Source organism: Pseudomonas sp. fls2-241-R2A-110, assembly GCF_030209165.1.
GTDB lineage: Bacteria > Pseudomonadota > Gammaproteobacteria > Pseudomonadales > Pseudomonadaceae > Aquipseudomonas.
Genome location: NZ_JARVSN010000011.1, coordinates 1 through 57,671, shown reverse-complemented (window position 1 = coordinate 57,671; position 57,671 = coordinate 1). Strand labels below are relative to the sequence as shown.

Sequence of the window (57,671 nt, the reverse complement as noted above, 5' to 3'; positions counted from 1 at the left end):
CTGGCGCTGTTTTTCACTCAAATCCCGGCCAAATACCGGAGCAAAGCTTTGCGATGGAAAGGCCGGCTTGATCAGCAGCTCGGGCAGTTTTTCCAGGGCCTGAGCCAGCACCGGCGCTTCACCACACCACCACGTCGCGATGGACGGCAAGATCAGTTCTTCGCCGAACAGGAACTGATTGATTCGCGGCAAAAATCCCAGCAACCCTGGCGACTCCAGCACACCGCTGCCGAGAGCATTGGCCACCAGCACGCGCCCCTGTCGCACCGCTTCGAGCAGGCCCGGCACGCCAAGCGCCGAGTCGGTGCGCAGCTCCAGCGGATCGCAGAAATCATCGTCAAGGCGACGCATGATCGCGTGAACCCGACGCAGGCCGCTCAGGGTTTTCAAGTAGACCGTGGCATCGCGCACCGTGAGGTCGCCACCCTCAACCAGGGGATAACCGAGCTGACGCGCCAAATAGAGATGTTCGAAATAGCTTTCGTTGAAACGCCCCGGCGTCAGCAGCACGATCAGCGGCGCCTCATCATCGCTTGGCGCCTGGCGGGCGAGGGTTTCCTGAAGCGTGCGGAAGAACCCGGCCAGATGCTGCACCTTCAAATCGCGATACAACTCGGGAAACGCCCGAGACACGATGGTGCGGTTTTCCAGCGCATAACCGGCACCGGATGGCGCTTGAGTGCGATCTGCCGTGACCCACCAGCGGCCATCAGGCGTGCGCGCCAGATCCACTGCGTACAGATGTAGAAAGGTCCCGTCGGGCGGCGCAATGCCCTGGCAAGGCCAGAGGAAGTTGTTGTGGCCGAATACCAGTTCCGCCGGCAGCAGACCTTCGGCGATCAGCCGTTGCGGACCATAGAGGTCCGCCAGCACAGCATTGAGCAAACGTGCGCGCTGGGCGATCCCGGCCGATAACCGTGCCCACTCATCAGCGGCAATCACATGGGGCAGCAGGTCAAGCTCCCACGGTCGGTCAGCGCCCTTGGGGTCGGCGTAGACGTTGTAGGTCACTCCGTTTTCCTGGATCTGCCGGGTCAACAGCGCCTGACGCTGCACCAATTGCGTTGGCGTGCTGCGTTGCAATTGGTCGAACAGACGGCGCCAGTGCGGGCGCACCGCGCCGCTGTCGTCGAGCAGTTCGTGATAAGTGCCCGCCGTCAGCGGGTAGCGGTCAAGCAGGTCAGGCATGGAAAGCTCGGCAGACAGCGAAGAACGGTCAGACTAACGCAGGCTCATGACACCCGGATAGACGAAAAATCCGGGCGTCGCGTACGGTTTAGAAGCGTCGTAAATCGAGCGTCATCGGCAACTCGTCGTTTATTTCCAGGATCGGTACAGGCAGTTTCCCGGGCGTGTGCCCGATACGGAAAAACCGCGCCATCCGCCGGCTTTCGGCCTCATTGGCGTTCACCGGCAGGCTGTCGTAGTTGCGCCCGCCCGGATGGGCGACGTGGTACTGACAGCCACCCAGCGAACGTTGCATCCAGGTGTCGAGCAGGTCGAACACCAACGGTGCATGAACCGGGATGGTGGGTTGCAGGCAGTTGGCCGGTTGCCACGCGCGAAAACGCACGCCAGCAACAAATTCGCCAACTCGCCCGGTTGGCTGCAAGGGCACCGGGACGCCGTTGCAGGTCAGCATGTAACGCTGCGGCGCAAGGCCAGTGAGTTTGACCTGCAGCCGTTCCAGCGACGAATCCACGTAACGCACCGTGCCGCCGACCGCGCCCTCCTCGCCCAGCACATGCCAAGGCTCCAGCGCCTGGCGCACTTCAAGCTCAATGCCACTGACCGCGTAATCGCCGACCTTGGGAAAGCGAAATTCCAGATGCGCCGCAAACCACTCCGCCCGCACTGGATAACCGGCAGCATTGAGGTCGACGATCACATCAGCGAAATCCTGCTCGATAAAGTGTGGCAACAGGAACCGGTCATGCAGCTCGGTGCCCCAGCGCGCCAGCTTCGGCGGCGCATAAGGCTCACGCCAGAACCGCGCGACCAGCGCCCGCAGCAACAACTGCTGAGCCAGACTCATGCGCGCATGCGGCGGCATTTCAAACGCGCGCAATTCGAGCAGCCCAAGCCGCCCCGTGGCGCCATCCGGCGAATAGAGCTTGTCGATGCAGAACTCGGCGCGGTGCGTGTTGCCGGTCACGTCGATCAGCAAGTTGCGCAGCAACCGGTCGACCAGCCACGGCGCACACGCCTCGCCCGGTTCGGGCATCTGGGCGAAGGCGATTTCCAACTCGTACAACGCATCGTTGCGCGCTTCATCGACACGCGGCGCCTGGGACGTCGGGCCGATGAACAATCCGGAAAACAAGTAGGACAGCGACGGGTGGTTATGCCAGTAACTGATCAGGCTGCGCAGCAGATCCGGACGGCGCAGAAACGGTGAGTCCGCCGGCGTAGCGCCACCCAGCACAAAATGGTTACCGCCGCCGGTGCCGGTGTGTCGCCCGTCGATCATGAATTTCTCGGTGGTCAATCGGGTCTGGCGCGCTTCTTCGTACAGAAACTCGGTGCGCTCGACCAGCTCGTCCCACGTGGCGGACGGTTGCACGTTGACCTCGATTACGCCTGGATCGGGGGTAATGCGGAAGTTGCTCAGGCGCGGATCGCTCGGCGGCTCATAGCCCTCCAGCAATACCGGGCAATGCAGTTCCTGAGCCGTGGCCTCGATGGCGCTGACCAGTTCCAGATAGTCTTCGACCCGCTCCAGAGGCGGCATGAACAGGTACAACCGCCCTTCCCGGGCCTCGGCGCAGAACGCGGTGCGGGTGAGCCAATCAGCTGACTCATCAACCTTCGGCGCCCGCTCAACCGCGTCGGCCGGCACACCCGGGCTGTTCAAATGCATCGTGTCCGGCAGTGCCGCAAATTCCTGGTTAGGATCGGCGGGATGGATGAACGGGTACTCCGCCGCCTTCACCCAAGGCTGCGAGCCCAGCGGCAAGCGATAGCCCAGCGGCGAATCCCCCGGCACCAGCCGGCAATGTTCGTCGCGCAGATACCAGCGACCGCTTTGCCACTGATCGCCCTTGGCGGTACGCGCCAGCGGCAAGACCTGACCGATGACCTTGTCCAGGCCCTGGCTGAAGACTTTGCGCAGGCGCGCACGCTCCAACGGTTCTTCCAGACGTGAGTCTTCGGCGCTGACGTTCATCGGCAAAGTGCCTTCGCGCCAGAGGTAATAGAAATTGTCTTCGTAGGCTGGAAACACGAAGCGCGTGGGAATTTTCAGGCGTTCGGCGACACTCGCCAGAAAACGTCCGGCCAGTTCGCCATCGGCGCCGTAGTCTTCCTGCTCATCGGCGATCAAGGCGCCGTTGTGCCAGATCGGCACGCCATCGCGGCGCCAGTAGCAGTTCAGCGACCAGCGCGGCAATTGTTCGCCGGGGTACCATTTGCCCTGACCGAAATGCACCAGGCCTTGGGGCGCGTAATGCTTGCGCATGCGTTGGAACAGCTCGGCGGACAGGCGTCGCTTGTCCGGCCCCAGCGCTGCGGTGTTCCATTCGGCGCCGTCCGGGTCATCGATGGACACGAAAGTCGGCTCGCCGCCCATGGTCAGGCGCACATCGCCTTCGAGCAGGTCAGCATCGATCTGCCGGCCCAGCGCCTGGATCGCCAGCCACTGGTCTTCGGTATAGGGCTTTGTGACCCGCGGCGCTTCCCAGATCCGTTCCACGGACATTTCGTGGGTGAACTCACACTCGCACGGCTCCACCAAGCCACTGATCGGTGCCGCAGAGCCCGGATCGGGACTGCACGCCAACGGAATGTGTCCTTCCCCGGCAAACAGCCCTGAGGTCGCGTCCAGGCCGATCCAGCCGGCACCGGGCAAATAGACCTCGCACCAGGCGTGCAGGTCGGTGAAATCCACTTCGGTGCCAGAGGGGCCGTCGAGGCTTTTGACGTCGGCCGTCAACTGGATCAGGTAACCGGAGACGAATCGAGCCGCCAGGCCGAGGTTTCGCAGCAGTTGCACCAGCAACCACGCCGAGTCGCGGCACGAGCCCGAGGCGTGCTCAAGGGTGTGCTCTGGCGTTTGCACACCCGGCTCCATGCGGATCAGGTAGCCGATGTCTTCGCTCAAGCGCTGGTTGAGCGCCACGAGGAAATCCACGCTCGGCAGCGGCGTGCGGTCGATGCCGTCCAGATAAGCCTTGAACTTCGGCGTCAGGGGCAAGGTTTCCAGATAGGGCGCCAGTTCCTTGCGCTCATCCGCGGCGTAAGTGAAAGGAATCTTTTCCGCGTAGGGCTCGAGGAAGAAATCGAAGGGATTGAACACCGCCATCTCCGCCAGCAGATCGACTTCGATCCGCAGCTCGGAGGTTTTTTCCGGGAACACCAATCGCGCCAGGTAATTGCCCTGGGGGTCCTGCTGCCAGTTGATGAAGTGCTGCTCGGGCGAGACTTTCAGCGCATAGGAGAGAATCCGCGTGCGACTGTGGGCGGCCGGGCGCAGGCGAACGATCTGCGGACCGAGCTCGACAGCGCGGTCGTAGCGGTAATGCGTGACGTGGTGCAATGCGACATGAATCGACACGGCGTGCCTCCTGCGAGCCTTAAGCGTATTGGAAAGCGCGCAAGACTTATGCCATCCCGTGGCGCTGGCGCTTTCTTCCGTTGCTTGAGGCAGTACAGCACCAAAATCGGGCGATGCGGGAAATTGGTTGGGCGCAGTTGCACGAAAATGTTGCGGCTGAGGGGCTGTCAGACAACATTTGCTGCGGCTGTACCGACCTCTTCGCGGGCAAGCCCGCTCCCACAGTGATCAAGGGATGCCCCAATTCCATGTTCGCATCAGAACCCTGTGGGAGCGGGCTTGCCCGCGAAGGGCCGGTTGCCACAACACAGATTCCGACCCGGCGCCCGATTTCCCCCAACGCAGAAACGCAAAACGCCAACCCGAGGGTTGGCGTTTTGTTCAGCTCAAGCGAGGATTAGCGCGGTACGACCGGCTTACGTGCGGGCTTGGGCCCTTTGCCTTTGGCCGCGTCCTTGCGCTCCTTGGCTGCCTGCTGGTTGCGGGCGAACGCCGCAGCCTTGGCCTGTTCACGCTTGTCCCACGGGTTACCGCCATCGCTGGCGCGTGGCGGCAGGCCGGTGTGTTGGGTCAGGATTTTGGTCGTCTTTTCCCCGGCCACTTTGTGGCTGCCAGCCGGCGTCGAGTTCTTGCGACGGGCGCTCTGGTAGCTGTCGGTCGCCGGCTGATGCAACGGAATCAACTGATTCTTGCCCGGCCCGATCAGGTCGGCGCGGCCCATACGGGTCAGCGCTTCACGCAGCATCGGCCAGCCTTTCGGATCGTGATAGCGCAAGAACGCCTTGTGCAAACGGCGCTGCTCTTCGCTCTTGACGATGGTTACCGCGTCGCTCTTGTACGTCACCTTGCGCAGCGGGTTCTTGCCCGAGTGGTACATCGCGGTGGCGGTGGCCATCGGCGACGGGTAGAACGCCTGCACCTGGTCGGCACGGAAACCGTTGCCCTTGAGCCACAGGGCCAGGTTCATCATGTCTTCGTCGGTGGTGCCCGGGTGGGCAGCGATGAAGTACGGAATCAGGTACTGCTCTTTCCCGGCTTCCTTGGAGTACTTCTCGAACATGCGCTTGAACTTGTCATAGCTGCCGATGCCCGGTTTCATCATCTGGTTGAGCGGACCTTCCTCGGTGTGTTCCGGGGCGATCTTCAGGTAACCACCGACGTGGTGGGTCACCAGCTCCTTGACGTATTCCGGCGACTCGACCGCGAGGTCGTAGCGCAAGCCGGAAGCGATCAGGATCTTCTTCACACCCGGCAGGGCACGGGCGCTGCGATACAGCTGGATCAGCGACGAGTGATCGGTGTTCAAGTTCGGGCAAATCCCCGGGAACACGCACGATGGCTTGCGGCACGCGGATTCGATTTCCGGGCTCTTGCAAGCGATGCGGTACATGTTCGCGGTCGGGCCGCCGAGGTCGGAAATGACGCCGGTAAAGCCTGGGACCTTGTCGCGGATCTCTTCGATTTCGCGAATGATCGACTCTTCGGAGCGGTTCTGGATGATCCGGCCTTCGTGCTCGGTGATCGAGCAGAAGGTGCAGCCGCCGAAGCAGCCACGCATGATGTTCACCGAGAAACGGATCATGTCGTAGGCCGGGATTTTTTCCTTGCCATACGCCGGATGTGGAACGCGGGCATAAGGCATGCCGAACACGTAGTCCATTTCTTCGGTGGTCATCGGAATCGGCGGCGGGTTGAACCAGACGTCGACTTCGCCGTGCTTTTGCACCAGCGCGCGAGCGTTGCCCGGGTTGGTTTCCAGGTGAAGCACGCGGTTGGCGTGAGCATAAAGCACGGCGTCGCCACGGACTTTTTCAACGGATGGCAGACGGATCACGGTCTTGTCGCGAGTCATCTTCGGGCTGGCCAGGATCTGCACGACCTTGGCTTCGCTCGGGTCTTCAACCGGTCCCTTTTCCTGCTCGATGGCGCAGGCTTGGGTATCCTGGGTGTTGACGTACGGGTTGATGATCTTGTCGACCTTGCCCGGACGGTCGATGCGCGTGGAATCGACTTCGTACCAGTCTTTGGGCGTATCGCGACGAATGAACGCGGTGCCGCGCACGTCGGTGATGTCTTCGATCTTGTGACCGTAAGACAGACGCTGGGCGACTTCGACGATCGCGCGTTCGGCGTTGCCGTACAGCAGGATGTCGGCGCAGGCGTCGATCAGGATCGAGTTGCGCACCCGGTCCTGCCAGTAATCGTAGTGGGCGATGCGGCGCAGGGAGGCTTCGATGCCACCGAGAACGATCGGCACGTTCTTGTAGGCTTCCTTGCAGCGCTGGCTGTAAACCAGGCTCGCGCGGTCCGGACGCTTGCCCGCCAGGCCACCGGGGGTGTAGGCGTCGTCGGAACGGATTTTCTTGTCGGCGGTGTAGCGGTTGATCATCGAGTCCATGTTGCCGGCCGCGACGCCGAAGAACAGGTTCGGCTCGCCGAGCTTCATGAAGTCGTCTTTGGACTGCCAGTCTGGCTGGGCAATGATCCCGACGCGAAAGCCTTGCGACTCCAGCAGCCGGCCGATGATCGCCATGCCGAACGACGGATGGTCAACGTACGCATCACCGGTGACGATGATGATGTCGCATGAATCCCAGCCAAGCTGATCCATCTCCTCCCTGCTCATCGGCAGGAATGGCGCGGGACCGAAACATTCGGCCCAGTACTTGGGATAGTCAAATAACGGCTTGGCTGTTTGCATGACGATGACCGGTGTTGAGATGAAAAATCGCGGGCGCGGAATATAGCACAAAAAATAACCAATTCCGACGGCTATGGTCGGAAATAGCGGCGACCCCATCGCGAGCAGGCTCACTCCCACAGGGGAATGCATTCCAAGGTGGGAGTGAGCCTGCTCGCAATGAGGCCTGACCAGACGACGGAGATTATTCGTCGTCGAAGTTATAGCTGCCCGGCGCCAGGTTTTCGAAACGGGTGTACTTGCCGATGAACGCCAGCCGTGACGTACCGATTGGTCCGTTCCGCTGTTTACCGATGATGATTTCAGCAATGCCCTTGTGCTCGGTTTCCGGGTGATACACCTCGTCCCGGTATACGAACATGATCACGTCAGCATCCTGCTCGATCGCTCCGGACTCCCGGAGGTCGGAGTTGATCGGGCGTTTGTTCGGTCGTTGCTCCAGGGAGCGGTTGAGCTGGGACAGCGCCACCACCGGGCAATTGAATTCCTTGGCCAGGGCTTTCAAGGACCGGGAAATCTCGGAAATCTCGTTGGTCCGGTTGTCGCCACCGGAACCTGGAATCTGCATCAATTGCAGGTAGTCGATCATGATCAGGGCGATGTCGCCGTGTTCACGCACCAGACGCCGGGTCCGCGCCCGCATCTCCGAGGGGCTGATACCCGCTGTATCGTCGATGAACAGTTTGCGATCGTTGAGCAGATTGACCGCCGAGGTCAGGCGCGGCCAATCGTCATCGTCCAGGCGACCGGCCCTGACCTTGGTCTGGTCGATACGGCCAAGCGACGACAACATACGCATGATCAGCGATTCGCCTGGCATCTCCAGCGAGTAAACCAGAACGCATTTGTCGCTGCGCAACACGGCGTTTTCCACCAGGTTCATCGCAAAGGTGGTTTTACCCATGGACGGACGGCCGGCGACGATGATCAGGTCGGACGGCTGCAGGCCGCTGGTCATCTCGTCGAGGTCGGTGTAACCGGTGGACAGGCCGGTAATGGCGTTGTCGGTGTTGAACAAGGTGTCGATGCGGTCGATAGCCTTGGTCAGCAGGTCATTCACGCTCACCGGGCCGCCGGTTTTTGGCCGGGCCTCGGCAATCTGGAAGATCTGCCGTTCGGCTTCATCGAGAATCTCTTCAGCCGTGCGGCCTTCAGGGTTGAAGGCGCTGTCGGCAATCTCGCTGGCAATGCCGATCAGTTGCCGCAAGGTCGCTCGCGCACGAACAATCTGCGCATAGGCCTTGATGTTGGCGACGGACGGCGTGTTTTTCGCCAACTCACCCAGGTAACCGAGACCACCGACTTGCGAGGTCTGACCTTCCTTGTCCAATTGCTCGGCAAGGGTCACGACGTCGATCGGCGAGTTCTGATCGGCCAGTTTGGCGATCGCCCGGAAGATCAAACGGTGGTCATGTCGATAGAAATCGCCATCCGAAACCTGATCCAGCACGCGTTCCCAGGCGTTGTTGTCCAGCATCAGACCACCGAGCACGGCCTGTTCGGCCTCGATGGAATGCGGCGGCACCTTCAGGGCAGCGGTTTGCAGATCGTATTGCTCGGGTGCGGAGATATCGTTCATGGCCACTTGAATAGTTGTGTAAATCAGGAACTGCAGAAAGACAAAGGGCACGACCTGTAAACAGGATCGTGCCCGATGTTACCGGCAAGCACCCGAGGGTGCCAGCCGACAAGTGCTGCTTAAGCTGCTACCACGACAACGCGTACGGTGGCTTCAACTTCGGCGTGCAGGTGCACGGCTACGTCGAATTCGCCTACGTTGCGGATGGTGCCGTTCGGCAGACGAACTTCGCTTTTTGCAACTTCAACGCCAGAGGCGGTCAGTGCATCAGCGATGTCGTGAGTACCGATCGAACCGAACAGCTTGCCTTCGTCACCAGCGGTGGCAGTGATAGTCACTTCCAGCTCAGCCAGTTGGGCGGCACGGCTTTCAGCCGAAATCTTACGGTCTGCTGCAGCTTTTTCCAGCTCAGCGCGACGCTCTTCGAACGCAGCCAGGTTGGCAGCGGTCGCAGCGGTAGCTTTGCCGTAAGGCAGCAGGTAGTTACGACCGTAACCAGCCTTGACGTTTACTTTGTCACCCAGGTTGCCCAGGTTGGTGACTTTTTCCAGAAGGATCAGTTGCATGTGAAAATCCTCTTAACTTTTAACCTTCACCGTTCGCGCTATCGGCGTCTTTCGGCGCCGAACGACCGCGAAAATCAATCAGGCTGTCGACGATGGCCAAGACCACCAGCAACGGATAGATCAGCTGCATGAACAGCAACAGCGTGACGTACAACCCCACCAGCCAGAACCTGGCCAGTCGCTTCTTCGCCACCAGCCCGTGAATCAGGGCCAGCCCGGCGAACACCAGCGGAACACTGCACAACGGTGTCAACATCGCCATCTGCGGACCGATGTTCGGCCCCAGAAGCATCAACACCAGCATTGCAATCGCCGGTCCCAGCGGGAATCGGATGGCGCGAAACTCGCGACCAAAACCACCCGGGTTGTACAACAACGCCTGCCAGTAGCGCCCGACAATCAGGCTCAGCACACTGACGATTTGCAACAAGGCCGCAATCAAGCCGGTCAGGACCGGTGCAATCAGGGACGCAAAATGCGCTTGCTCGTCTACCGACAACTTCTGGTAGACATCACCGAGTAGCGACGGCATGACCTTTATCAAGGCCTGCGCCAGCATCTCGATCTGGGGCGCAAAAGCCGCCCCCAGCACCACCGAAAACACCGTTCCCACTGCTACGCTGACCAGCAGCACGCGGACCCAGGACTCGCTTGCGCGCAAAACCAACGCAAGACTCGAAGACCCCAGCAGCACCAGAAGTGCCCGTGGGTCGTCGGAGTAAAGCCACCAGACCAATGCCGGCAGCAATCCCAGAGCAAGTACGCCAATGGCGTCCTTCAATCCGCGCCGCAAGAGCACGAGGCATCCAGCGGCAGCACCCAACCAATACAACAACGGCAATGTTGCGCATCCGGCCACTACGAGAGTGGCCTGCATACGGCCGCGCATGATGAACTCAGCTAAGGCACGCATGCTTTCAATCCTTTGCTACGTGTCGACTGCCCGGTCTCAGCGGCCGTGGCTGTCGGTGTAGGCCAGCAGGGCCAGGAAGCGGGCGCGCTTGATAGCGGTGGCCAGCTGACGCTGATAACGTGCTTTGGTACCGGTGATGCGGCTTGGAACGATTTTGCCGGTCTCGGATACATAAGCTTTCAGAGTGTTGAGATCTTTGTAATCGATCTCTTTCACGTCTTCAGCGGTGAAGCGGCAGAATTTACGACGACGGAAGAAACGTGCCATTTGATAGGCTCCTTAAAAGGTCCGTGGATTACTCGTCAGCGTTATCGCTGTTGTCGCTGTCATCACTATCAGCGCTTTCAGCGCCTTCGTGCTCAGGACGGTCGCGACGCTCACGGCGCTCACTGCGGTTTTCTTCAGCCTTGAGCATCTCGGATTGGCCGGTAACGGCTTCTTCGCGACGGATGACCAGGTTACGGATCACTGCATCGTTGTAGCGGAAGTTGTCTTCCAGCTCGGCCAGAGCCTTGCCAGTGCATTCAACGTTCAGCATCACGTAGTGAGCCTTGTGAACATTGTTGATTGCGTAGGCCAGTTGACGACGGCCCCAATCTTCCAGACGGTGGATTTTGCCGCCGTCTTCTTCGATCAGCTTGGTGTAACGCTCAACCATGCCGCCGACTTGCTCGCTTTGATCCGGGTGGACCAAAAAGATGATTTCGTAATGACGCATGAATGCTCCTTACGGGTTGTAGCCTGCCGCTCAAAAGCGGTCAGACAAGGAGTGAATGACACTAATGGACTTGCTTGCGATAGACACATGCGTGCCTGCCGTCACAGCAAGGGGCGCAATTGTAGAGAAGGGACAGGAGAGGTGCAAGGCAATTGGTGATTATTTGAACAGTTCGTTCAACCACCTGTTTTCGCCTCGGCACAAACCACTGTGGGAGCGAGCCTGCCCGCGACTGCGGCGCAACATCCAACATTGATGCTGAATGTCACTCCGCTTATCGCGAGCAGACTCGCTCCCACAGGGATTACCAAAGGCTCAGGACTTTTTGGTGGTCCCGGCTGCTTTCACGCTACGCTGGCGTTGCGCTTCGAACAGGCAAACGCCAGTCGCCACGGATACGTTGAGACTGCTGACGCTGCCAGTCATCGGCAAGTGCACCAGGTAGTCGCAAAGATCGCGAGTCAGGCGACGCATGCCGCTGCCTTCCGCCCCCATGATCAGGATGGTCGGGCCGGTCATGTCTTGCTGATACAGACTTTGCTCAGCCTCGCCCGCCGTACCCACAACCCACAAGCCGCGCTGCTTGAGCTTTTCCAGGGTGCGCGCCAGGTTAGTCACGGCAACCAACGGAATCACTTCCGCCGCACCGCAGGCGACTTTTCGCACCGTCGGGGTCAGCGTGGCCGACTTGTCTTTCGGAACGATCACCGCCAGAGCGCCGGCCGCATCGGCAGAACGCAGGCAAGCGCCAAGGTTGTGCGGATCGGTCACACCGTCGAGCACCAACAGCAGTGGCGCGCCTTCGGTGCGATCGAGCAGCTCATCGAGCATCGCTTCGCCCCAGACCTGGCTCGGACTCACGTCCGCCACCACGCCCTGGTGCACGCCTTCAACCCAGGCATCCAGTTCACGGCGCTCGGCGTTGCCGACCGCTACGCGATTTTCCGCCGCCAGTTGAATCAGGGTCTGCACACGCGGATCACTGCGGCCTTCAGCCAGCCAGATCTGCTTGACGCGTTTCGGGTGGTGACGCAGCAATGCTTCTACCGCATGCACGCCGTAGATTTTTTCCAACTGACTCATGACTTGGCCTTAGGTTTACGCGCCCCGCCGCTTTTGGCTGGGGCTGAACCCGCTTTCGGCGGGCCTTTACGGTGTTTGCTCGGTTTGCTGCCGGAAGCCTTGTCAGGCGCCGACCGTCCGGTCTTTCCCCCAGACGCCGCTTTACCGCCGCTTTTCGCTTCAGACAGCAACGCCTGTTTCAGTTCACGGCTTTTACGCAGTTCGGCATTTTTTGCCGCAGCATCGCTCGGGCGATACGCCTCGACAGCCTTTTCCTTCGCAGGACGACGACCGGTTTTCTCCGGAGCCGGCTCTGCAGCGGTTTTAGCAGCAGTCTTGGCGGCTGGCTCACTCTTTTCAGTACCGCGCTTCTTGCGGCCGATCGGCGCGCTGATGGTTTTTTCAGCCATCTCGAAGTCGATCTTGCGCTCGTCGAGGTCAACCCGCATGACGCGCACTTCAACGGTATCGCCAAGGCGGAAGCTGCGACCGGTACGCTCACCGGCGAGGCGGTGGTGCACAGGATCGAAGTGGTAGTAATCACCCGGCAGCGCGGTGACATGCACCAGGCCTTCGACGTAGATGTCGGTCAGCTCGACGAACAGGCCAAAACCGGTCACGGCGGTGATCACACCCGGGAACGACTCGCCAACACGATCTTTCATGAACTCGCACTTGAGCCAGTTCACAACGTCGCGGGTCGCTTCGTCGGCACGGCGCTCGCTCATCGAGCATTGCTCGCCGAGCTGCTCCAGCGCTGCTTCGTCGTACGGATAAATGCGCGCTTTCGGAATGGTCATCGCGCCGGCACGGCGAACGTGCGGCGTGTCCTGCTTCGAATGGATAACGCTGCGGATCGCCCGGTGCGTGAGCAAGTCCGGGTAGCGGCGGATCGGCGAGGTGAAGTGGGTATAGGCTTCATAATTCAGGCCGAAGTGGCCCTGGTTATCGGCGCTGTACACCGCCTGGCTCAACGAACGCAGCATGACGGTCTGGATCAGATGGAAATCCGGACGATCCTTGATGCTTGCCAGCAAAGCCTGGTAATCCTTCGGCGACGGGCCGTCCTTGCCTTTGTGCAGGGACAGGCCGAGCTCGCCAAGGAAGGCGCGCAGTTTTTCCAGACGCTCCGGTGGCGGACCGTCGTGGACGCGATACAGCGCAGGGATTTCGTGTTTTTTCAGGAATTCGGCGGTGGCCACGTTGGCCGCCAGCATGCATTCCTCGATCAGCTTGTGCGCATCGTTGCGAACGGTCGGACGGATTTCGGCAATCTTGCGCTCGGTCCCGAAGATAATCCGGGTTTCCTGGGTTTCGAAATCGATCGCGCCACGCACGTGACGAGCGGCCAACAGCACTTTGTACAGTGCGTAAAGCTGCTTGAGATGCGGCAGGACGTCGGTGTACTCGCCACGAAGCTGACGCGCTTCGGTGAGTTTCGGCGTTTCCAGCATCGCGCTGACTTTGTTATAGGTCAGGCGGGCGTGGGAGTGAATCACCGCTTCGTAGAAGCAGTAGTCGGTCATCTCGCCGGATTTGGAGATGGTCATCTCGCAAACCATGGCCAGGCGATCAACGTGCGGGTTCAGCGAGCACAGACCGTTGGACAGCTGCTCAGGCAGCATCGGCACCACGCGCTCGGGGAAGTACACCGAGTTGCCGCGAACCTGGGATTCGTTGTCCAGGGCCGAACCGATCTTCACGTAGCTGGAGACGTCGGCAATCGCCACGTACAACTTCCAGCCACCGGAGAACAGGCGCAGCTTGCCCGGTTTGGCTTCGCAGTACACCGCGTCATCGAAGTCGCGAGCATCTTCACCGTCGATGGTCACGAACGGCAGATGACGCAAGTCGATGCGCTTCTCTTTGTCTTTCTCTTCGACTTCCGGCTTGAGCTTGGCGGCTTCTTTGAGCACAGCCTCAGGCCAGACGTGAGGAATATCGTAAGTGCGCAGGGCGATGTCGATTTCCATGCCCGGTGCCATGTAGTTGCCCACGACTTCAACCACGTCGCCTTGCGGCTGGAAGCGTGGCGTCGGCCAGTGAGTGATCTTCACTTCGACGAACTGACCGATCTGCGCATTGGCGTTACGGCCCGGAGTGACCAGCACTTCTTGCTGGATCTTCGGGTTATCCGCCACAACGAAACCGATACCGCCCTCTTCGAAGTAGCGACCGACGATGCTCTCGTGGGCACGGGACACCACTTCGACGATCATGCCTTCACGGCGACCGCGACGGTCGAGACCGGAGACGCGGGCCAGGGCACGGTCGCCGTCGAACACCAGACGCATTTGCGCCGGGCTCATGAACAGGTCGTCACTGCCGTCGTCCGGGACCAGGAAGCCGAAGCCGTCACGGTGACCGCTGATGCGGCCAAGGATCAGGTCGAGCTTGTCCACCGGCGCGTACGTGCCGCGACGGGTATAGATGAGTTGAGCATCGCGCTCCATGGCGCGCAGGCGGCGACGCAGGGCTTCGATCTGGTCTTCTGTGGTCAGACCAAACTCTTCGACCAGCTGCTCGCGGTTAGCAGGCGAACCCCGATCAGCAAGGTGCTGAAGGATCAGTTCGCGGCTAGGAATAGGGTTGTCATATTTTTCCGCTTCACGAGCGGCCTCGGGATCGAGGGACTGCCAATCGGCCATTAGAGAGTTTTCACCTTGTCTATATGCGGGTTAGTTTGGCATAGGCGTAATGAAACGGGAAATTTCAGGCTGTGACAGCCCATCTAAAGCACTTTATCGACAACCCAATGATGATTTGAATGCCACTGGTAACATTTTTCAGGTTTTTTTAATTTCAGGGGTTTACAGTTAAAAAGACGCTCCGTATAGTGCGCGCCATCGACGACGCACTAGCGCTGCCGATACTGCCCAGATGGTGAAATTGGTAGACACGCCAGCTTCAGGTGCTGGTGACCGCAAGGTCGTGGAAGTTCGAGTCTTCTTCTGGGCACCAATTTCGAGCTTGAGATTAGATCAATTTCAAGGCTCGCACAAAAACCCGCGAAAGCGGGTTTTTTGCATTCTAAACATCTGATTTATTAAATCTAAATCAGGGGTTTACAGATCAAAACGCTCTCCGTATAGTGCGCCACATCAACAGCGGCAACGCTGAAGATCATGCCCAGATGGTGAAATTGGTAGACACGCCAGCTTCAGGTGCTGGTGACCGCAAGGTCGTGGAAGTTCGAGTCTTCTTCTGGGCACCAATTCAAATTTCAGAGTCGATCTGGAATTGCACAAAAACCCGCTAAAGCGGGTTTTTGCGTTTCCGGGCGTTGAAAAGTTATAGCGCACCGCTCTAACAACGCCTCGACAGCCCGGCAAGGCGTACTTGAGAAGCAATATCGTTTATCATTGTTGCAAGTTTTTGCAATGCGACAGTGAGGAACCCTGCGAATGATGTTTCGAAATACCCTGCGCCGCGGCCTGACCTTCACCCTGCTCAGCCTGGCCCTCGCCACTCCCCTCACCCAGGCTGCTGATCCAGTTTCGCTGACACTCTATAACGGTCAACACAAAGAAGTTGGCGATGCCGTCGCCAAAGCCTTCGAAGCCAAGACCGGCATTCACGTCAACGTGCGCAAAGGCAGCAGCAACCAGCTGGCCAGCCAGGTCGTCGAAGAAGGCGATCGCTCCCCCGCCGATGTGATCTACACCGAAGAATCGCCTCCGCTGAACAAGCTTGGCGAACAAGGCCTGTTGGCGCAAACCGATGCCGCCACCCTTGCCGTCCTGCCCAAAGACTACGTCGCCGGCAACGGCACCTGGATCGGCATCACCGCCCGGGTCCGCGTGGTTGCCTTCAACCCTAAACTGATCGACGAAAAAGACCTGCCCAAGTCGGTGATGGAGTTCTCCGATCCGAAATGGCAAGGCAAGGTCGGCTTCGTGCCGAGCAGTGGCGCGCTCCAGGAACAGGCCGTGGCAATCATCAAAGTACACGGCATGGATGCCGCCGAAGAATGGCTGACCGGCCTGCGCGCGTTCGGCAAGACCTACAGCAACAACATGGTCGCCCTCAAAGCCGTGGAAAACGGCGAAATCGCCACCGTTCTGGTGAACAACTACTACTGGTTCGCCCTGCAACGCGAAAAAGGCCAGCTCGATTCGAAATTGCATTACTTCACCGGCGGCGACGTCGGCGGGCTGATCACCGTTTCCAGCGCTGCCGTGCTGAAATCGACCAAACATCCAAAAGAAGCCCAGCAACTCCTTGCCTACATGGCCAGCGAAGAAGGTCAGCGCGTGATCACCCAGACCACCGCTGAATACCCGCTGCACAAAGGCATGGCATCGGATCGCGGCCTCAAGCCGTTCAGCGAACTGCAAGCACCAAAAGTCACCCCAGCCGACCTTGGCAACGCCGAAGAAGCCCTGGACCTGGAACGTGACGTTGGCTTGAACTGATGTGCGCATCGCTATCCGCCCCCGCCGACAGCGGGGGTTACGTGCCACGGCGCAAGCGGCCATCGATCTGGCTGCTGCTACCGGTGTTGCTGTTGGTCGTACTCAGCCTGCTGCCGCTGGCCTATGTCGGGCTCAAAACCTGGCAAGCCGGCTGGGCCGAAGCGCTGCACCTGCTATGGCGGCCGTATGTGTTTGGACTGCTGCGCAATACGCTGGCACTGATGGTCGGTGTAACCGTTGCCTGCGGCGTGATCGGGCTGTCGCTGGCCTGGTTGCTGGAACGCAGCAACCTACCGGGGCGCCGACTGTGGGGCGTGATTCTGTGCTTGCCGTTCGCCGTACCGGCGTTTGTCAGCAGTTTCACCTGGGTCTCACTGAGCGCTCACTTCGAAGGCTTGGGCGGGGCGATCCTGGTGATGACCCTGTCCAAGTACCCGCTGATTTTTCTGCCGGTCGCGGCAACACTGCGCAATCTCGATCCTTCGCTTGAGGAATCCGCCCGGACCCTTGGACAGAATCGCTGGGGTGTGTTTTTCAAAATCACCTTGCCGCTGCTGTGGCCGTCTTTACTGGCCGGCTCGCTGCTGATCGCTTTGCACATGCTGGTGGAGTTCGGCGCGCTTTCCATCATCGGCCTGCAAACCTTCACGACAGCGATCTATCAGCAGTTCGAACTGGAATTCAGTAACGCCAATGCAGCAATGCTTTCTGCGGTGTTGCTGGCGCTGTGCCTGATGCTGTTGTGGCTCGAATTACGGGTTCGCGGCAAGGGCCGGCATGTGCGCACCGGCCAGGGCGCTGCTCGACGCGCGGAGCAGGTTCGGCTGGGGTCTTGGTCGGCGCTTGGCCAGGTTTATTGCCTGGCGCTGGCGGTCATCGGCAGCGGCATTCCGCTGGGCATGTTGGCGTACTGGCTGGCAGTGGGATCCTCTGCCGCATTCCCCGTGGCGGCGATCAGCGAAGCGTTATTGTCGTCGCTGGCACTTTCCCTCGGTGGCGCAGCAGTGTGCCTGGTACTGGCGGTGCCGGTTGGGCTGTTGGTGGTGCGCCATAAAGGGCAACTGGCAATCTGGGCCGAACGCTTGCCGTATCTGCTGCATGCGCTGCCAGGACTGGTGATTGCACTGACGCTGGTGTACTTCGCCCTGCACTATGTGCCGGCGCTGTATCAGACTTCGGCATTGCTGCTGATTGCTTATGCGCTGCTGTTCCTGCCACTGGCTCAGGCACCGATTCGTACGGCACTGAACAAAGCCGCACCGCAATTGGAAGAAGCCGCTCGCACGCTGGGGGCGTCATCATTCAGTGCGTTTTGCCGAGTGACGCTGCCAATCATTTTTCCGGCCTTGGGCGCGGCGTTTGCGTTGGTCTTTCTGGATGCAATGAAGGAGCTGACGGCGACGCTGCTGCTGAGTCCGACCGGGCTTAATACGCTGGCTACTGAAGTGTGGGCGCATACTGCGAACGTGGAGTTTGCGGCGGCGGCGCCTTATGCGGCGTTGTTGATTTTGGTGTCGGGATTACCGGTCTATTTGCTTACGACCCGGATGTATCTGAGCCGCTGAGATCGCTATCGCGAGCAAGCTCGCTCCCACAGGGGAACGCATTCCAATGTGGGAGCGAGCTTGCTCGCGATGACTTCTGACGCAGCAATATGAATCTTAAGCCCTGAACTGCCCCAGGCTCGCCTTCAACTGCGCCGCCAAACCATCCAGCACTTTGCCGCTGGCCGTGGTTTCCACCACCGCCTGTGCCGCTTTCTCAGCCTGAGCATGGATAGTCTCGACCCGACCCCGCACAGCCTGCGCGCCTTGCGCCTGATGCGCCGCTGCCTGAGTCGCCAGACCAATTGCCGCATGCACCTGCTCGACCGACGCCTGCACCGATTGCTGCAACCGCGCACTGTCACGCAGCACCAGCAAACCTTCACTGGCTTGACGCCCGGCCTGGCCAATCGCGGCCACCGCTTCACGCGCCCCTTGCTGCAAGGCCACGATGTGCGCCTGGATGTCGCCCGTGGAGCTCTGGGTCTTGCTCGCCAGCGCCCGAACTTCGTCCGCCACCACCGCAAAGCCACGACCGGTCTCACCCGCTCGCGCCGCTTCGATGGCGGCGTTCAGCGCCAGCAAGTTGGTCTGCTCGGCGATCCCGTGGATCACCGTCAGCACCACTTCAATCTGCTCACTCTGCTGCGCCAGCCGCTCGATGACCTTCGCCCCGGTATCGACCTGACCGGCCAACGCCTCGATCAGGCTGCCGACCTTCGCTGATGTCCGGGTGTTTTCATCCGTGGCCGAACGAATGTCCACCACTTGCTGCAAGGCTGCCTGCATCGCATGGCTTTCAGACTGGGCTTCGTCAGCCATTTGCGACAACGCACGCAGGCTCTCGGCCACTTCATCGCGCTGCATGCCGGCCGCTTTATCGGCACCGGCATTGCGCAGGGTCATGGCGCCAATTTCGACGCCGGTGCGCTGAGCCACATCACCCGCTTCGCGCACGATCGGCTGCAACTTGTCGACGAAGCGATTGACCGCCGAGGCCATGTCGCCGATTTCATCCTTGCTGCTGATTTGCACACGCTTGGTCAGGTCGCCCTCGCCCGCCGCCAGATCATCCATGGCGCTGATCAGCATCTTCAAGCGATTGACCACTCGACGCCCCAGCACCACCGCCAGCAACAGCAGCACGCCGCAACCGACCAACGCCAGGCCCATGCCGATGCGCCAGCGCAACGTCGCCGCCGCTTCCTGCACTGTGCTGGTGGTGTTGGCTTTCATTTCAGATGCGGTCGACTGCGCGGACGTCAGGCGTGCGCGCATCGCCGTGGCACTGTCCGCCGCCGCGCCCTTGAGGCTGTCGCCGACCAGCTGATCGCTGCTGGCGATCAGCGCCGCGAAGCGCTTGTCCAGGGCGGCCAGGTCGGTTTCCACGGATGCAGTGGAAACACCCATCAAGACCTTGCCGATTTCCACGCCGTTGGGGTTGATCGAGGCTTCGAGGTAGTAGACCGACGGATCGTTCTTCGCCGCATCCAGCACCTTGTCCAGCGCACGCTCGCCCTGGCCTTTCTCCAGCAACGCCTTGTTGATCGGATTTTCCCGATTGAGGTAGCGCGTCAGGTGCTGGCCCGTGGCGTCGTCGTAAACCACGAACAACACGTTGGGGTTGCGCTGCGCGCGGCGGGCGAATTCAGACAGGGTCGGAACGTCGCTGTCCCACATCGCCCGAGGTGCGACCGAGGCCAGCAATTGCGCCATGTCGTTGGCCGAATCTTTCAGATCCTTTTCCAGCGTCGCCCGCAATTGCACCTGCTCGTCCTTGAGTCGCGAAGACAGGCCGGCGGTGAGTCGCTGACGCGTACTGGTGGAAAGGTTGTCCAGGCTCGACGTGACTTCACGCCCGGCCTGCTCAAGCTCGCCAGAAAGTTTTTGACTGTCGGCACCCAGACGCACACCCAAATCAGCTTCAAGCGCAGTCACCGTGCTCCGAGTCAGAGCCACAGCCACCAGCACCTGCACCAAAAGGGCGATACCAAGAGTAACGAACACAGGCCGCAGTAGACGGCTTTGTAACAGTGAGAGAACAGCCGACACTTGATATCCCTCTGCATTGACGCCATTAAATTGATGGCACGCCAGAAGCGATGCTATTAATGAGGATCACACGCAAAGGTCATGCCGTCCGAGAGGCATAAACGACAAAGGGCCCCATAAGGGGCCCTTTGTGTTTTACATCAACGACTTATTAAGCGAACGGGTGACGCAGAACGATGGTTTCGTTGCGGTCCGGGCCCGTCGAAATAATGTCAATCGGCGCACCGACCAACTCTTCAACGCGTTTGATGTAGTTGCGAGCAGCTTGCGGCAGCTCTTCCAGCGTCTTGGCACCAACGGTGGATTCGGTCCAGCCCGGCATCTCTTCGTACACCGGCTCCAGGCCGATGTAGCTGTCGGCATCAGTCGGTGCGTCGATCACTGCACCATCCTGGTTCTTGTAGCCAACACAGATGTTGATGGTTTCCAGGCCGTCCAGCACGTCCAGCTTGGTCAGGCACAGGCCCGAGATGCTGTTGACGTCGATGGCGCGGCGCAGGATGACGGCATCGAACCAGCCGCAACGACGGGCACGGCCAGTGGTAGCACCGAACTCGTGACCACGCTTGGCCAGGAATGCACCCACGTCGTCGAACAGCTCAGTCGGGAAAGGACCCGAACCGACGCGAGTGGTATAGGCCTTGGTGATGCCCAGGATGTAATCCAGGTACATCGGGCCAAAACCGGAACCAGTGGCGATGCCGCCTGCGGTGGTGTTGGAGCTGGTGACGTACGGGTAAGTACCGTGGTCGATGTCCAGCAAGGAGCCCTGGGCGCCTTCGAACATGATGTCTTTGCCAGCGCGACGCAGCTCGTGCAGCTCAGCGGTGACGTCGAGCATCATCGGCTTGAGCAGCTCGGCGTATTCCATGCACTCATCAAGAGTTTTCTGGAAGTCGATGGCCGGCTCTTTGTAGTAATTGACCAGCACGAAGTTGTGGTAATCCAGCAACTCGCCCAGCTTGGCGGCGAAACGCTCACGGTGGAACAGGTCACCGATGCGCAGGCCACGACGTGCAACCTTGTCTTCGTACGCCGGGCCGATGCCGCGACCGGTAGTACCGATCTTCAGCTCGCCACGAGCCTTTTCACGGGCCTGGTCCAGCGCGACGTGATAGGACAGGATCAGCGGGCAGGACGGGCTGATACGCAGGCGCTCACGCACCGGTACGCCTTTCTCTTCCAGCTTGATGATTTCCCGCAGCAGAGCGTCGGGTGCAACCACCACGCCGTTGCCGATCAGGCACTGCACGCCCTCGCGCAGCACGCCCGACGGAATCAGGTGCAAGACGGTTTTCTCGCCGTCGATCACCAGGGTGTGACCAGCGTTGTGGCCACCCTGGTAGCGCACTACGGCGGCAGCATGTTCGGTCAGCAGATCAACGATCTTGCCTTTGCCCTCATCACCCCATTGGGTGCCCAGGACTACGACATTCTTACCCATAACACTTGTCCTCATTCGCGCAAACTTGGTGCCGGCGGCGAGCCGGCAGGAAAACTCAAGAAGCCAGCGGCAATACTTGCCAAAGCCCGTTCTGCTGAATCAATTGCCGGTCGCAGTCCGCTTCACGGGCGGCGGCCAAAGGTTGCCCAGGCAATGCCTGAACGACACGCTGACCCTCACTGCGCAACTGGCAAACCTGCTGCCAGAGTGCCGCATCCGTACTGTCAGGCATCCAGATACCGCCAGACGGTAACTTGATCTCAGCACGCCCCAGGGTCACCAGGGTTTTTAAATCGGTGGAAAATCCGGTGGCCGGACGCGCGCGACCGAAATCGGCGCCGATGTCGTCGTAACGACCACCCTGGGCAATGGACTGGCCAACACCCGGCACGAACACCGCGAACACTACACCGGTGTGGTAGTGATAACCGCGCAACTCACCGAGGTCGAAATACAGCGGCAACTCCGGGAATCGCACGGAAAGACGCTCGGCAATCGCCAGCAAATCATCCAGCGCCGCCAACACCGGCGCCGGCGCAGCCGCCAGACGCTCGCGGGCAGCGCTCAATACTTCACGACCGCCACACAGGTCGACCAACGCTCGCAGCATGCCCGACAGATCGGCAGGCAAGCCTTCGGTCAAGGTAATGACCTCGTCGATGGCTTTACGTTGCAACGCATCGAACAACTGCTGCTCGACTTCACCGGACAAACCGGCGGCGCGGGCCAGGCCGCGATAGATCCCCACATGACCGAGGTCCATGTGTACATCCGGCACATCGGCCAGTTGCAACATGGCCAGCATCAGGCTGATGACTTCCACGTCGCTGCTCGGGCTGGCATCGCCGTACAACTCGGCGCCCAGTTGAATCGGGCTGCGCGAGGATGACAAGGCCCGCGGCTGAGCATGCAATACGCTACCGGCATAGCACAGGCGACTCGGCCCTTCGCGACGCAGGGTGTGCGCATCAATGCGCGCCACTTGCGGCGTGATGTCGGCACGGAAACCCATCTGCCGGCCCGATTGCGGGTCAATGACCTTGAAGGTACGCAGATCGAGATCCGAACCCGCACCGGTCAGCAGGGATTCCAGGTACTCGATATGGGGAGTCACGACAAACTCGTAACCCCAGCTCTGGAACAGATCCAACACCTGACGACGCGCGACTTCAATACGCGCGGCTTCTGGTGGCAGTACTTCTTCGATGCCATCTGGCAGCAGCCAGCGGTCTACCGTTGCCATTACGCCATTCCCCTATGATCCGGGCGGCAAGCCGTTGGGCGAGCCTTGAGTGAAGCAGAAAATGATCGGCTCATGTGCAAACAACGCGCATAAACAACGTGGCGAAAAGCCTGAAACCGGCTTCGCCCTACCACTTTCCTCGAAAAACCTGTTGTGCCTGCATAAAACAAAAAACAGCAATCAAACGTGCAGACGCAAAAAAGCCGGGAATTTCCCGGCTGCCGCATCATACACACGTTTTCCCAAAGGATCACCCCGCCCGAGGCTTTAGCCGCCAGGCGGGGGATGATTCAGGTCAACGTCGTATCAAGGCTTGGCTTTTTCCAGGTAACGGAAGAAGTCACTGCTTGGGTCCAGGACCATGACGTCGGATTTGTTCGCGAAGCTTTCACGGTAGGCGCGCAGGCTACGATAGAAACCGTAGAACTCCTGATCCTGGCCGTAGGCCTTGGAGTAGATTGCAGCGGCCTGGGCATCACCGTCACCGCGAACTTCTTCGGATTCACGATAGGCTTCAGCCAGCAGCACGCGGCGTTGACGATCGGCGTCGGCACGGATGCCTTCTGCCAGTTCGTTACCCTTGGCGCGGTGCTCGCGAGCTTCACGCTCACGCTCGGAACTCATGCGTTCGAAAACGCTGCGGTTCACTTCCTTCGGCAGGTCGATAGCCTTGACCCGGACATCGACGACTTCGATGCCCAACTCTTTTTCCGCCATCTTGTTCAACGATGCGGTGATATCGGTCATCAGCGCATCGCGCTCACCGGATACCACTTCATGCAGCGTACGCTTGCCGAACTGGTCACGCAGGCCCGATTCCAGACGACGGGAAAGACGTTCGTCAGCAATCTGCTTGAGGCCGGAGGTCGCGGTGTAGAAGCGCTCGGCATCTTTCACGCGCCACTTGGCGTAGGCATCAACCATGACGGCTTTCTTTTCCAGCGTCAGGAAGCGTTGTGTCGGTGCATCCAGCGTCATCAGGCGTGCGTCGAATTTACGCACCTGGTTAACGTAAGGCACCTTCACGTGCAAGCCTGGTTGAACGTCAGCCTGAACCACACGACCGAACTGCAGCAGCACCGCACGCTCGGTCTGAGCCACGATGTAGAAGCAGTTCCAGGCTGCGATCGCCACGACGACGCCGACAATAAGGGCGATCAGCGATTTATTGCTCATCAGCGACTCTCCCTGGTACGTGCCGGCTGCTGCAGATCAGCTGCTGCACGCGTATTCGCTTCGTTGCTGGTAGCTGCCGCACCGGTCACCGGAGTACTGGTGTTGCGACCACTTTCGACCATCTTGTCCAGCGGCAAGTACAGCAGATTGCTCTGGCCATTCTTGTTGCCAGTCACGAGGACCTTGCTGGTATTGCTGAAGACTTCCTGCATGGTGTCCAGGTACAGACGCTCGCGGGTGACTTCAGGCGCCTTGCGATATTCGGCCACCAACTTGGTAAAGCGATCCGCTTCACCCTTAGCGCGCGATACCGTTTCGTCACGGTAACCGTTGGCATCTTCAAGGATGCGCTGGGCCTGACCACGGGCTTCCGGCACGACGCCGTTGGCATAGGTTTCAGCCTGGTTACGCGAACGCTGCTCGTCTTCACGGGCACGGATCACGTCATCGAAGGCTTCCTGTACTTCACGCGGTGCAGCTGCGCTCTGTACGTTGACCTGGGTGACAGTGATGCCGGTGCGATAGGTATCCATGAAGCGTTGCAGACGCTCCTTGATTTCGCTGGCCATCAATTCACGACCTTCGGTCAGCACCTGGTCCATCGCCGTGGAACCCACGACATGGCGCAATGCACTTTCGGTCGCGTGCTGCAGGCTGATTTCCGGCTGATCGACGCTCAGCACGAAATCCTGCAGGTTGCTGATCTTGTACTGCACGGTCAACGGCACTTCGACGATGTTCTCGTCCTCAGTCAGCATTTGACCCTGCTTGGTATAGGCACGCTCACGCGTGACGTTTTCCAGGTACTTGTGATCGATCGGCGGGAAGTAGATGTTCAAGCCTGGGCCGACCGTCTCGTAGTACTTGCCGAAGCGCAGCACCACGGCTTGCTCCTGCTCGTCGACTACATAGACTGCGCTGTACAGCCAAATAGCCGCCAGCACGACAAGGCCGATGCCGAGCAGGCCGCCGAAGCCACCACTCCTGCCCGGACCACCGCCGTCATCACCGCGTTTCTTACCACCACCGAACAACCCGTTCAGGCTTTCCTGCAGCTTTCGGAAGGCCTCGTCGAGATCCGGTGGTCCCTTGCGGTCGCCGTTATTGCGGCGCTTGCCACCCCAAGGATCCTGATTATTCGAGTTGCCACCCGGCTCATTCCAAGCCATAGCGCTCTCCATCTGATAAAGCAAAGACGCACCCACGGCGCGCCGACCAATGCTACAGAATGCCTGTCACCACGGCACAACCGCTTTCTCAGGCTTTTATTGCAAAGTGTGTTGCTCGATGAAGTCCATCGGCTGCAATCCTTCGCGGCTCACCAGTCGATTCAACTCGATTCGTGGCAAACGAACGGCCAGCAGGCTGACGCCTTCTTCGTCGTGTTCTTCTTTCTGTACCGCACCGGCTTCGAAAAACTGCGCACGCAGTCGAGCAAAACGTTGCGGCAAGCGCAAGGTGCCAACAAACAAATCATTGCCGAGCAGTTCGGCCACGGCCTGCTTGAGCAGGTCCAGACCTGTACCGTCCTTGGCCGACAACCAGACCCGCAGCGGTTTGCCATCGGCATCGCGCTGGATCTGTGGCTCAACGCCCTCAAGCAAATCGAGTTTGTTGTATACCTCGAGGATCGGCAAGTCCTGGGCACCGATCTCGCCCAGTACTACCATCACCTGCTCGATCTGCAACATGCGATCCGGTTCGGCCGCATCGATCACGTGCAGCAGCAGGTCCGAGTTGCTCGACTCTTCGAGCGTAGACCGAAACGCCTCGACCAGTTTGTGGGGCAAATGACGTATGAAACCCACAGTGTCGGCCAGGACAATCGGCCCCAGGTCGTCGATTTCCAGACGGCGCAAGGTCGGGTCCAGCGTGGCAAACAACTGGTCAGCCGCGTACACGTCGGATTTCGTCACGTTATTGAAGAGCGTGGATTTGCCGGCGTTGGTGTACCCCACCAGGGACACGGTAGGAATATCCGCACGCGAACGGCCGCGTCGCGACTGTTCGCGCTGGCTGCGCACTTTTTCCAGTCGGCCCTTGATCTGTCTCAGGCGAACCCGCAGCAAGCGGCGGTCGGTTTCCAGCTGGGTTTCACCCGGGCCACGCATACCGATACCGCCACCCTGACGCTCAAGGTGAGTCCAGCCACGAACCAGCCGGGTGCTCATGTGGTCAAGCTGGGCCAGTTCTACCTGGAGCTTGCCTTCATGGGTACGGGCGCGCTGGGCAAAAATATCGAGAATCAGACCGGTACGGTCGATCACGCGACACTCGAAAACACGTTCGAGGTTACGTTCCTGACTGGGCGTGAGGATGTGATTGAAAATCACCAGATCTGCCTTTTCGGCATGGACCAGGTCGCGCAGTTCCTCGACCTTGCCGCTGCCAATCAGGAATTTGGCGGTTGGCCGATGACGCGGCACGTTAAAAAACGCAACGGTCTCGGCGCCAGCCGAATTAGCCAATTCCTGAAACTCCTGCGGATCTTCGCGCGCCTCAGGGTCCTGTCCATCCAAGTGAACGAGGATTACTCGCTCACCACCACCGTGGCGCTCAAAGAACAAAGGAGACTCCTATCAGGCGTTACCTGGCTCAGCGTCACCTGCTTCGGATTCGGTTGCGCTAGGCAGACGAATTGGACGAACCGGCACCACTGTAGAGATAGCGTGTTTGTAAACCATCTGGCTGACGGTGTTTTTCAGCAGGATAACGAACTGGTCGAAAGACTCGATCGTGCCTTGCAGTTTGATCCCGTTGACCAGGTAGATGGACACCCCAACTTTCTCTTTACGTAAAGTATTCAAGTAAGGGTCTTGTAGCGAATGCCCTTTTGACATGTGCCGCACTCCTTTAAGGATTCAATATAAAAAATAGGTAAACAGATGACTTGTGGCCGTCACACCCCCAAGGATAGACGGCAATTGCAAGGACTCAGCTCAATATGGAGATGGTCCCCAGGTATTTCAAGGCGCGCGGCAGATTGTCGCAATCCAGGCTGTCCAACCAGTGTAAATCAGCCCAGCTGCGCAGCCAGGTGAACTGGCGCTTTGCCAATTGGCGCGTGGCAATGATTCCACGCTCCTGCATCTCGGCTTGCGTCAGCTTGCCATCCAGGTAGTCCCAGACTTGTCGATAGCCTACCGCACGTATAGACGGCAACCCTGAATGCAGGTCACTGCGTTTACGCAGGGCTACGACCTCGTCAATGAATCCCTGTTCCAACATGTTCGTGAATCTTTGTTTAATTCGCTCGTGCAGTACTTGGCGATTTGCCGGAGCAATGGCCAAGTTCGCGACAGTATAGGGCAATTGTTGCAGTCCCGAAGCGGCTGCTTCAGTACTTTGCGCAGATTGTCGCAACCTGAGCTCAGTCATGCTCTGACCACTGACGCGATAAACTTCCAGCGCTCGACTGAGCCGCTGGGGATCGTTCGGATGAATACGCGCGGCAGACACCGGATCGATGACCGCCAACTGTTCGTGCAGCGCAGGCCAGCCAAGGCGTACGGCCTCTTCTTCGATCTGCGCCCGGACATCGGGATCAGCCGCCGGCATATCCGCCAGGCCTTCGACCAAAGCCTTGTAATAGAGCATTGTCCCGCCTACCAGCAGCGGAATTTTACCCCGCGCGGTGATCTCGGCCATTGCTTCCAGGGCATCACGACGAAAATCCGCTGCCGAATAACTCTCTGCCGGGTCGAGAATATCGATCAGACGGTGTGGGTATTCAGCCAACAGTTCTTTTGAAGGCTTGGCGGTGCCGATGTCCATGCCGCGGTAAACCAGCGCTGAATCGACACTGATCAGCTCGCAAGGCAGGACCTTGGTGAGTTCGATGGCCAGATCGGTCTTGCCGGCGGCGGTCGGGCCCATCAGGAAAATCGCAGGAGGGAGCTGGCTCATCAACGACCGCGCAAAAACAGTTTGTCCAGATCGTCCAGGCCCAGTTGGGTCCAGGTCGGTCGGCCATGGTTGCATTGACCGCTGCGCTCGGTGTTTTCCATGTCGCGCAGCAGACCGTTCATTTCCGGCAGCGCCAGTCGCCGATTCGCCCGAATCGCGCCGTGACAGGCCATCGTGCCGAGCAGTTCGTTCAGGTGCGCCTGAATCCGGTCGCTGGTGCCGTACTCCATCAAATCCGCCAGGACATCGCTAACCAGTCGGTTGGCTTCAGCCTGTTTAAGTAATGCGGGGATTTGCCGGATGGCCAGTGTTTCCGGGCCCAAGCGCTGCAGTTCAAAGCCCAGGCGCTGGAACCAGGCGACGTTTTCTTCGGCGCAATCGGCTTCGCGCTGGCTGACCGCCAGGGATTCCGGCACCAGCAAAGGCTGGCCACTCAGCCCTTCACTGGCCATGGCGACTTTCAGGCGCTCGTACATGATTCGCTCATGAGCGGCGTGCATGTCCACCAGCACCAGGCCCTGGGCGTTTTCCGAAAGGATGTAGATGCCTTTGAGCTGCGCCAGCGCATAACCCAGCGGCGGAATATCGTCCTGTCCGGCCGGTAATGCGACGGCGTTGGCTTCTGGCAGCGGTGCAAAAAATTCGCGGTATGCAGCCTGCGCTTCAGCCACCGGCACACCGGACTGAGGCCGCGGGGTGTATTGATACTGATAACCCGCGCCTGCACCCGAGCCGGCCGGCGTATTGAACGACGGCTGCGCCTGAGGCTGCTCCAGCAAGGCATTGGCCGCCAGGCGCATTTCGCCCTGTGGACCGAATTCGCCAGCATCGATGCCGGTGGGTCGCACGATGGCGGTCGCCACCGGGCTGGCCAAGTGATCTTCCGGCCGCACATCGCCCAAGGCACGGTGCAAGGTGCCATAGAGGAAATCGTGGACCATGCGCCCGTCACGGAAGCGCACTTCGTGTTTGGTCGGGTGGACGTTGACGTCGACACCCGCCGGATCGACTTCGAAAAACAGCACGAACGTCGGGTGCCGGCCATTGAACAACACGTCGCGATAGGCCTGGCGTACCGCATGGGCCACCAGCTTGTCGCGGACCGCACGGCCATTGACGAAGAAATACTGCAAGTCCGCCTGGCTGCGGTTGAACGTCGGTAACCCGACCCACCCCCACAAGTGCAGACCATTGCGCTCGATTTCGATCGGCAGCGCCTGCTCGAGGAAACCGGAACCGCAGATGGCCGCCACACGCCGGGCACGGGCCGCGTCGTCATGGGCTTCGTGCAGGCTGAGGATGGTCTTGCCGTTGTGGCGCAAATGGAACGCCACGTCGAAACGCGCCAACGCCAGACGCTTGATCACTTCTTGCAGGTGATCGAATTCGGTTTTTTCAGTCTTGAGGAATTTGCGCCGCGCCGGGGTGTTGAAGAACAGGTCGCGCACTTCAACCGAGGTGCCCACCGGATGGGCTGCAGGCTGCACGCGAGGCGCCATGTCCCGGCCTTCGGTCTCGACCTGCCAGGCCTGATCGGCATCCTTGGTGCGGGACGTCAGGGTCAGGCGCGCAACGGAGCTGATCGAAGCGAGGGCCTCACCGCGAAACCCGAGACTCATGACTTGCTCGAGATCTTCGAGGTTACGAATCTTGCTGGTGGCGTGTCGCGCCAGGGCCAACGGCAAATCATCGGCAGAAATGCCGCTGCCATCGTCGCGAACCCGCAGCAACTTGACACCGCCCTGCTCCACGTCCACATCGATGCGTCGTGCACCGGAGTCGAGGCTGTTTTCCAGCAGCTCCTTGATCACCGACGCCGGGCGCTCAACCACCTCACCCGCGGCAATCTGGTTCGCCAGCCTTGGGCTGAGCAGCTCGATGCGAGCTGCCGGGGTCACCACCTGATTCATTCCTTGGCCGCCAGTTCGGTGCCGGGAATGGTCAAGGTCTGACCGATTTTCAGCTCATCGCTTTGCAGGTTGTTGGCGCTGCGCAATGTGGCCGGCGATACCTGATAACGCACGGCGATCATCGCCAGCGTCTCGCCCGGGCTCACCCGGTGATCGCGAGGGCCTTGCACGATTTTCCCGGAGTCACGCAACCAGGCGATGTAAGTACCCGGCGGTGGATTCTGCTGGAAGAACTGACGCACGCCACTGCTGATCGAACGCGCCAGCGCCTGCTGGTGATTCGCTGCCGCCAGCTTGGACGCTTCGTTGGCATTGGAGATGAACCCGGTTTCGACCAGGATCGAAGGAATGTCCGGCGACTTCAGCACCATGAACCCGGCTTGTTCCACGCGCTGCTTGTGCAAAGGCGTGACCCGGCCAATGTTGCTCAGAACCTTCTGGCCGACGTTCAGGCTGGAGGTCAGGGAAGCGGTCATCGACAAGTCCAGCAATACGCCCGCAAGCATACGGTCCTTGTCGTCAAGGCTGACGTTGCCGGCGCCGCCGATCAAGTCGGAACGGTTTTCGCTGTCGGCCAACCAACGGGCGGTCTCCGACGTCGCGCCGCGATCGGACAAGGCAAACACCGATGCACCAAAGGCAGCAGCCGAAGGCGCGGCGTCGGCGTGGATCGAAACGAACAGGTCAGCGCCCTTCTTGCGGGCGATTTCAGTACGGCCGCGCAACGGAATGAAGTAGTCACCGGTGCGGGTCAGTTCTGCGCGGAAGCCTTTCATGCCGTTGACTTGACGCTGCAATTCACGGGCGATGGCCAATACCACGTCTTTTTCCTTCTGGCCGCGGGAGCCTGAGGCACCCGGGTCTTCTCCACCGTGGCCGGCGTCGATCACCACCAAGATGTCGCGCTTGCCAGCCGGTGCGGGCGGCAGCTTCACTGCCGGCTCCGTCGGAGTCACCGGAGTCACCGGAACTGGCGCTACTGTCGCAACGTTGGTTGGCACGGGAATTGGCGCGGCGGCATCGGCACTATCGAACAGATCGACCACCAGGCGATTACCGTACTGGGCGTTTGGCGCCAAGGTAAAACTTTTCGGTGTGACGGCTTTTTTCAGGTCAATGACTACCCGCAGGTCCGTCGGTGTGCGCTGGGCCGAACGCATGGCGGTGATCGGTGTGTTCGAGGTGTTGACGTTCAGTGGTGCACCGAGGGTCGCGCCATTGATATCGATGACCAGCCGGTCCGGGGCGCTCAAAGTGAATACGCTGTGTTGCACCGGCCCCGTCAGGTCGAACACCAGCCGTGTGTTGTCCGGAGCCCGCCACAGGCGAACGCTGTTGACCTTTGTCTCGGCCACAGCGTCGACGGTCACCGCCAAAAACAACATACCTACGGCAGCTACCATCGCGCGAAAGCGCATACCTAACCCCATCATTTAATTGGTTTCCAATGCCAAAACGGCACACCACGACTCGCCACGCGAGCCTTGGGACAAAATTTTCAGCGAACGCCCGCTGTCTTGCGGGCTAATGGTAATGGTCAGGTCGGGCTTTGGCAAAAAGCCTGCACCCTTCTGGGGCCATTCGATCAGACAAAGCGCATCGTCTTCGAAATAATCGCGGATGCCCAGGTACTCCAGTTCCTCAGGGTCGACCAATCGATAGAGATCGAAATGGAACGCCCGGATGTCGCCGATTTCGTAGGGTTCGACGAGGGTGAACGTCGGGCTCTTTACCGCCCCAACATGCCCCAAGCCACGGATGATGCCCCGCGACAGCGTGGTTTTCCCCGCGCCCAGATCCCCTTCCAGAAAAATCAGACCGTGCCCTTGGGTGGTTTTTGCAATGCGCTCGCCGAATGCGGTCATCGCCTCTTCATCAGCCAGGTACAGGGTTACTTCAGACACGGTGCTTGCTCCTCCAACAACTGACGAATGGCCGGGATCAGATCACTGGCCGCCAGCCCACGGCCCGATTTACCGACTTGCGCGCCAGCATTGGCGTGCAACCAGACCGCCAGGCAAGCAGCGTCGAACGTGTCCATGCCTTGGGCCAGCAGTGCGCCAACCAGACCGGCCAGCACGTCGCCCAAACCAGCGGCAGCCATTGCCGGATGGCCCTGATGACACACCGCCAGTCGCCCGTCAGGACAGGCGACCAGACTGCCGGCACCTTTCAAAATCACTACTGCTGTATATTTTTTGCTCAGCGCATGGGCCGCTGCCGGCCGATCGGCCTGAACCTCGGCGGTGCTAATTCCCAATAAACGCGCCGCTTCCCCTGGATGCGGCGTGATCACGCAATCCTTGGGCAAGCTCACCTGCCCTTGCGCCAGCAGATTCAGCGCATCGGCATCCCAGACTTGCGGCAACGGTGCATTGGCCGCCGCCGACAATAGGCTGCGCCCCCAGGAAGTCTGGCCCAGGCCCGGGCCGACCACCAGTACGGAAACCTTTTGAAGCAGTCCCATCAGCTGATTGGCCGACGAAACCCCGAGCACCATCACCTCAGGGAGTCTCGCCAACGCCGCCGGAACATGTTCACTGCGCGTGGCCACGGACACCATGCCCGCACCGCTGCGCAGGGCACTTTGCGAACTCAGCAGGATCGCGCCACCCAAGCCACGGTCACCGCCAATCAGCAAAACATGGCCGAATTTGCCTTTGTGCGATGTTGGCGCACGGCTCGGCAGACGCGGCAGGTTACCGGTCGACAGACGGCAAGCGCTGACAGCGACCCCACTGATGGTCTCGGCGCTCGCTTGCAGATCATTGAAAACCAGCTCCCCCACCCCATCCGCCGCGTCACCGGTAAACAGCCCCAGCTTCAAACCAATGAAGGTCACGGTCAGATCAGCACGAATGGCCACGCCGAGTACGCGCCCGGTATCGGCACTCAGTCCGGAAGGAATATCCACCGCCGCCACAGGCAAGCCACTGGCATTGATCGCTGTGATTGCGCTGGCATAGGGCTCTCGCACTTCACCGGTCAGACCGGTGCCGAGCAAGGCGTCCAACACCACACCCCGCAGCTCGGAGTGCGGGGCCCAGGCTTGTACGGCGACGCCTTCCGAAACGGCCTCGGCGTGAGCCAACGCCGCATCGCCCTGCAAATGCAGGGGATCGCCCACCGCCAACACCCGCACGTGCCAGCCGGCACGCCGGGCCAGCACCGCCACCAGATAACCGTCGCCGGCGTTGTTACCGCGACCGGCCACGACCGTCAATTCGTTCGCCGTCGGCCAGTGACGGACCAGCGCACGCCAGGTCGCCCGGGCAGCCCGCTGCATCAATTCGAAGCCCGGCGTGCCGGCCGCGATCAGGCTCGCGTCGAGGGCTCGCACTTGCGCGGCGCTGTACAGCGCGTCGGGTAAATCATCTTTAGTGTGCGGCATGCGTCTTCGGGCTCCGATGTCTGGCAGAATTATACGCACCTCAGCTCCGGTTTCTCTCGCCTCATGCCTGCTATTAACACAGACCTCCCCGCCCTCGCCCAATCCATCAAGGACTGGGGCCGCGAGCTGGGCTTTCAGCAAGTCGGCATCAGCGGCCTGGACCTCGCCGAGCACGAACAGCACCTGGAACGCTGGCTTGCGGCCGGCTACCACGGCGAAATGGAGTACATGGGCGCCCACGGCAGCAAACGTTCGCACCCGGGAGAGTTGGTGCCCGGCACACTTCGAGTCGTATCCCTGCGCATGGACTACCTGCCGGGCGACACCGAAATGGCCAAACGCCTGACTCAACCTGCAAAAGCCTACGTCTCGCGTTATGCCTTGGGCCGCGATTACCACAAATTGATCCGCAAACGCGTGCAACAACTGGCCGAAAAAATTCAGGCAGTGATTGGGCCATTCGGTTACCGCGCCTTTGTCGACAGCGCTCCGGTGCTGGAAAAAGCCATCGCCGAACAAGCAGGTCTTGGCTGGATCGGCAAAAACACCCTGGTCTTGAACCGCAAGGCCGGCAGTTATTTCTTCCTCGCCGAACTCTTTGTCGATTTGCCGCTGCCGATGGACCCGCCACACAGCACCGAGCATTGCGGCCGCTGCACCGCGTGCCTGGACATCTGTCCGACCAACGCCTTCGTCGGCCCCTATGTACTGGACGCCCGGCGCTGCATCTCGTACCTGACCATCGAACTTAAAAGCGCAATCCCGGAAGATTTGCGCCCGCTGATCGGCAATCGGGTGTTCGGCTGCGATGACTGCCAGATCGTCTGCCCGTGGAACCGCTTCGCCCGTCCGTCCGGAGAAAGCGACTTCAAGCCACGGCACAACCTGGACAACGCCGAGCTGGCTGAACTGTTCATGTGGGATGAGGACAAATTCCTCAGCAGCACCGAAGGTTCTCCGCTGCGCCGGGCGGGTTACGAGCGCTGGCTGCGAAACCTGGCGGTGGGTCTGGGGAACGCGCCGTCGAGCATTCCGGTGCTGGAAGCGTTGAAGGCGCGCCGCGACTATCCCTCAGAGCTTGTGCGTGAACACGTCGAGTGGGCGTTGAAGCAACACGGCCTGTAATTTCAAGCCTCGTCGTTGTAAACGAACTTTGGCATTTCCCAGTGAAAACGAATCGCCAGCAACCGCAACAGGAAGCCGCCAAACAGGGTGATCAAAATCGCCTGTTCGCCCGGCAGTTGCAGGTAAATGCAGAGCATGTAGCACCACGCCGCCGCGAACGAGACGCTGGCGTACAGCTCGCGCCGGAAGATCAGCGGGATGTCGTTGCAGAAAATGTCGCGCAGGATGCCACCGAAAACCCCGGTGATCACGCCGCTGACCGAGGCCACCAGCATGCCGTGGCCCATTTCCAGGGCGGTCATGCAGCCGATCAGGGTAAACGCCACGAGGCCGACGGCATCGAGCACCAGGAACAGCGAGCGCAGGTGACGCATCCAGCGTGCAGCGAAGACGGTGAACATGGCCGCGATCGAGGTCAGCACCAGGTATTCCGGGTGCTTGACCCACGTCAGCGGGTAGTGGCCGAGCAGCACGTCGCGCACTGAGCCGCCACCGAGGGCCGTGATGCAAGCAATCAGCACCACGCCGAACCAGTCCATGCCTCGCCGACCCGCAGACAGGGCGCCAGTCATGGCTTCGGCGGTGATGGCAATCAGGTAAAGCATCAGCAACATGGTGGCGGTCCTTGCAGGAAGGCGCGCAGTCTACTCACTTCACTGAAGCCCCAAAAGAGGGCGCCAGAGAATCCAGCCAATCGCCACTGGTGACTGTACTGGCCCATCGCGAGCAAGCTCGCTCCCACAGGGACCGCGCAATCCTGTGGGAGCGAGCTTGCTCGCGATGGGGCCGGAACAGGCTCCGATGGATCAGAACTTGATGAAATGCTTGCGGTAGTGCTGCAGCTCGGCGATCGATTCGCGGATGTCGTCCAGGGCCAGGTGAGTGCTGCCCTTTTTGAAGCTGTCGCGCACATCCGGCGCCCAGCGTGCGGCCAGCTCTTTGAGCGTCGACACGTCGAGGTTGCGGTAGTGGAAGTAGCTTTCCAGGGATTTCATGTGGGTATAAAGGAAGCGACGGTCCTGGCAGATGCTGTTGCCGCAGATCGGCGACTTGCCCTTCGGCACCCATTGTTCCAGGAAGGCGATGGTCTGCGCTTCGGCTTCGGCCATGCTGATGCGGCTGTCGCGAACCCGTTGGGTCAGGCCCGAGCCGCCGTGTTGACGGGTGTTCCACTCATCCATGCCGGCGAGGATCTCGTCGCTGTGGTGGATGGCGATCACCGGGCCCTCGGCCAACGTGTTCAGGTCGCTATCGGTGACGATGGTGGCCATCTCGATGATGACGTCGGTGTCAGGGTTCAGACCGGTCATTTCCAGGTCGATCCAGATCAGATTCTGCGGGTTTTGCATGTGTCGGCTCCTAGGCAATGCTGCGCAGTTTAGCCTAGGGCAGCGGCCGGGCGTGCTAAACTCGCGACCGTTTTACCTAATCGCTGCATTCTTCATACGGAACACCCATGGCCAAACGCCAACTCAATCGTCGTCAAAACTGGCGCATCGAAAAGATTCAAGGCGAACGCGCTGCCCGCGCCGCCAAACGCGAGTCCTCGGCTGTCGAGGCACTTGAAGGTGGCGACCTGGGCCCGGAACAGACCGGCCTGGTGATCGCGCACTTTGGTGTGCAGGTCGAAGTCGAAGCGCTCGATGGCGATTTGGCCGGCCAGGTGTTCCGCTGCCACTTGCGTGCCAACCTGCCAGCGCTGGTGACCGGCGATCAGGTGGTCTGGCGTGCAGGCAACCAGGGCATTGGGGTGATCGTGGCGCAATTGCCACGCAAAACCGAACTCTGCCGCCCGGACAGCCGTGGCCAGCTCAAGCCGGTAGCGGCCAACGTCGACATGATCGTCATTGTCTTCGCCCCGCTGCCCGAGCCTCATGCGAACCTGATCGACCGTTACCTGGTCGCTGCCGAGCATGCCGGGATTCGCCCACTGCTGCTGCTCAACAAGTTCGACCTGATCGACGAGCAGAACGCCCCGGCGCTGAACGCCTTGCTGGCGGTTTACCGCACACTCGGTTACCCGGTGCTGGAAGTCTCCGCGCACCACGGTAACGGCATGGAGCAACTGCAGAAGCAACTGGACGGACGCATCAGCGTTTTCGTCGGCCAGTCCGGCGTCGGCAAGTCCTCGCTGGTCAACAGCCTGTTGCCGGAAGTCGAAGCCCGTGTCGGCCCGCTGTCCGAGCTGTCCGGCCAAGGCACTCACACCACCACCACCGCGCGGTTGTTCCACTTCCCCGGTGGCGGTGAGTTGATCGACTCCCCGGGTATCCGCGAATTCGGCCTGGGCCACGTCAGCCGTGCCGATGTCGAAGCCGGCTTCATCGAGTTCAACGACCTGATCGGCACCTGCCGCTTCCGCGACTGCAAGCACGATCGCGAACCGGGTTGCGCGCTGCTCAAGGCCCTCGACGAGGGTCGCGTGCAGCAGCAACGGATGAACAGCTACCGCTCGATCATCGCCAGCCTGCCCGAAACCAGCTACTAAACAGACACGCCCACCGCCCCGAGCCTTTCGGGGCGGTGGGTGGCTCGTCCGTCCTACAAAAACCCTTGCGAATTAAACGTCAGACCTTTCTGTCAGGCCTCTTCGCGCCTGCTTGAAGGACACGTCTCTTTAACCGCGCAGGCCTTGTTGCCGCCACTCAAGTGCATACATTCAAGCCCTCTTCGCACTCTGGCGATACCGAGGGACAGCCATGCAAACCTACCATTTGTTCATCAGCCATTCGTGGAATTACCCGCACGCCCACGACAATCTCGTGCGCCTGCTGAACGCGAAAACCGACTTCACGTTCAAGAACTTTTCAGTGCCGCCGGACAACCCGATCGTTGGCGCAAAAACCGATGCAGCGCTGGAAGAAGCCATCGAAAACAAGATTCGCCCCTGTTCGGCGGTGCTGATCATGGCGGGGATGTATTCGACCTACAGCAAGTGGATCAACAAGGAAATCGAGATCGCCCAGCGCATGGGCAAGGTGATCATTGCGGTTAAACCGTTTGGTGCCGAGCGGATCTCCACCGTGGTCCGGCGGGCGGCACATGCCGAATGCGCCTGGAACACCAACAGCATCATCAGCGCCATTCGCACTCACGCGGCGGGTTGAACCATGCGCAAGGGACTGTTCATTGGAATCAATCACTACCGCCACGTTTCACCACTCAGTGGCTGCAACAACGACGCGATGGCCATGGCTTCGGTGCTGGAACGCCACGCCAACGGGAGGCCCAATTTCAGCAGCAAGGTGCTTACCTCATCCGAGGAAAACCTGACTCATGCCACGTTGAAGCAGCACATTCAGAGCCTGTTTTCCGGTGATTGCGATGTCGCACTGTTGTACTTTGCCGGCCACGGCCAGTTCGATACCAGCATCGACGAGGGCCTGCTGATCCCGCAAGACTTCGGTCAGGGCATCGAAGGCATTCGCATCAGCGACATCCTGAACTGGGCGGACAACGCCACCCAGATCAAGAACAAAATCATCATCCTTGATTGCTGTCAGGCCGGTGCGGCAGCCGCCATGCGCGGGTTGCGGGGCGGCAGCAGCGTGATCGGCGAAGGCATGACCATCCTCACCGCCTGCAAGAAAGAACAGGTTGCTCTTGAAGGTGGCGGCCACGGCGTCTTCACCGGCCTGTTGCTCCAGGCGCTGCATGGCGGAGCCGCCAATGTATTGGGCAAGGTCACGCCCGGCAGTGTGTATTCCTTCGTCGATAACGCGCTGGGTGCGTGGGAACAACGGCCCGTGTTCAAAACCAACGTCTCGCAGTTCGTTCCCTTGCGCGAAGTCACGCCACTGATTGCCGAAGAGACCCTGCGCAAGCTCAAGGACTGGTTCCCGGAACCGAGCCATGTCTTTGCCCTGGACCCAAGCTACGAACCCACAGAAGCCTCGTACGACCCAGAGCACGGCGACGTGTTCGCCCAACTGCAAAAGTGCAATCGCCACAGCCTGATCGAACCAGTCGACGCCGAGCACATGTATTACGCCGCCCTGAACTCAACAGGCTGCCGCCTCACGGCCCTCGGCGCCTATTACCGCGAACTCGCAATCAAGGGACACTTCTGATGCCAGTGTTTATTAGCTATCGCCATACCGACCGGCCACACGCTATCGCCATCAGCTCCCGCCTGATTCAGGCAAACATCAAGACCTACTTTGACGTGCTGGATCCGGAATCACAGACCACTGACGACATCACCGGAGTCATCACCCGCAACATCACAGCGTGCACGCATCTGATAGCAGTGGTCTCGGACAAGACCGCACTGTCTTGGTGGGTGCCCTTTGAAATCGGTGAAGCGACGATCAGTAACCGACGGATCTGCTCATTCAGGACAGAGCCGACGACACTGCCGCTGTACCTCGATAAATGGCCAAAGCTCAGCACCGACAAGGATCTGGAGTTTTTCATCGATGCCTATCGAGAAGAAGTGGCAACCAAGCGTTCAATGACGCTGGATTCGATCAACGAATCCCTATACGGCACCTACAGTCGCAATGCCGAACTGTTCCACGACCATCTCAAGAACCGCATCAAGCGCGGTTTCTGAGTGTCTAGTCCTGAAATAGGTGTGAACCTGATTCAGGACGAAACAACAGGCACAATCAAGCCGACATTTCTGTCGGCTTGATTGTTGCGGATCACCGCTTTGGAGAATCAGCCGATTGTTGATCGTTCCCATGCTCCGCGTGGGAATGCCGCCGGGGATGCTCTGCGTTCCGCTGTCGACACCAGGCTTAAGTCTTGCGCAAGGTGACGCGGAGCGTCACGGGATGCATTCCCACGCGGAGCGTGGGAATGATCGGTAATCACTACGCGCAAGCGTTGAGCAAACAGGTCGGCCCGTAGGCCGCCTCGTTTTGCTTTGGCACTGAACGCCCCCTCGAGAGGCCGAGTGGAGGTTCTGCGTAGTGGGCAACCCGGCATGGATGCCGGGTTAGCCGCCCCCGGCCATGGATGGCCGATGGCGGCGGGCCTACGGAGCAGGACCGGAGCGAGGGCATGCCGAGCCTTAGCGAGGCACCGAACGTCAGGGGCAAGAGCCCTTGGTTACTTGGGGCCTTTCCAAGTGACCCGCCGTCAGGGCGGAACCCTAAGCCGCCGTTACCGCAGAAACGGATATGCCCCCAATCCCACTCCAATCCCACCCCCAAGACCGGAAGCGCACAAAAAAGCCGACATCTCTGTCGGCTTGATTGTTGTGGATTACTGCTTTGGCGAATCAGCCGGTTTGGCCGGTCCACCCGGTTTCGGCGCCGCATCCTCGAACAGGTTCAAGCGTTCGCGCAGTTCGTGGGCCGGTACCGGTTGCTGGTCCGGTGGCAATGCATTTGGATCAACCGGTTTGGCAGCGTCATCACCCGGCGCCGTCGCAGGGGCCGGCTCTGCACCTTGCGAACCTTCGATGGCCTCCTGGGCCTTCTTCGTCAGCACGACGATGTCGATACGACGGTTGACCGGGTTGAACGGATTCTTGCGATCGAACAATGCCGACGACGCATAACCCACAACGCGAGCAACCTGCGAATCCGGATAGCTACCGGCAACCAGCGCACGGCGAGCGGCGTTGGCTCGGTTGGCCGACAGCTCCCAGTTACCGAAGTCGCCCGTGCCGGTGTAAGGCTTGGCATCGGTGTGGCCGCTGATGCTGATCTTGTTCGGCACCGCTTTGATGGTGTCAGCCATGGCCAGCAGGATGTCTTCGAAATACGGTTTCAGGCGAGCTGAACCAGAGTCAAACATCGGACGGTTTTCGGCGTCCATGATCTGGATGCGCAAGCCGTTCGGAGTGATTTCGAACAGGATCTGATCCTTGAATTTTTGCAGCTGCGGATTTTCATCGACCTTGTTCTGCAACTCTTGCAGCAACAGTTCAAGGCGCTCCTTTTCCACCTGCTCGGCCATGCCTTCGACCTGATCGGTGTCGACAGTGACTTTGTCCGGCTGCGGCTGGGACTTCACCTCGGGGTTGAGGGTTTTCTCCGGCGCGAGGGTCGGGGAACCGCCCAAATCGATGATGAATGGCGTGCCGCTTTCGCTGAAGCCGACCGGGTCCTTGAAGTAACCGGCGATGGCGATCTTCTGTTCCGGCGTTGCGGTGGACAGCAGCCACAGCACCAGGAAGAACGCCATCATCGCCGTCGCGAAGTCCGCGAAGGCAATTTTCCAGGCGCCCCCGTGATGCCCGCCGGCGATGCGCTTGACGCGCTTGATGATTATCGGCTGGTTATTTTCCATGATTTAGCGACCGCGAACCGCTTGTTCCAGCTCAGCGAAGCTAGGACGGTGCGCCGGGTACAGAACCTTGCGACCGAATTCTACCGCCAGCGATGGCGGCATGCCGGAAGCCGAAGCCACCAGCGAAGCCTTGATGGCTTCGTAGACGTTGAGTTCTTCCTTGGCATCGTGGGCCAGGGAATGGGCCAGTGGACCGAAGAAACCGTACGCTGCGAGAATACCGAAGAAGGTACCGACCAGGGCCGCCCCCACGTGCAGGCCGATGGATTTCTGATCGCCTTCACCCAGGGAAGCCATGGTCACCACGATACCGAGTACCGCCGCGACAATACCGAAACCAGGCATGGCGTCGGCAATACCGTTCACCGCGTGGGACGGATGCTCAAGGTCTTCCTTGAGGCTGTAAAGCTCCATGTCGAACAGGCCTTCAAGCTCATGGGGAGCCATGTTGCCGGAGGACATGATGCGCAGGTAATCGCAGATGTACGCGGTCATGCGCTCATCTTTCAGGACCGTCGGGTACTTGGCGAAGATCGGGCTCGCGGCGGCATCTTCGATGTCGCCTTCAATCGCCATCATGCCTTCGCGACGGCTCTTGTTGAGGATTTCGTAAATCAGCCCCAACACTTCCAGATAGAACGTGTGGGTAAAACGCGAACTGAACATGCCCAAGGATTTCTTGAGCACGTGCATGGTCATGTAACCAGGGTTGGCCTGGAGGAACGCGCCAAGGGCCGCGCCACCGATAATCATCACCTCGAAAGGCTGAATAAGGGCGGCAATCTTGCCGTGTGAAAGCACGTATCCGCCAAGCACGCTCGCGAATACGACGATGATGCCGATAATTTTAGCCATAGGTAGGAGAGCACTTACTGAGTCGGGTTCAAGGTCATATTCGGAAGTTAAAAAATCTCTTCTTCTACTTATCGGCAAAACTGCGCCAGACTATAGCCAGTTCAGGCGAAAAGCTAATTTAGCCCTCCTCGGGCAAAGGTAATGCAGACGATGATCACGTCCAACCATGGCTAACGAAACGAACATTCCGACCGCGAAACCAACCACGCTTGAAGGCTGGGTCAAACTGCTTGATGGCGTGCGCCTGCCGGTTCCGCAAGACAGTCACGACCGTGTCTGCAAGGCCATTGCCGATAACCGCAGTTCACTTCGCGACATCGCCGAGTTGTTGCAAGGCAGCCCGGCACTGGCCTTGAGTGTGATTCGCGAAGCCAACCGCCATACCCACGGCAGCATGACCGAGCCTGCTGAAAACCTCGAGGTGGCCCTTAATCGCCTCGGTTTGAAACGCACCGAAGAATTGCTCGCCCGACTTCCCGCCGAACCCGTGTCACAAATACCGGTCGCGCTGCGTCAGCTTCAACTGATAAGTCAGCACGCAACCCAACAGGCCAACGGTTTTTTCGCCAGTCGTCTGGCGCGTTTGTGGCAGGACATCCACTGGGGCAGCCTGCTGTTTCTTTCACCGCTGTGGCCGATGGCGCTGACTCATCCACAACTGCTTGAAGAGTGGGAACTGCGGGTCATTCATAAAGGCGAGTCGGCTCGCATCGTCGAAAAACAATTGTTCGGCGTGCGCTTGCTGGATATCTGCCTGGCACTGGTGGACATATGGCGCCTGCCGATCTGGGTCCAGCAAGGCTATCGACTGCTGCTGAACGAGCAGCGCGAACTGGTCAAAGTGCTGCGCATCGCCCGCGACGTCGACCATCCGCTGCGCCAGCAAAACCGCCTCGATGACGATCCGACCCTGCGCCGGTGGCTCAATCAGCCCGCCAATACGGTGTTGCTGGCCAATGGTCTGGCGCTGTCGGCGCAACATGCCTGGGACAGCCCGCATTGTCAGCGCTGGCAGTACCTGACCAGCCTTTATCTGCAATTGCCAATGAACGAGGTGCAGCAGCAATTGCACCAACAGGCTGCCAACAGCGCGCACCACCACGCCATGCCGGACCTCTGGCACCCGGCCGTCTCGCTAATCTGGCCTACAGGAATGAACCGCATTCACGCCGGTTTGCTCCCGGCCGCGGCCCCCACCGCCGAGGACTTGGCGAACTGGCGCAAGCAATGCGCCGAACTGCTGGTCGAGCCGAGCCGTTTCACCAACGCCATGCACTTGACCACCTCGGCACGGGACGCACTGGTCGCGTGCGGCATGCGGCGGGTCATGATTTTGATGGCAGACCGTACGCACGCCAATTTGCGCGTGCATCAATCGGCCGGGCTGACAAAGGAAGTGCAAGGCCTGAACTTTGTAGTCAGCCAGAGCACCGTGCTGCAACGCTTGCTCTCGCAACAGGCCCAAGTGCGCCTGACGCCGGCCAACAACGCGCAGTTTTCAGCTTTATTACCCGCCAGTTTGCGCGCGCAGTTTCGCGGTGAACATTTGCTGCTGCGCTCATTAGTCAACAACGGTCGAGTGATCATGGTCGTTGTCGCTGATCAGGGTGGCGGGCCGTTCTCGGAGATTACCGTGCAAGCCTTCGGTAAAACCGCGCAGTGCATCGAAAAGGCCCTGCACAGCTTTAGCCACCGCGGCCAATAAGGCTGCGTTACAATCCTCTCCCTTTGTGCTCTGGAGACCTCACATGTCTGACTTCTCTGGCTTGGCGCTGGTCATCGAGCCGAGCGACTTGCTCCCTCGCCTTGAGTCCCGCGAACTGATTCTGGTGGACCTGACCAGCAGCGCCCGCTATGCCGCAGGGCATATTCCCGGAGCGCGCTTTGTCGACCCCAAACGTACGCAACTCGGCCAGGCGCCTGCGCCAGGGCTGATGCCGCCGCAAGCGGCCCTCGAAGCATTGTTCGGCGAATTGGGACACAACCCCGATGCCGTCTATGTCGTGTATGACGACGAAGGCGGCGGCTGGGCCGGGCGCTTCATCTGGCTGCTGGATGTCATCGGCCATAAAAAATACCACTACATCGACGGTGGCCTGACGGCCTGGTTGGCAGAAGGATTTCCGATGTCGATCCAGATCCCGCCATCCGCTGGAGGCCCGGTTGCGTTGACCTTGCACGACGAACCCACCGCCACCCGTGAATACCTGCAAAGCCGTCTCGGCGCCGCCGACCTGGCCATCTGGGACGCGCGCGGCCCGCTGGAATACTCCGGCGAGAAGGTGCTGGCCGCCAAGGCCGGGCACATTCCCGGCGCGGTGAATTTCGAATGGACGGCCGGCATGGATCAGGCGCGCAACCTGCGCATCCGCCAGGACATGCCGCAGATCCTGGAACAACTCGGCATCACCAAAGACAAAGAAGTGATTACCCACTGCCAGACTCACCACCGCTCTGGCTTCACCTATCTAGTGGCCAAATCCCTCGGTTATCCGCGGGTCAAAGGCTACGCCGGCTCTTGGGGCGAATGGGGCAACCACCCTGATACGCCCGTAGAAATTCAAGGTTTTTAAGGACAGTTAATGAATAAGCGTTTGTTTATCCTCAGCCAATACCTGCTGCCTCATCACCTGCTGTCGCGACTGGCCGGCTGCATTGCCGAATGCCGCGTGCGCTGGTTCAAGAACGCCTTTACCGCCTGGTTCGCCAAGCGCTATCAGGTGGACATGTCCCAGGCGCTGGTCGAGGACCTGACTGCCTACGAGCACTTCAATGCGTTCTTCACCCGCGCGCTGAAAGACGGCGCTCGCCCGCTGGACGAAACCCCGGGCGCCATTCTCAGCCCGGCCGATGGCGCAGTCAGTCAGCTCGGCCCGATCGAACACGGTCGCGTGTTCCAGGCCAAGGGCCACAGCTTCAGCGTCCTGGAATTGCTCGGTGGCGATGCGGCGAATGCTGCGCCGTTCATGGGCGGTGATTTCGCGACGATCTACCTGTCGCCGAAAGACTACCACCGCGTGCACATGCCACTGGCCGGCACCCTGCGCGAGATGGTCTACATCCCGGGGCGGATTTTCTCGGTCAACCAGACCACCGCTGAAAACGTACCCGAGCTGTTCGCCCGCAACGAGCGAGTGGCGTGCATTTTCGACACCGAGCGCGGGCCGATGGCCGTGGTGCTGGTGGGCGCGATGATCGTGGCTTCGATTGAAACCGTATGGGCCGGGCTGGTGACGCCGCCCAAGCGCGAACTGAAAACCTTTCGTTACGACGAAGCTGCCCGTGCACCGATCCATCTGGAAAAAGGCGCCGAACTGGGTCGCTTCAAACTGGGTTCGACCGCTGTCGTGCTGTTCGGGCCGGACCAGGTGAAATGGGCTGAAGGCCTCGGTGCTCTGTCGCCGGTTCAAATGGGCCAGGCGCTCGGCCTGCCAAACGCCTGACCTGCCTCATCCGCCCCATCGAATGTGTTCGACGGGGCGGACATCGCGGTAGCACCCTCGCTCGATTTACCACGAAAGCCCCAACGGCACGCGCCTGACAGACAAACAGTCGAGGCGCATAGCTGCTACAGTCACGCCATTCACTGCCCATTTCCCGGTTGGAGTTTTTCCACGGCATGAATGAGACCAGCCCCCACCTGCTGTTACGTGTCCCGATCCCGACGCAACTGCGCCTGTCGTTCTGTGAACCCACGCCGCGCGACCTCAAGCGCTGGATCGCCGACCTGCCCAAAGCCAACATCGGCGAAACCGCTCGCTTGCTCTATCAAGGCTTGAGCGAACTCAACCAACTGCTCACCCCCAGCGACAATCGCCTGCAACTGCTCGAACTGCTGCGACCCGAGGTGTATTTCGTCTGCAAACACCTGGAACGGCATTTTCTGCATCAAGCCATTGTGCTCGACGAGCGCTCGCGCAAGATCGCCAACCTCTGCCAGGCGCTGCAAAATCACTTGGCGACCGGCTACAAACAGATCGTCGTGCGCATCACACCGCGTTTCAGCAAAGACCGGGCGCCATTGCTGGCACAGGCGCTACAGCGGGCGATCCATTGCCTCAATGGCCCCCTGATCCGTGCGACACAACTCTACTGCCCAGTGCCGGAAGGGCTATGGCTGGAGCTGCATCAGCTGTACCGGATCGCCTGCGCGCATAAGCTCCAGCACTTGAGCCTGCGCGATGAACTGGCCAGCCAGACACGAACCCTGAGCATCGAACAGACTTACGTGGTCGCCCTGCTGCTGGGCGCCGCACGCTGCAATCAGTTGCGCCAGAACCAGATCGCCCGACTCGCCGAGGTACTTGAGCCCTGGAGCCAATGGATCAAGTTGCAGCCCTCCAACCCCCTAGACGGGCTGTTCGCCGTCGCACCGGACCTCGACGTCGCGCCACGCTATCGCTCCAAATTCAGGGCCGAGCAGCAGGCCAGTTTGCTGGGCGTTGACCCTCAGCCCCTGGTCGCCGCCATCGAAGCTCACCTGCAGGGCGATAACAGTGGCTCAACACCGCTGCCGATACCCGCCGGCTTGACCCTGGATACGCTGCAACACCTGCACGCCGCGTGGGGGCAGGCGGCCGAGCGCAGCTTTCAACGTACCGTCGGCCAAGGCACCCTGACCCTATGCGTGGGCATGAGCGCGCTGCACTTTTACCTGGGCGGCGAACGTTCATTCAGCGACATTCTGAAAAACCCCGGCACCCGACTCGCGAAATTCTCGGCATTGCCCCTGACAGGCCAGGGAAAGGACCAATGGAGCCATGCCTTCGATGCTGCGCCCAACGCCAGCACCGATGCCTTGCTGCCTTATGAAGAAATTGAATACCCACACCTGCAGAACGACGACGGCAAGGAAGCCGCCGACAGCAATCGGCATTTTCCGACCTATGCCCTGCCAATCATCAACCACAGCCCGGGCGGATACTGCCTGGCGTGGCCCGGCGCGGTGCCCGCCGAGCTACAGGCCGGCGAGATGGTCGGGATCGAGGACTCCGCCAATAAAGGCTGGAGCATTGCGGTGGTGCGCTGGATTCGTCAGGTGCGTGGTGGCGGCACGCAGATGGGCATCGAACAGGTCGCGCCTTATGCCGAGCCGTGCGGGTTGCAACTGGTACGTTCGCAGGACGATCACAGCCAATATCTGCGTGGCCTGTTGCTGCCCGAGATCAGCGCCATCGACCTGCCCGCCACCCTGCTCGCTCCACGCCTGCCGTTCCAGGAAGGCAATAAAGTGTTGATCAACACCAACGGCCAAGAGCGCCGGGCCGGACTCGATCGGCGAGTGGCGAGCACCAACAGTTTCAATCAGTTTGCTTATCGTTCACTGGAAGCGAGCAGAAACGACAACGCCGCTGGAAGCGGCGTTGAGGAGGAGTTTGATTCGTTGTGGAAGTCGCTTTGAGTGCGGTCTGAAAGACTGAGGTGCCAGCATCGCGGGCAAGCCCGGCTCCCACAGGGTCTCCGCAGGTCACAAAAAGGAGATCTATGGGGTAGCCGGGCTTGCCCGCGATGGGCCACTCAGACAGCGAAGTCCTTAGAGCTGTCCGTCACGATCGCGGAAGCCCAACAGGTACAACACCCCATCCAGCCCGAGGGTGGAAATCGCCTGTTTCGCCGACTGCTTCACCAGCGGCTTGGCGCGGAACGCTACACCCAGACCGGCAATCGCCAGCATCGGCAAATCGTTTGCACCGTCACCGACCGCGATGGTCTGCTCCAGCCGCAAACCTTCCTTGTGCGCCAGCTCGCGCAGCAGATCTGCCTTGCGCTGCGCGTCGACAATCGGCTCGACAGCAACGCCGGTAACCTTGCCGTCGACCACTTCCAGTTCATTGGCAAACACGTAGTCGATGCCCAGCTTGGCCTGCAATTGCTTGGCGAAGTAGGTGAAGCCACCCGACAGGATAGCGGTCTTGTAACCCAGACGCTTGAGCTCGGCGAACAGTGTTTCGGCGCCTTCGGTCAGGCGCAGGGAGGCGCCGATCGAGTCCAGCACACTGACGTCCAGCCCTTTGAGCAAGGCCAGGCGCTCTTTGAAACTGGCGCGAAAATCCAGCTCGCCAGCCATCGCACGTTCGGTGATTTCAGACACCTGATCGCCCACACCGGCAGCCTTGGCCAGTTCGTCGATGACTTCGGCCTCGATCAGCGTCGAGTCCATGTCAAACACCGCCAGACGGCGGTTACGGCGAAACAGCGAATCTTCCTGGAACGCGATGTCGACGTTCAGTTCCTGCGCGACACTGAGGAATTCAGCCCGCAGCGCCTGCGGATCAGCCGCCTCGCCACGCACGGAAAACTCGATGCAGCCCTTGCCCTTGTCGGCCGGGGTATCCAGCGGCATGCGCCCCGACAAGCGGTCGATATGATCGATGTTCAGGCCATATTTGGCGGTGATCGAACTCACGGCCTGCAATTGACCGGCGGTCACTTTGCGGGTCAACAGGGTCACGATGTGGCGTTTTTTGCCTTGATTGCCGACCCACTGCTGGTAATCCTCTTCGGATACCGGGGTGAAACGAACTTGTTGATCAAGCTCGTAACCCTTGAACAGGATGTCCTTGAGCACTGACTTGCCTTGCTCGGTGCCAGGAATCTCAACCAGGATGCCGAACGACAGGGTGTCGTGGATCACCGCCTGACCGATGTCGAGAATGTTCACACCACCCTGGGCCAGAACGCCAGTTATGGCCGCAGTCAGACCCGGACGGTCGACTCCCGTGATGTTTATCAGGACGATTTCGCGCAAGGCGCACCCCCGCAGGTGGAAAAAAACCGCATTCTACCCACTTTCAGTGACCATCGGGCACCGTCAGCGCTTTGCCGGTCTAGGGCCTGTCGCTATACTGCGCGTCAACTTCACGGACAAAAGAGCCGAGCTCAAGTGAACCGGCCCACGCCAGTAAAAACCGATAACTTCTTTCTGCTGATCTTCCGGGCACTGCGCCATCGCCGTGTACCGATTGCATTGCGCATCGCCAGCCATAACGTGATCCTGGTCGCTCTGGCCCTGGTCATCTATGCCTGCGTGATGGGTTTGCAGTTCAAGCAGGCCATGCACGAGCAGGCAGATGCGCTGGGCGAAAGCCTGACCACGCAGACCGCCACCTCCGCCACGGAGCTGTTGGTGTCCAACGACATCCTCAGTCTCAACGTGCTGCTCAACAACCTGACCAAAAACAAACTGGTGGCCCACGCCGCCATTTATAGCGTGGATAACCGCATCCTCGCCGAAGCCGGTCAGCGTCCCAAGCACAGCCTGCTGGGCGAAGCCGAGGGCATGTACCAGAGCAAGATCACCTTCCAGGACGTGACCGCCGGGCAACTGCGCATCAGCCTGGACATGGATCAGTTCCAGCAGCCGATGACCATCAGCCTGCAAAGCATGGGAATTTTGAGTGCGATCCTGCTGGCCCTGTCCCTGGCGCTGAGTTTGCGCCTGGGGCGCAATATCTCCACACCGCTGCTGCAACTGCGCGTGTGGCTGCGCAATATCGACGAATACACCCCCGCCACCGAGCGCCAGGATGAAGTTGGCGACCTCGCCCGCCAGCTGCATGCCAACTTCGCGCCGGAACCGGCAGAGCCTGCGCCTGCGCCACAGCCCGAGGTCGACGATAACGAATACGAAGACACGGACGATAACGAGCCGACCTTCGAAGTGCGCAACCTGCGCGACCCAAGCTTTGATGAATCCAAGCCCGTGGCGGGGCTCAAGCCTGCGCCACGGCGCAGTGTCAGCACTGTCGAAGACGATGATGACGATGACGCGTTTGCCGACTTGATTGACGAATCGGCAACCAGCGCGCCGATAGCAAAGGTAAAACCGGTCGTCTCGAACGTGCCACAGCACAGCGCGGTACTGGCCGTGCAGCTGGGCGCGCAAGATCAACTGCGTCGTCTGCCACGTACCCGTCTGGAAGAACTGCTGAAACGCTATCGCGATTGCCTCGATCAGGCGGCCTCGCTCTACCAGAGCGAGCTGCACACCCTGAACGACGGCAGCACGCTGATGCTGTTCCACACCGAAGACAGCGGTGACGACTACCTGACCAACGCGATCTGCTGCGGTGAGCTGTTGCGAGCCCTTGGCCATCAGCTGCAGATCGAAGTTGCGGACAGCGGCATTACCCTGCAATTGCAGCTGGGCCTGACGCTGGGCGATGAGTTGTTCGGTCTGAGCCAGATCGACCTGCTGCTGACCGAAACCGCTCAGGACGCCTTGGCCCTGTCGCAACACAGCCGCAACCTGCTGCTGGTGGAGCGCAAGATCGGTGACGACGCACTGATTCGTCAACGCGCGCGGATTCGTCCGATTGCCAGCCCTGAGGGCGCTTGTTGCGTGGAACGGTTGATGGAGCCTTATCCGTCGATGCTGGAACGGCAACTGGCGCGGATGCACGAGCGTCGGGCGTAAGCCTTAAAGCCCAGAAGTGAAAAAGCCCGCAGATGAGTGATCGTCTGCGGGCTTTTTGTTGCCTGTCCCGGCCCCATCGCGAGCAGGCTCGCTCCCACATAGGATTTGTGGGGCGCCGAGATCACCTGTGGAAGCGGGCTTGCCCGCAATGAGGCCGGAACAGGCACCGAAGATCTGCACCCTGCAGAAACAACAAAGCCCGCATCTCTGCAGGCTTTGTGTTGAATCAATCCAGCGTCAGAACCTGAACACTTCCATATCCGTGCGGATTGGCGAGGCCATCGGGATCTTCGGCTGTTTATCCTGCTCGGCTGCCGGCGCAGCAGGTTTCGGAGCAGACTTGCGTGGTGCTTCGGCAATAGGTGGCTGGTTCGCCAACGGCTTGAGGGCCACCGACAATTGCTCGGCCAGACGTTGCAGCAACACACCCTGCGCCTGAACCTGAGCCGCCGTACTGCCAGCATGCTGTTCTTGCAGATGAATGATGCGGTTATCGCGAACCTGACCACGACGGTCAATCAGACGCCATTGCGCATCCAGGATCGCTGGCTGCGATTTGCCCGAATCCAGACGGGTAATCGTCAGTAGCACCTGAACATCCGGCGTGAAACCCAAGGTTGCCGGCGCCAGGACAACACGCTGGCTGTCCAGGCGAGCGGCGACCTGACGCAACAACAACTGATCGATGTCTGACGACAAGCTCCCGGCCCAACGACCGTCGGTCGACGCCTGGAGGCTGCCATCGGGCTGCCGCTGGAGCAAGGTTTCACGTTGCAGGTAATCTGCAACCGTTACCGGACCCAACAATACCCCCATGCCCGCGCTTTGCGCAGGCGGAGCCGGACTACCGCTGTCCAGCTGATACAGCGACACCGGTTGGTGAACGCTGCAACCCGCCAGGCCAAGAACGCCAGCGAGCATCAAAATAAAAGGAAGGCGCAGAGCAGTCATCGTCCCATCCAGGTGGTTGCCACAAGGCTTACCACAGTGAAAATACTCAATAAAAATGAAGAACGCTCGGCCACGCCGGCGCTTGAAAGGCCATATCATCCGTGAATATGCGTTCCGACTCCAGCGGCAAAGCGTCGATCTACGCGTTAAATCGTAGATCGAGCGCTCTAGGACGCTTAATTGAGGTTTTCGACGAGCAGCGCATCTACCCTCTGGAAGCCACGTGGCAGTTTGTTGCCACGACGCCCACGTTCACCTTTGTAGTGTTCGAGATCGTCAGCTTTTAGTGACAAGGTACGTTTTCCGGCCTGCAATACCAGCGTGGCGCCCTCCGGCAGTACGGCGATGTCCGTGACATATTCTTCGCGACTGGCCACACGCTCACCGTTGATTCCGATGATCTTGTTGCCTTTGCCCTTACCTAATTGTGGCAGATCGCTGATCTTGAAGATCAGCAGGCGACCTTCGGTGGTCACCGAGGCCAGCCAATTATTCTCGCGGTCCGTTACCGGACGCGGAAGAATGACCTTCGAATTGTTGGGCAGGCTCAACAGCGCCTTGCCGGCCTTGTTCTTGGCTTGCAGGTCTTCACCTTTGACCACGAAACCGTAACCGGCGTCGGAAGCGATCACGTACAGCGAATCGTCTTCCGGCATCAGCACGCATTCGAAGCTTGCCCCTGGCGGAGGTGTCAGACGGCCGGTCAGGGGTTCGCCCTGGCCCCGGGCCGATGGCAACGTGTGTGCGGCCACCGAATAGCTGCGACCGGTGGAGTCGATAAACACCGCAAACTGGTTCGAGCGGCCTGGTGCCAAGGCCTTGAAGCCATCGCCAGCCTTATAGGAAAGCCCGGTGGCGTCGATTTCGTGGCCCTTGGCCGAACGCACCCAGCCTTTTTCCGACAGCACGACGGTCACTTTCTCGTTCGGCAGCAGATCGTGCTCGGTCAGGGCCTTGGCCTCGGCGCGCTCGACGATCGGCGACCGACGGTCGTCGCCGTAGGTTTCGGCGTCCTTGATCAGTTCGGTGCGTACCAGTTTTTTCAGCTTGGCTTCACTGCTCAGCAGGGCTTGCAGCTTGGCCTGCTCTTTGAGCAGTTCATCTTGCTCGGCACGCAGCTTCATTTCTTCCAGTCGCGCCAATTGACGCAAACGGGTATCCAGAATGTAGTCGGCCTGGATCTCGCTCAGGGCGAAACGCTCGATCAAAGCGGCTTTGGGGTGTTCCTCGGTACGGATGATGTGGATCACTTCATCCAGGTTGAGGTAGGCGATCAACAAACCGTCCAACAGGTGCAGGCGACGCTCGACCTTGTCCAGGCGGAATTGCAGGCGTCGACGCACGGTCTGGACCCGGAACTCCAACCACTCGACCAGCAGCGCACGCAGGTTTTTCAGCTGCGGCTTGCCGTCCAGGCCGATGATGTTGATGTTGACTCGGTAGCTCGACTCCAGCTCGGTGCTGGCGAACAGGTGCGTCATCAGTGCGTCGTGATCGAAGTTTTTGCGCGCGCCGGGAATGATCACGATCCTGCACGGGTTCTCGTGGTCCGACTCGTCTCGCAGGTCGGCGATCTGCGGCGCCTTGGACGGTTTGGCCTGCATCATGGCCGCGATCTGTTCCAGCACCTTGGCGCCGGAGACTTGATGCGGCAGCGCGGTAACGATGATGTCGCCATCTTCGATGTGGTACACGGCACGCATGCGCACCGAGCCCTTGCCGGTTTCGTACATTTTCAGCAGATCGGCGCGGGGCGTGATGATTTCCGCTTCGGTCGGGTAATCCGGCCCCTGGATGTGCTCGCAGAGCTGTTCGACGGTGGCTTTGGGCTCATCAAGCAAACGCACGCACGCCGTCGCAACTTCGCGCAGGTTATGCGGCGGCACGTCGGTGGCCATGCCCACGGCAATGCCGGTGGTGCCGTTGAGCAGGATGTTCGGCAAACGTGCTGGCAACACCAGCGGTTCGTCGAGTGTGCCGTCGAAGTTCGGGCCCCAATCCGCGGTGCCCTGGCCCAGTTCGCTGAGCAGCACTTCGGAATAGCGCGACAGCCGTGCTTCGGTGTAACGCATGGCGGCGAAGGACTTGGGATCATCCGGCGCACCCCAGTTGCCTTGGCCGTCGACCAGCGTGTAGCGATAGCTGAACGGCTGGGCCATCAGGACCATGGCTTCGTAGCAGGCCGAGTCGCCGTGCGGGTGGAATTTACCGAGCACGTCACCGACGGTACGCGCCGATTTCTTGTGCTTGGAATCGGCGTCCAGCCCCAACTCGCTCATCGCGTAGATGATGCGTCGCTGTACCGGTTTCAGGCCGTCGCCGATATGCGGCAGGGCACGGTCCATGATCACGTACATGGAATAGTTGAGGTAGGCATTTTCGGTGAAGTCAGCCAGCGACCGGCGTTCTACACCGTCCAGGCTGAGATCAAGGGAGTCGCTCATGCGGGCCTCATTGGTTCGTTGTCTGGCGCAGCAGCATGGTGCCACCGCGCTGGGTAAATTCAAGTTTGTTCAGCGCGCTCATTCCGAGCAGCACTTGATTGCCATCCAGGCCTGGCACGACGATGGCGCGCACATCACGCAACACAATATCGCCCAGTTGCAGCCGGTCGACGCGGGTTCGATAGCCCTCTGTGCGACCGTTGGCCGTACTCAGGGTGACCCCGAAGCCTTGTTCCAGCTTCAGCCTTTCGGCCATTTCTGCCGGGATCGCCACGTCGGTCGCCCCGGTATCGAGCATGAAATTCACCGCCTGGCCGTTGATCTGGCCGCTGGCGACGAAATGCCCTTGTGTGTTACTGGCCAGCTTGACCTCGATAAAACCTTCGCCCTGCTGCGAGGTGACGACGACATTGGGGTTCTGCTGACGCGCCTCCCACTGCCCGAAAAACCGCGTCGCCAAAAACAATGCGGCGCACCAGGCCAACACCATAAAAACGCGACCGGCACGTTTTCCTGGCGTCTGTTGGCTCAAGGCTGGGCGCTCCAGCCACCTTCAGGCGCCGCGAAGCGCCAGACAACCGGGCGGACCTCGCCATCGGCGCGGGGGCCAAAGTTGTTGTCGACGCCAATCCAGGCACCGTCGGCGTCGATGATCAACGCCTCTTCCAAACCGTAGTTCTGCGAATAGCGTCGGTTTTCCTGCAACAATTCGGCGGCATACGACCAGCAGCGCTCGACCTTGGCAGTCTGCGGATCGCGACGACAGATCTGATAAGCGTTGCGCTCAAGGGTAAACAGCTTGCCCTCGAACAATGACAGGTCGGAAAAATCCCGGTTGACCGGTCTGGCCTTGGGAAATTGCGGCGGTTGCATTTCCATGCCTGCTTCGCTCAAAAGCACACAACGACCGTCGCAATCCCAGACAGTCTGTTTGCGCTTGATCAGCAGCAAACCCCGGCTCTGGCGCTCTGCGGCGAGCCACAGTTGGTCGCCTGCCGGATTGATCGCCAGGCCTTCGAATATTGCATTGAATTGCAGCAACATGCCGCTGGCCCGAGCTTCGCGCACCATCATGGGCGAAATTTTCAGCCAATTTGCCGGCCCCGTTGGCGGTACTTGCAGGACGGCCGCATGGCCTTCGCTAACGATGTAACGATTGCCGGCGCTGTCGCAGGTGATGCCTTCGAAATCCAGGTCGCCGCCCCGCACGAAAGAAGCCGCCCAGGTCCGCGCTCGCAAACCCCAGGGTAAACCGGTGTCTGGCACCGGAGGTACGTCGATATGCACGGTTTCGGCTTGCCAGGTGTTGGCCGTCGTGTCGAGACGGTAGATCTGATCATCGTCGCGATCAGAAACCGTCCACAGGTCCTTACCACACCGGGCCAGTCCCGACAGATTGCCGCCGCGCATGCCATCAACGGCATGTTCAGATAACAGACGCAGCTCCGGCGCCGGTTCGGCAGACACCGTCAACGAGGTCAGCAGCAACCCACACGCCAGGGCAAAGCCAACCCGCATCAACCAAGAACCTCGGCCAGATTACCTTTGGATTCCAACCAGGATTTGCGATCCCCGGCGCGCTTCTTCGCCAGCAGCATGTCCATCATTTCCGAGGTCGCGGCAAAATCGTCCAGCGTCAACTGCACCAGACGCCGCGTGTTCGGGTCCATGGTGGTTTCGCGCAGCTGCGGCGGGTTCATTTCACCCAGGCCTTTGAATCGGGTGACCTGCGGCTTGCCGCGTTTCTTCTCGGCCACCAGGCGATCGAGAATGCCATCGCGCTCGGCTTCGTCCAGGGCGTAGTAAATCTCTTTGCCCAGGTCGATGCGGTACAGCGGCGGCATCGCGACATAGACGTGACCGGCATCCACCAGCGGGCGGAAATGCTGGACGAACAAGGCGCAAAGCAACGTGGCGATGTGCAAGCCGTCGGAGTCGGCGTCGGCGAGGATGCAGATCTTGCCGTAGCGCAGCTGGCTCATGTCCGCAGCACCCGGATCGACACCGATGGCCACGGCGATGTTGTGCACTTCCTGGCTGGCCAGCACTTCGCTGCCGTCGACTTCCCAGGTGTTGAGGATCTTGCCGCGCAACGGCAGGATCGCTTGAAACTCTTTGTCACGCGCCTGCTTGGCCGAACCACCGGCGGAATCACCTTCCACCAGGAACAGCTCGGAGCGCATCGGGTCCTGCCCGGCGCAGTCGGCGAGTTTGCCCGGCAGTGCCGGACCTGCCGTGATGCGCTTACGCTCTACCTTTTTGCTGGCCTTCAGACGACGGCCAGCGTTGTTGATGGCCAGTTCCGCCAGCAGCATGCCGGTTTCCGGATTGGCGTTGAGCCACAGGCTAAAGGCGTCCTTGACCACACCGGAGACGAAGGCCGCCGCTTCACGGGACGACAGACGCTCTTTGGTCTGCCCGGAGAATTGCGGCTCTTGCATCTTCATCGACAGGACGAAGGCAATGCGCTCCCAGACATCTTCCGGCGCCAGCTTCACACCGCGCGGCAGCAGGCTGCGAAATTCGCAGAACTCGCGCATGGCATCGAGCAAGCCCTGACGCAAACCGTTGACGTGGGTACCGCCCTGCGCTGTCGGGATCAGGTTGACGTAACTTTCCTGAACGCTGTCGCCACCTTCCGGCAACCACAACAACGCCCAATCGACCGCTTCTTTATTACCGGCCAGGCTGCCGCAGAACGGCTCGTCCGGAAGGCGTTCGAATTCGCTGACGGCATCGACGAGGTAAGAACGCAGGCCGTCTTCGTAATGCCATTCGACCTTCTCACCGGTGGCCTTGTCTTCAAAACTGACCAGCAACCCCGGGCACAGAACGGCCTTGGCCTTGAGCACGTGCTTGAGGCGGCTGATGGAGAATTTCGGCGAATCGAAGTATTTCGGGTCCGGCGCGAAGAACACGCTGGTGCCGGTGTTGCGCTTGCCAACGGTGCCGATCACTTCCAGCTCGGTTTTCTTGTAGCCGTCGGCGAAGGTCATCTGGTATTCGTTGCCGTCACGCTTTACGCGCACCCGGACTTCGGTCGACAAAGCGTTGACCACCGAAATACCCACCCCGTGCAGACCGCCGGAGAACTGGTAGTTCTTGTTGGAAAACTTGCCGCCCGCATGAAGCTTGGTGAGGATTAGCTCGACGCCTGACACACCCTCTTCCGGGTGAATGTCCACCGGCATGCCACGGCCGTCATCACTGACTTCCAGAGAGTGATCGGCATGCAGGATGACCTGCACCGACGTCGCATGCCCGGCCAAGGCTTCGTCGACGCTGTTGTCGATGACTTCCTGGGCGAGGTGGTTCGGCCGACTGGTGTCGGTGTACATGCCGGGGCGTTTACGCACCGGGTCGAGGCCCGAGAGGACTTCGATGGCGTCTGCGTTATAGGAGCTAGCGCTGGGAGTGGCCATGGGGTCTCGTCGTCCGTCTTCTGTAAAAATGTTCAAGGAAAAAGAGGTGAAGGCTCACAGTGCTGTGAAATCAATCGCCTGATACAAATCTGCGCCGATGCCGGCAAAACTGAGCATCGCCGGTAACTGCGCGGCAAAACCCTGAAAACTGTGATCGCCACCGGCCTGAATACGCAAGGCACAGGCTCGGTAATACTGCTGGGCAAGGCGATAGTCCAGCGTTTCGTCGCCGGTCTGCAACCACACCTGAAACCGCTGCGGGTCCTGGGGCGCCGGCACTTCCAGCTCAGCCAGGGCCGTTACATGGTCGTGGGTCAATTCCCAGGCTTCATCGGTATACAGGTTTTTCTGCGTCCCCAGGAACCCGTCGAACATCCGGTGCGGACTGACAGCAGGGTTGATCAACAGAGCCTTCAAGCCATGGCGTTCAGCCAAGTGAGTCGCATAGTAGCCGCCGAGTGAGCTGCCGACCAGCAGTGGCCGCCCCAGCTCCTCAATCGCCCTGTCCAGCTGACCGATGGCCTCACGGGGATGGTGATGCAAGGCCGGGACACGCAACTGATCACTCAGACCCAGACGATCCATCACCTGCATCAACTGAGTGGCCTTTTTAGAGGCCGGCGCGCTGTTGAAACCGTGGATATAAAGGATCGAACCGGACATTTGAGCTCCCTGTGCGTCGGGTAAAAAGGCGCAGTTTACAGGGTGTCGGAGAAATCGGGGATATCCGCAAAAATTGGGGCGCCAGCAAGCCCGCTCCTACAATGAATTTTGTACACCTGCGAGAGGTTGGTCGGCTGGCGGGCCGGCATCGCTGGCAGGCCAGCTCCCACAATGAATTTTGTACACCAGCAGGAGATTGGTCGGCTGTCAGGCCGCCATCGCGGGCAGGCCAGCTCACACAATAAAACCCGAGGCGTAGCGCCCGCTCTTCACCACTCAACAGGCCGAGCGGTAGCTCGCCTGCTGCTCTTGATCTTGATCTACACGCCCCTTCGGAACGCGGAGCGTCCCTGGCTGCATTCCCACGCGGAGCGTAGGGA

At 60.1% G+C, this 57,671-nt stretch carries 45 protein-coding genes and 2 tRNA genes (1 of these 47 running past the window's edge); 14 read left to right on the top strand and 33 right to left on the bottom strand.

Annotation, left to right across the window (positions count from 1 at the left end):
• The 10 genes from QRN31_RS10210 to rnr all read right to left on the bottom strand — a co-directional run.
• Nucleotides 1-1,188, bottom strand: the 5' portion of a protein-coding gene (locus QRN31_RS10210; RefSeq protein WP_285431803.1) for a circularly permuted type 2 ATP-grasp protein. 1,299 nt of this gene lie to the left of the window's left edge; 1,188 of the gene's 2,487 nt are visible here — the first part of the coding sequence; the start codon lies at nt 1,186-1,188; its stop codon lies beyond the left edge, outside the window.
• Between the two features lie 88 nt (nt 1,189-1,276).
• A complete protein-coding gene (locus QRN31_RS10205; RefSeq protein WP_285431802.1) occupies nt 1,277-4,552 on the bottom strand; it encodes a transglutaminase family protein in 3,276 nt (1,091 codons plus the stop codon).
• 397 nt (nt 4,553-4,949) lie between these two features.
• Nucleotides 4,950-7,253, bottom strand: coding sequence for a YgiQ family radical SAM protein (locus tag QRN31_RS10200; RefSeq protein WP_285431801.1), 2,304 nt, complete (start codon nt 7,251-7,253; stop codon nt 4,950-4,952).
• A gap of 184 nt (nt 7,254-7,437) precedes the next feature.
• Nucleotides 7,438-8,832 carry a replicative DNA helicase gene (gene dnaB / locus QRN31_RS10195; protein WP_285431800.1) on the bottom strand — a complete coding sequence of 465 codons (1,395 nt, stop codon included), beginning with the start codon at nt 8,830-8,832 and terminating at the stop codon, nt 7,438-7,440.
• A gap of 119 nt (nt 8,833-8,951) precedes the next feature.
• Nucleotides 8,952-9,398: a 50S ribosomal protein L9 gene (gene rplI, locus QRN31_RS10190; RefSeq protein WP_033055552.1), complete on the bottom strand. Its 447-nt coding sequence runs from the start codon at nt 9,396-9,398 to the stop codon at nt 8,952-8,954.
• A gap of 19 nt (nt 9,399-9,417) precedes the next feature.
• Nucleotides 9,418-10,311 carry a YybS family protein gene (locus QRN31_RS10185; RefSeq protein WP_090176231.1) on the bottom strand — a complete coding sequence of 298 codons (894 nt, stop codon included), beginning with the start codon at nt 10,309-10,311 and terminating at the stop codon, nt 9,418-9,420.
• Between the two features lie 36 nt (nt 10,312-10,347).
• Nucleotides 10,348-10,578, bottom strand: coding sequence for a 30S ribosomal protein S18 (rpsR, locus tag QRN31_RS10180; RefSeq protein WP_002551829.1), 231 nt, complete (start codon nt 10,576-10,578; stop codon nt 10,348-10,350).
• A gap of 28 nt (nt 10,579-10,606) precedes the next feature.
• Nucleotides 10,607-11,029 carry a 30S ribosomal protein S6 gene (gene rpsF, locus QRN31_RS10175; RefSeq protein ID WP_003217491.1) on the bottom strand — a complete coding sequence of 141 codons (423 nt, stop codon included), beginning with the start codon at nt 11,027-11,029 and terminating at the stop codon, nt 10,607-10,609.
• 315 nt (nt 11,030-11,344) lie between these two features.
• Nucleotides 11,345-12,112: a 23S rRNA (guanosine(2251)-2'-O)-methyltransferase RlmB gene (rlmB, locus tag QRN31_RS10170; RefSeq protein WP_285431797.1), complete on the bottom strand. Its 768-nt coding sequence runs from the start codon at nt 12,110-12,112 to the stop codon at nt 11,345-11,347.
• Nucleotides 12,109-14,739: a ribonuclease R gene (gene rnr, locus QRN31_RS10165; RefSeq protein WP_285431795.1), complete on the bottom strand. Its 2,631-nt coding sequence runs from the start codon at nt 14,737-14,739 to the stop codon at nt 12,109-12,111. Before rnr ends, rlmB begins: the two co-directional genes overlap by 4 nt.
• Nucleotides 14,740-14,965: 226 nt before the next feature.
• On the opposite strand from rnr, the gene QRN31_RS10160 reads away from it, so the two are divergent.
• The 4 genes from QRN31_RS10160 (at nt 14,966) to QRN31_RS10145 (ending at nt 18,071) form a co-directional block, all read left to right on the top strand.
• Nucleotides 14,966-15,052, top strand: a tRNA-Leu gene (locus QRN31_RS10160).
• A 166-nt stretch (nt 15,053-15,218) separates the two neighbouring features.
• Nucleotides 15,219-15,305: transfer RNA gene (locus QRN31_RS10155), tRNA-Leu, on the top strand.
• Nucleotides 15,306-15,495: 190 nt separating this feature from the next.
• Nucleotides 15,496-16,506: an extracellular solute-binding protein gene (locus QRN31_RS10150; protein WP_285431794.1), complete on the top strand. Its 1,011-nt coding sequence runs from the start codon at nt 15,496-15,498 to the stop codon at nt 16,504-16,506.
• Nucleotides 16,506-18,071, top strand: coding sequence for an ABC transporter permease (locus QRN31_RS10145; RefSeq protein WP_285431793.1), 1,566 nt, complete (start codon nt 16,506-16,508; stop codon nt 18,069-18,071). Before QRN31_RS10150 ends, QRN31_RS10145 begins: the two co-directional genes overlap by 1 nt.
• Before the next feature lie 96 nt (nt 18,072-18,167).
• Here the strand turns inward: QRN31_RS10145 and QRN31_RS10140 are convergent, their stop codons facing one another.
• From QRN31_RS10140 to QRN31_RS10085, 12 genes are all read right to left on the bottom strand, one after another.
• A complete protein-coding gene (locus tag QRN31_RS10140) occupies nt 18,168-20,102 on the bottom strand; it encodes a methyl-accepting chemotaxis protein (RefSeq protein WP_285431792.1) in 1,935 nt (644 codons plus the stop codon).
• Between the two features lie 151 nt (nt 20,103-20,253).
• Nucleotides 20,254-21,546 (bottom strand): adenylosuccinate synthase, encoded by a 1,293-nt coding sequence (locus tag QRN31_RS10135; RefSeq protein ID WP_010464193.1) that lies wholly within the window; start codon nt 21,544-21,546, stop codon nt 20,254-20,256.
• A gap of 55 nt (nt 21,547-21,601) precedes the next feature.
• Nucleotides 21,602-22,789, bottom strand: a complete 1,188-nt coding sequence (locus QRN31_RS10130; protein WP_285431789.1) for an ATP phosphoribosyltransferase regulatory subunit — start codon at nt 22,787-22,789, stop codon at nt 21,602-21,604.
• Nucleotides 22,790-23,095: 306 nt separating this feature from the next.
• Nucleotides 23,096-23,965, bottom strand: a complete 870-nt coding sequence (gene hflC, locus QRN31_RS10125) for a protease modulator HflC (RefSeq protein WP_059405812.1) — start codon at nt 23,963-23,965, stop codon at nt 23,096-23,098.
• Nucleotides 23,965-25,134, bottom strand: a complete 1,170-nt coding sequence (gene hflK, locus QRN31_RS10120; protein ID WP_285431787.1) for an FtsH protease activity modulator HflK — start codon at nt 25,132-25,134, stop codon at nt 23,965-23,967. The genes hflC and hflK overlap by 1 nt, the downstream gene beginning before the upstream one ends.
• Nucleotides 25,135-25,230: 96 nt before the next feature.
• Complete coding sequence (gene hflX, locus QRN31_RS10115) at nt 25,231-26,532, bottom strand: ribosome rescue GTPase HflX (RefSeq protein ID WP_285431786.1); 1,302 nt, start codon at nt 26,530-26,532, stop codon at nt 25,231-25,233.
• 12 nt (nt 26,533-26,544) lie between these two features.
• A complete protein-coding gene (gene hfq / locus QRN31_RS10110) occupies nt 26,545-26,805 on the bottom strand; it encodes an RNA chaperone Hfq (protein ID WP_007902656.1) in 261 nt (86 codons plus the stop codon).
• Nucleotides 26,806-26,899: 94 nt separating this feature from the next.
• Nucleotides 26,900-27,871 (bottom strand): tRNA (adenosine(37)-N6)-dimethylallyltransferase MiaA, encoded by a 972-nt coding sequence (miaA, locus tag QRN31_RS10105; RefSeq protein WP_285431974.1) that lies wholly within the window; start codon nt 27,869-27,871, stop codon nt 26,900-26,902.
• Nucleotides 27,871-29,769, bottom strand: coding sequence for a DNA mismatch repair endonuclease MutL (gene mutL / locus QRN31_RS10100; RefSeq protein WP_285431973.1), 1,899 nt, complete (start codon nt 29,767-29,769; stop codon nt 27,871-27,873). Before mutL ends, miaA begins: the two co-directional genes overlap by 1 nt.
• An 8-nt stretch (nt 29,770-29,777) precedes the next feature.
• Nucleotides 29,778-31,166: an N-acetylmuramoyl-L-alanine amidase gene (locus QRN31_RS10095; protein ID WP_502942470.1), complete on the bottom strand. Its 1,389-nt coding sequence runs from the start codon at nt 31,164-31,166 to the stop codon at nt 29,778-29,780.
• Between the two features lie 48 nt (nt 31,167-31,214).
• Complete coding sequence (gene tsaE, locus QRN31_RS10090; RefSeq protein ID WP_285431784.1) at nt 31,215-31,685, bottom strand: tRNA (adenosine(37)-N6)-threonylcarbamoyltransferase complex ATPase subunit type 1 TsaE; 471 nt, start codon at nt 31,683-31,685, stop codon at nt 31,215-31,217.
• Nucleotides 31,673-33,172 carry an NAD(P)H-hydrate dehydratase gene (locus tag QRN31_RS10085; RefSeq protein WP_285431783.1) on the bottom strand — a complete coding sequence of 500 codons (1,500 nt, stop codon included), beginning with the start codon at nt 33,170-33,172 and terminating at the stop codon, nt 31,673-31,675. The genes tsaE and QRN31_RS10085 overlap by 13 nt, the downstream gene beginning before the upstream one ends.
• Nucleotides 33,173-33,235: 63 nt before the next feature.
• Between QRN31_RS10085 and queG the strand changes: the two genes are divergently transcribed.
• Complete coding sequence (gene queG, locus QRN31_RS10080) at nt 33,236-34,297, top strand: tRNA epoxyqueuosine(34) reductase QueG (protein WP_285431782.1); 1,062 nt, start codon at nt 33,236-33,238, stop codon at nt 34,295-34,297.
• Nucleotides 34,298-34,299: 2 nt separating this feature from the next.
• On the opposite strand, the gene QRN31_RS10075 is transcribed toward queG, so the two are convergent.
• Together QRN31_RS10075 and orn are read right to left on the bottom strand one after the other, a co-directional pair.
• Complete coding sequence (locus tag QRN31_RS10075) at nt 34,300-34,911, bottom strand: trimeric intracellular cation channel family protein (protein WP_007945604.1); 612 nt, start codon at nt 34,909-34,911, stop codon at nt 34,300-34,302.
• Between the two features lie 192 nt (nt 34,912-35,103).
• Nucleotides 35,104-35,646: an oligoribonuclease gene (gene orn, locus QRN31_RS10070; RefSeq protein WP_090176271.1), complete on the bottom strand. Its 543-nt coding sequence runs from the start codon at nt 35,644-35,646 to the stop codon at nt 35,104-35,106.
• A gap of 107 nt (nt 35,647-35,753) precedes the next feature.
• On the opposite strand from orn, the gene rsgA reads away from it, so the two are divergent.
• From rsgA to QRN31_RS10050, 4 genes are all read left to right on the top strand, one after another.
• A complete protein-coding gene (gene rsgA / locus QRN31_RS10065) occupies nt 35,754-36,785 on the top strand; it encodes a small ribosomal subunit biogenesis GTPase RsgA (protein ID WP_285431781.1) in 1,032 nt (343 codons plus the stop codon).
• A 211-nt stretch (nt 36,786-36,996) separates the two neighbouring features.
• Nucleotides 36,997-37,404, top strand: a complete 408-nt coding sequence (locus QRN31_RS10060) for a TIR domain-containing protein (protein ID WP_285431780.1) — start codon at nt 36,997-36,999, stop codon at nt 37,402-37,404.
• A 3-nt stretch (nt 37,405-37,407) separates the two neighbouring features.
• Complete coding sequence (locus QRN31_RS10055; protein ID WP_285431779.1) at nt 37,408-38,367, top strand: caspase family protein; 960 nt, start codon at nt 37,408-37,410, stop codon at nt 38,365-38,367.
• The gene (locus QRN31_RS10050; RefSeq protein WP_285431778.1) at nt 38,367-38,852 is read left to right on the top strand and encodes a toll/interleukin-1 receptor domain-containing protein; all 486 of its coding nucleotides are present in this window, start codon (nt 38,367-38,369) and stop codon (nt 38,850-38,852) included. The genes QRN31_RS10055 and QRN31_RS10050 overlap by 1 nt, the downstream gene beginning before the upstream one ends.
• A gap of 656 nt (nt 38,853-39,508) precedes the next feature.
• On the opposite strand, the gene motB is transcribed toward QRN31_RS10050, so the two are convergent.
• The gene (gene motB, locus QRN31_RS10045) at nt 39,509-40,540 is read right to left on the bottom strand and encodes a flagellar motor protein MotB (RefSeq protein ID WP_285431777.1); all 1,032 of its coding nucleotides are present in this window, start codon (nt 40,538-40,540) and stop codon (nt 39,509-39,511) included.
• Nucleotides 40,541-40,543: 3 nt separating this feature from the next.
• Nucleotides 40,544-41,395, bottom strand: coding sequence for a flagellar motor stator protein MotA (gene motA / locus QRN31_RS10040; RefSeq protein ID WP_222589527.1), 852 nt, complete (start codon nt 41,393-41,395; stop codon nt 40,544-40,546).
• A gap of 166 nt (nt 41,396-41,561) precedes the next feature.
• On the opposite strand from motA, the gene QRN31_RS10035 reads away from it, so the two are divergent.
• The 4 genes from QRN31_RS10035 to QRN31_RS10020 all read left to right on the top strand — a co-directional run bounded on the left by QRN31_RS10035 (nt 41,562) and on the right by QRN31_RS10020 (nt 46,796).
• Nucleotides 41,562-43,100, top strand: a complete 1,539-nt coding sequence (locus tag QRN31_RS10035; RefSeq protein WP_285431775.1) for an HDOD domain-containing protein — start codon at nt 41,562-41,564, stop codon at nt 43,098-43,100.
• A gap of 43 nt (nt 43,101-43,143) precedes the next feature.
• The gene (locus QRN31_RS10030; RefSeq protein ID WP_285431774.1) at nt 43,144-43,968 is read left to right on the top strand and encodes a rhodanese-like domain-containing protein; all 825 of its coding nucleotides are present in this window, start codon (nt 43,144-43,146) and stop codon (nt 43,966-43,968) included.
• 9 nt (nt 43,969-43,977) lie between these two features.
• Nucleotides 43,978-44,838 carry an archaetidylserine decarboxylase gene (gene asd / locus QRN31_RS10025; RefSeq protein ID WP_285431772.1) on the top strand — a complete coding sequence of 287 codons (861 nt, stop codon included), beginning with the start codon at nt 43,978-43,980 and terminating at the stop codon, nt 44,836-44,838.
• A 176-nt stretch (nt 44,839-45,014) separates the two neighbouring features.
• Complete coding sequence (locus QRN31_RS10020; RefSeq protein ID WP_285431771.1) at nt 45,015-46,796, top strand: cyclic-di-GMP receptor FimW-related protein; 1,782 nt, start codon at nt 45,015-45,017, stop codon at nt 46,794-46,796.
• Between the two features lie 132 nt (nt 46,797-46,928).
• Here QRN31_RS10020 and serB read toward each other — a convergent pair whose 3' ends face one another.
• A complete protein-coding gene (gene serB / locus QRN31_RS10015) occupies nt 46,929-48,143 on the bottom strand; it encodes a phosphoserine phosphatase SerB (RefSeq protein WP_090176300.1) in 1,215 nt (404 codons plus the stop codon).
• Nucleotides 48,144-48,278: 135 nt separating this feature from the next.
• Between serB and QRN31_RS10010 the strand changes: the two genes are divergently transcribed.
• Nucleotides 48,279-49,811, top strand: a complete 1,533-nt coding sequence (locus QRN31_RS10010) for an AhpA/YtjB family protein (RefSeq protein ID WP_285431769.1) — start codon at nt 48,279-48,281, stop codon at nt 49,809-49,811.
• 237 nt (nt 49,812-50,048) lie between these two features.
• Here QRN31_RS10010 and QRN31_RS10005 read toward each other — a convergent pair whose 3' ends face one another.
• From QRN31_RS10005 to QRN31_RS09980, 6 genes are all read right to left on the bottom strand, one after another.
• Complete coding sequence (locus QRN31_RS10005; protein ID WP_285431767.1) at nt 50,049-50,762, bottom strand: PqiC family protein; 714 nt, start codon at nt 50,760-50,762, stop codon at nt 50,049-50,051.
• A gap of 176 nt (nt 50,763-50,938) precedes the next feature.
• The gene (parC, locus tag QRN31_RS10000) at nt 50,939-53,206 is read right to left on the bottom strand and encodes a DNA topoisomerase IV subunit A (protein ID WP_285431766.1); all 2,268 of its coding nucleotides are present in this window, start codon (nt 53,204-53,206) and stop codon (nt 50,939-50,941) included.
• 7 nt (nt 53,207-53,213) lie between these two features.
• Complete coding sequence (locus QRN31_RS09995; protein WP_285431765.1) at nt 53,214-53,738, bottom strand: retropepsin-like aspartic protease family protein; 525 nt, start codon at nt 53,736-53,738, stop codon at nt 53,214-53,216.
• Nucleotides 53,735-54,724 carry an esterase-like activity of phytase family protein gene (locus QRN31_RS09990; protein ID WP_285431763.1) on the bottom strand — a complete coding sequence of 330 codons (990 nt, stop codon included), beginning with the start codon at nt 54,722-54,724 and terminating at the stop codon, nt 53,735-53,737. The genes QRN31_RS09995 and QRN31_RS09990 overlap by 4 nt, the downstream gene beginning before the upstream one ends.
• A complete protein-coding gene (gene parE / locus QRN31_RS09985; RefSeq protein ID WP_222589517.1) occupies nt 54,724-56,628 on the bottom strand; it encodes a DNA topoisomerase IV subunit B in 1,905 nt (634 codons plus the stop codon). Before parE ends, QRN31_RS09990 begins: the two co-directional genes overlap by 1 nt.
• A gap of 54 nt (nt 56,629-56,682) precedes the next feature.
• Nucleotides 56,683-57,291 carry a YqiA/YcfP family alpha/beta fold hydrolase gene (locus QRN31_RS09980; protein WP_285431761.1) on the bottom strand — a complete coding sequence of 203 codons (609 nt, stop codon included), beginning with the start codon at nt 57,289-57,291 and terminating at the stop codon, nt 56,683-56,685.
• Between the last annotated feature and the right edge of the window lie 380 nt (nt 57,292-57,671).

Bases quoted from the DNA above. Each gene is read 5' to 3' on its own strand.
- QRN31_RS10200 (WP_285431801.1), bottom strand. From the start codon at position 7,253: ATGCAAACAGCCAAGCCGTTATTTGACTATCCCAAGTACTGGGCCGAA.
- dnaB (WP_285431800.1), bottom strand. From the start codon at position 8,832: ATGAACGATATCTCCGCACCCGAGCAATACGATCTGCAAACCGCTGCC.
- rplI (WP_033055552.1), bottom strand. From the start codon at position 9,398: ATGCAACTGATCCTTCTGGAAAAAGTCACCAACCTGGGCAACCTGGGT.
- QRN31_RS10185 (WP_090176231.1), bottom strand. From the start codon at position 10,311: ATGCGTGCCTTAGCTGAGTTCATCATGCGCGGCCGTATGCAGGCCACT.
- rpsR (WP_002551829.1), bottom strand. From the start codon at position 10,578: ATGGCACGTTTCTTCCGTCGTCGTAAATTCTGCCGCTTCACCGCTGAA.
- rpsF (WP_003217491.1), bottom strand. From the start codon at position 11,029: ATGCGTCATTACGAAATCATCTTTTTGGTCCACCCGGATCAAAGCGAG.
- rlmB (WP_285431797.1), bottom strand. From the start codon at position 12,112: ATGAGTCAGTTGGAAAAAATCTACGGCGTGCATGCGGTAGAAGCATTG.
- rnr (WP_285431795.1), bottom strand. From the start codon at position 14,739: ATGGCCGATTGGCAGTCCCTCGATCCCGAGGCCGCTCGTGAAGCGGAA.
- QRN31_RS10150 (WP_285431794.1), top strand. From the start codon at position 15,496: ATGATGTTTCGAAATACCCTGCGCCGCGGCCTGACCTTCACCCTGCTC.
- QRN31_RS10145 (WP_285431793.1), top strand. From the start codon at position 16,506: ATGTGCGCATCGCTATCCGCCCCCGCCGACAGCGGGGGTTACGTGCCA.
- QRN31_RS10135 (WP_010464193.1), bottom strand. From the start codon at position 21,546: ATGGGTAAGAATGTCGTAGTCCTGGGCACCCAATGGGGTGATGAGGGC.
- QRN31_RS10130 (WP_285431789.1), bottom strand. From the start codon at position 22,789: ATGGCAACGGTAGACCGCTGGCTGCTGCCAGATGGCATCGAAGAAGTA.
- hflC (WP_059405812.1), bottom strand. From the start codon at position 23,965: ATGAGCAATAAATCGCTGATCGCCCTTATTGTCGGCGTCGTCGTGGCG.
- hflK (WP_285431787.1), bottom strand. From the start codon at position 25,134: ATGGCTTGGAATGAGCCGGGTGGCAACTCGAATAATCAGGATCCTTGG.
- hfq (WP_007902656.1), bottom strand. From the start codon at position 26,805: ATGTCAAAAGGGCATTCGCTACAAGACCCTTACTTGAATACTTTACGT.
- miaA (WP_285431974.1), bottom strand. From the start codon at position 27,871: ATGAGCCAGCTCCCTCCTGCGATTTTCCTGATGGGCCCGACCGCCGCC.
- QRN31_RS10095 (WP_502942470.1), bottom strand. From the start codon at position 31,166: ATGTTGTTTTTGGCGGTGACCGTCGACGCTGTGGCCGAGACAAAGGTC.
- QRN31_RS10085 (WP_285431783.1), bottom strand. From the start codon at position 33,172: ATGCCGCACACTAAAGATGATTTACCCGACGCGCTGTACAGCGCCGCG.
- queG (WP_285431782.1), top strand. From the start codon at position 33,236: ATGCCTGCTATTAACACAGACCTCCCCGCCCTCGCCCAATCCATCAAG.
- QRN31_RS10075 (WP_007945604.1), bottom strand. From the start codon at position 34,911: ATGTTGCTGATGCTTTACCTGATTGCCATCACCGCCGAAGCCATGACT.
- orn (WP_090176271.1), bottom strand. From the start codon at position 35,646: ATGCAAAACCCGCAGAATCTGATCTGGATCGACCTGGAAATGACCGGT.
- rsgA (WP_285431781.1), top strand. From the start codon at position 35,754: ATGGCCAAACGCCAACTCAATCGTCGTCAAAACTGGCGCATCGAAAAG.
- QRN31_RS10060 (WP_285431780.1), top strand. From the start codon at position 36,997: ATGCAAACCTACCATTTGTTCATCAGCCATTCGTGGAATTACCCGCAC.
- QRN31_RS10055 (WP_285431779.1), top strand. From the start codon at position 37,408: ATGCGCAAGGGACTGTTCATTGGAATCAATCACTACCGCCACGTTTCA.
- QRN31_RS10050 (WP_285431778.1), top strand. From the start codon at position 38,367: ATGCCAGTGTTTATTAGCTATCGCCATACCGACCGGCCACACGCTATC.
- motB (WP_285431777.1), bottom strand. From the start codon at position 40,540: ATGGAAAATAACCAGCCGATAATCATCAAGCGCGTCAAGCGCATCGCC.
- motA (WP_222589527.1), bottom strand. From the start codon at position 41,395: ATGGCTAAAATTATCGGCATCATCGTCGTATTCGCGAGCGTGCTTGGC.
- QRN31_RS10035 (WP_285431775.1), top strand. From the start codon at position 41,562: ATGGCTAACGAAACGAACATTCCGACCGCGAAACCAACCACGCTTGAA.
- QRN31_RS10030 (WP_285431774.1), top strand. From the start codon at position 43,144: ATGTCTGACTTCTCTGGCTTGGCGCTGGTCATCGAGCCGAGCGACTTG.
- asd (WP_285431772.1), top strand. From the start codon at position 43,978: ATGAATAAGCGTTTGTTTATCCTCAGCCAATACCTGCTGCCTCATCAC.
- QRN31_RS10020 (WP_285431771.1), top strand. From the start codon at position 45,015: ATGAATGAGACCAGCCCCCACCTGCTGTTACGTGTCCCGATCCCGACG.
- QRN31_RS10005 (WP_285431767.1), bottom strand. From the start codon at position 50,762: ATGACTGCTCTGCGCCTTCCTTTTATTTTGATGCTCGCTGGCGTTCTT.
- parC (WP_285431766.1), bottom strand. From the start codon at position 53,206: ATGAGCGACTCCCTTGATCTCAGCCTGGACGGTGTAGAACGCCGGTCG.
- QRN31_RS09990 (WP_285431763.1), bottom strand. From the start codon at position 54,724: ATGCGGGTTGGCTTTGCCCTGGCGTGTGGGTTGCTGCTGACCTCGTTG.
- parE (WP_222589517.1), bottom strand. From the start codon at position 56,628: ATGGCCACTCCCAGCGCTAGCTCCTATAACGCAGACGCCATCGAAGTC.
- QRN31_RS09980 (WP_285431761.1), bottom strand. From the start codon at position 57,291: ATGTCCGGTTCGATCCTTTATATCCACGGTTTCAACAGCGCGCCGGCC.